46 protein-coding genes (1 of these 46 cut by a window edge) are annotated in these 55520 nt (G+C 70.6%); 20 read left to right on the top strand and 26 right to left on the bottom strand.

All coding sequences use genetic code 11. The features are described 5' to 3' along the window. The 3 genes in view from ACMV5O_RS11645 to ACMV5O_RS11635 are tightly spaced (at most 20 nt apart) and all read right to left on the bottom strand, a layout consistent with a single transcriptional unit that may run on beyond the window. On the bottom strand, positions 1 to 608 hold the 5' portion of the coding sequence (locus ACMV5O_RS11645; protein WP_416163630.1) for a polysaccharide pyruvyl transferase family protein. It extends 661 nt beyond the left edge of the window; only the first 608 of its 1269 coding nucleotides appear in the window; the start codon lies at positions 606 to 608; the stop codon falls past the left edge of the window. A 20-nt stretch (positions 609 to 628) separates the two neighbouring features. Continuing rightward, positions 629 to 1429 carry an ABC transporter permease gene (locus tag ACMV5O_RS11640; RefSeq protein WP_324540807.1) on the bottom strand — a complete coding sequence of 267 codons (801 nt, stop codon included), beginning with the start codon at positions 1427 to 1429 and terminating at the stop codon, positions 629 to 631. Continuing rightward, a complete protein-coding gene (locus ACMV5O_RS11635) occupies positions 1423 to 2049 on the bottom strand; it encodes an ATP-binding cassette domain-containing protein (RefSeq protein ID WP_416163629.1) in 627 nt (208 codons plus the stop codon). The genes ACMV5O_RS11640 and ACMV5O_RS11635 overlap by 7 nt, the downstream gene beginning before the upstream one ends. A 216-nt stretch (positions 2050 to 2265) precedes the next feature. On the opposite strand from ACMV5O_RS11635, the gene ACMV5O_RS11630 reads away from it, so the two are divergent. Continuing rightward, positions 2266 to 2637 (top strand): hypothetical protein, encoded by a 372-nt coding sequence (locus ACMV5O_RS11630; RefSeq protein WP_416163628.1) that lies wholly within the window; start codon positions 2266 to 2268, stop codon positions 2635 to 2637. A 24-nt stretch (positions 2638 to 2661) separates the two neighbouring features. Here ACMV5O_RS11630 and mscK read toward each other — a convergent pair whose 3' ends face one another. Beyond that, on the bottom strand, positions 2662 to 6030 hold the full coding sequence (mscK, locus tag ACMV5O_RS11625) for a mechanosensitive channel MscK (protein WP_416163627.1): 3369 nt from the start codon (positions 6028 to 6030) through the stop codon (positions 2662 to 2664). A 104-nt stretch (positions 6031 to 6134) separates the two neighbouring features. On the opposite strand from mscK, the gene ACMV5O_RS11620 reads away from it, so the two are divergent. Beyond that, positions 6135 to 7001 (top strand): hypothetical protein, encoded by an 867-nt coding sequence (locus ACMV5O_RS11620; RefSeq protein ID WP_416163626.1) that lies wholly within the window; start codon positions 6135 to 6137, stop codon positions 6999 to 7001. A gap of 36 nt (positions 7002 to 7037) precedes the next feature. Here the strand turns inward: ACMV5O_RS11620 and ACMV5O_RS11615 are convergent, their stop codons facing one another. The 3 genes from ACMV5O_RS11615 to ACMV5O_RS11605 are packed head-to-tail and all read right to left on the bottom strand — an operon-like array spanning position 7038 to position 11028. Then, positions 7038 to 8390 carry a tetratricopeptide repeat-containing protein gene (locus ACMV5O_RS11615; protein WP_416163625.1) on the bottom strand — a complete coding sequence of 451 codons (1353 nt, stop codon included), beginning with the start codon at positions 8388 to 8390 and terminating at the stop codon, positions 7038 to 7040. Between the two features lie 51 nt (positions 8391 to 8441). Further along, positions 8442 to 10058, bottom strand: coding sequence for a serine protease (locus ACMV5O_RS11610; protein ID WP_416163624.1), 1617 nt, complete (start codon positions 10056 to 10058; stop codon positions 8442 to 8444). A gap of 10 nt (positions 10059 to 10068) precedes the next feature. Beyond that, positions 10069 to 11028: an esterase/lipase family protein gene (locus tag ACMV5O_RS11605; RefSeq protein WP_416163623.1), complete on the bottom strand. Its 960-nt coding sequence runs from the start codon at positions 11026 to 11028 to the stop codon at positions 10069 to 10071. Between the two features lie 192 nt (positions 11029 to 11220). On the opposite strand from ACMV5O_RS11605, the gene ACMV5O_RS11600 reads away from it, so the two are divergent. Further along, a complete protein-coding gene (locus ACMV5O_RS11600; RefSeq protein WP_416163622.1) occupies positions 11221 to 12426 on the top strand; it encodes a YbfB/YjiJ family MFS transporter in 1206 nt (401 codons plus the stop codon). A 10-nt stretch (positions 12427 to 12436) separates the two neighbouring features. On the opposite strand, the gene nudC is transcribed toward ACMV5O_RS11600, so the two are convergent. Both nudC and ACMV5O_RS11590 read right to left on the bottom strand, forming a co-directional pair. After that, complete coding sequence (nudC, locus tag ACMV5O_RS11595; RefSeq protein ID WP_416163621.1) at positions 12437 to 13294, bottom strand: NAD(+) diphosphatase; 858 nt, start codon at positions 13292 to 13294, stop codon at positions 12437 to 12439. Further along, the gene (locus ACMV5O_RS11590) at positions 13294 to 14406 is read right to left on the bottom strand and encodes an NADH:flavin oxidoreductase/NADH oxidase (protein WP_416163620.1); all 1113 of its coding nucleotides are present in this window, start codon (positions 14404 to 14406) and stop codon (positions 13294 to 13296) included. The genes nudC and ACMV5O_RS11590 overlap by 1 nt, the downstream gene beginning before the upstream one ends. A 185-nt stretch (positions 14407 to 14591) precedes the next feature. Between ACMV5O_RS11590 and ACMV5O_RS11585 the strand changes: the two genes are divergently transcribed. The 8 genes from ACMV5O_RS11585 (at position 14592) to ACMV5O_RS11550 (ending at position 25280) form a co-directional block, all read left to right on the top strand. Continuing rightward, positions 14592 to 17156 (top strand): TRAP transporter fused permease subunit, encoded by a 2565-nt coding sequence (locus ACMV5O_RS11585; protein WP_416163619.1) that lies wholly within the window; start codon positions 14592 to 14594, stop codon positions 17154 to 17156. A 182-nt stretch (positions 17157 to 17338) separates the two neighbouring features. Further along, complete coding sequence (locus ACMV5O_RS11580) at positions 17339 to 19576, top strand: NADP-dependent isocitrate dehydrogenase (protein WP_416163618.1); 2238 nt, start codon at positions 17339 to 17341, stop codon at positions 19574 to 19576. A gap of 102 nt (positions 19577 to 19678) precedes the next feature. Continuing rightward, positions 19679 to 20974, top strand: a complete 1296-nt coding sequence (locus ACMV5O_RS11575; protein ID WP_416163617.1) for a nucleoside recognition domain-containing protein — start codon at positions 19679 to 19681, stop codon at positions 20972 to 20974. 105 nt (positions 20975 to 21079) lie between these two features. Beyond that, positions 21080 to 21658 carry an NnrU family protein gene (locus tag ACMV5O_RS11570; RefSeq protein ID WP_416163616.1) on the top strand — a complete coding sequence of 193 codons (579 nt, stop codon included), beginning with the start codon at positions 21080 to 21082 and terminating at the stop codon, positions 21656 to 21658. Between the two features lie 82 nt (positions 21659 to 21740). Next, positions 21741 to 22124, top strand: coding sequence for a DUF6152 family protein (locus ACMV5O_RS11565; protein ID WP_416163615.1), 384 nt, complete (start codon positions 21741 to 21743; stop codon positions 22122 to 22124). 27 nt (positions 22125 to 22151) lie between these two features. Then, positions 22152 to 22622: a hypothetical protein gene (locus tag ACMV5O_RS11560; protein WP_416163614.1), complete on the top strand. Its 471-nt coding sequence runs from the start codon at positions 22152 to 22154 to the stop codon at positions 22620 to 22622. A gap of 91 nt (positions 22623 to 22713) precedes the next feature. Further along, entirely contained in the window at positions 22714 to 23910 is a 1197-nt protein-coding gene (locus ACMV5O_RS11555; RefSeq protein ID WP_416163613.1) for a hypothetical protein, read from the top strand. Between the two features lie 44 nt (positions 23911 to 23954). Next, entirely contained in the window at positions 23955 to 25280 is a 1326-nt protein-coding gene (locus tag ACMV5O_RS11550) for an SIR2 family NAD-dependent protein deacylase (protein WP_416163612.1), read from the top strand. Positions 25281 to 25315: 35 nt separating this feature from the next. Here the strand turns inward: ACMV5O_RS11550 and ACMV5O_RS11545 are convergent, their stop codons facing one another. The 4 genes from ACMV5O_RS11545 to ACMV5O_RS11530 all read right to left on the bottom strand — a co-directional run bounded on the left by ACMV5O_RS11545 (position 25316) and on the right by ACMV5O_RS11530 (position 28511). Continuing rightward, on the bottom strand, positions 25316 to 25735 hold the full coding sequence (locus tag ACMV5O_RS11545) for a hypothetical protein (protein ID WP_416163611.1): 420 nt from the start codon (positions 25733 to 25735) through the stop codon (positions 25316 to 25318). Positions 25736 to 25836: 101 nt separating this feature from the next. Beyond that, complete coding sequence (locus ACMV5O_RS11540; RefSeq protein WP_416163610.1) at positions 25837 to 26853, bottom strand: class I SAM-dependent rRNA methyltransferase; 1017 nt, start codon at positions 26851 to 26853, stop codon at positions 25837 to 25839. 44 nt (positions 26854 to 26897) lie between these two features. Continuing rightward, a complete protein-coding gene (locus ACMV5O_RS11535) occupies positions 26898 to 27389 on the bottom strand; it encodes an AAA family ATPase (RefSeq protein ID WP_416163609.1) in 492 nt (163 codons plus the stop codon). Between the two features lie 21 nt (positions 27390 to 27410). Continuing rightward, on the bottom strand, positions 27411 to 28511 hold the full coding sequence (locus ACMV5O_RS11530) for a poly(3-hydroxybutyrate) depolymerase (protein ID WP_416163608.1): 1101 nt from the start codon (positions 28509 to 28511) through the stop codon (positions 27411 to 27413). 179 nt (positions 28512 to 28690) lie between these two features. On the opposite strand from ACMV5O_RS11530, the gene ACMV5O_RS11525 reads away from it, so the two are divergent. The 3 genes from ACMV5O_RS11525 (at position 28691) to ACMV5O_RS11515 (ending at position 33067) form a co-directional block, all read left to right on the top strand. Beyond that, positions 28691 to 30085 (top strand): CHASE3 domain-containing protein, encoded by a 1395-nt coding sequence (locus ACMV5O_RS11525; RefSeq protein ID WP_416163659.1) that lies wholly within the window; start codon positions 28691 to 28693, stop codon positions 30083 to 30085. Then, a complete protein-coding gene (locus ACMV5O_RS11520) occupies positions 30063 to 30701 on the top strand; it encodes a response regulator (RefSeq protein ID WP_416163607.1) in 639 nt (212 codons plus the stop codon). The genes ACMV5O_RS11525 and ACMV5O_RS11520 overlap by 23 nt, the downstream gene beginning before the upstream one ends. A gap of 143 nt (positions 30702 to 30844) precedes the next feature. Further along, positions 30845 to 33067, top strand: coding sequence for an EAL domain-containing protein (locus ACMV5O_RS11515; RefSeq protein WP_416163606.1), 2223 nt, complete (start codon positions 30845 to 30847; stop codon positions 33065 to 33067). 30 nt (positions 33068 to 33097) lie between these two features. Here ACMV5O_RS11515 and ACMV5O_RS11510 read toward each other — a convergent pair whose 3' ends face one another. After that, entirely contained in the window at positions 33098 to 33742 is a 645-nt protein-coding gene (locus tag ACMV5O_RS11510; RefSeq protein ID WP_416163605.1) for a potassium channel family protein, read from the bottom strand. After that, the gene (locus ACMV5O_RS11505; protein WP_416163604.1) at positions 33739 to 35250 is read right to left on the bottom strand and encodes a TrkH family potassium uptake protein; all 1512 of its coding nucleotides are present in this window, start codon (positions 35248 to 35250) and stop codon (positions 33739 to 33741) included. Before ACMV5O_RS11505 ends, ACMV5O_RS11510 begins: the two co-directional genes overlap by 4 nt. 276 nt (positions 35251 to 35526) lie before the next feature. Here ACMV5O_RS11505 and ACMV5O_RS11500 point away from each other — a divergent pair, with 276 nt between their 5' ends. The 3 genes from ACMV5O_RS11500 (at position 35527) to ACMV5O_RS11490 (ending at position 38201) form a co-directional block, all read left to right on the top strand. Further along, positions 35527 to 36882: an NTP/NDP exchange transporter gene (locus ACMV5O_RS11500; RefSeq protein ID WP_416163658.1), complete on the top strand. Its 1356-nt coding sequence runs from the start codon at positions 35527 to 35529 to the stop codon at positions 36880 to 36882. Then, a complete protein-coding gene (locus ACMV5O_RS11495; protein ID WP_416163603.1) occupies positions 36879 to 37823 on the top strand; it encodes an aldo/keto reductase in 945 nt (314 codons plus the stop codon). Before ACMV5O_RS11500 ends, ACMV5O_RS11495 begins: the two co-directional genes overlap by 4 nt. A 189-nt stretch (positions 37824 to 38012) precedes the next feature. Continuing rightward, a complete protein-coding gene (locus ACMV5O_RS11490; protein WP_324540868.1) occupies positions 38013 to 38201 on the top strand; it encodes a hypothetical protein in 189 nt (62 codons plus the stop codon). 104 nt (positions 38202 to 38305) lie between these two features. Here ACMV5O_RS11490 and ACMV5O_RS11485 read toward each other — a convergent pair whose 3' ends face one another. After that, positions 38306 to 39262 (bottom strand): LysR family transcriptional regulator, encoded by a 957-nt coding sequence (locus tag ACMV5O_RS11485; protein ID WP_416163602.1) that lies wholly within the window; start codon positions 39260 to 39262, stop codon positions 38306 to 38308. A gap of 203 nt (positions 39263 to 39465) precedes the next feature. Here ACMV5O_RS11485 and ACMV5O_RS11480 point away from each other — a divergent pair, with 203 nt between their 5' ends. Beyond that, complete coding sequence (locus tag ACMV5O_RS11480; RefSeq protein ID WP_416163601.1) at positions 39466 to 40113, top strand: SAM-dependent methyltransferase; 648 nt, start codon at positions 39466 to 39468, stop codon at positions 40111 to 40113. A 151-nt stretch (positions 40114 to 40264) separates the two neighbouring features. Continuing rightward, the gene (gene gpmI, locus ACMV5O_RS11475; protein WP_416163600.1) at positions 40265 to 41932 is read left to right on the top strand and encodes a 2,3-bisphosphoglycerate-independent phosphoglycerate mutase; all 1668 of its coding nucleotides are present in this window, start codon (positions 40265 to 40267) and stop codon (positions 41930 to 41932) included. A 78-nt stretch (positions 41933 to 42010) separates the two neighbouring features. On the opposite strand, the gene ACMV5O_RS11470 is transcribed toward gpmI, so the two are convergent. Continuing rightward, the gene (locus tag ACMV5O_RS11470) at positions 42011 to 44128 is read right to left on the bottom strand and encodes a TonB-dependent receptor family protein (RefSeq protein WP_416163599.1); all 2118 of its coding nucleotides are present in this window, start codon (positions 44126 to 44128) and stop codon (positions 42011 to 42013) included. Between the two features lie 228 nt (positions 44129 to 44356). Further along, a complete protein-coding gene (locus tag ACMV5O_RS11465) occupies positions 44357 to 45625 on the bottom strand; it encodes an OprD family outer membrane porin (protein ID WP_416163598.1) in 1269 nt (422 codons plus the stop codon). Between the two features lie 288 nt (positions 45626 to 45913). On the opposite strand from ACMV5O_RS11465, the gene ACMV5O_RS11460 reads away from it, so the two are divergent. Then, positions 45914 to 46219, top strand: coding sequence for a monooxygenase (locus ACMV5O_RS11460; RefSeq protein ID WP_416163597.1), 306 nt, complete (start codon positions 45914 to 45916; stop codon positions 46217 to 46219). 22 nt (positions 46220 to 46241) lie between these two features. Here ACMV5O_RS11460 and ACMV5O_RS11455 read toward each other — a convergent pair whose 3' ends face one another. The 8 genes from ACMV5O_RS11455 to ACMV5O_RS11420 form a co-directional block, all read right to left on the bottom strand. Beyond that, positions 46242 to 47174, bottom strand: a complete 933-nt coding sequence (locus ACMV5O_RS11455) for a methylated-DNA--[protein]-cysteine S-methyltransferase (RefSeq protein ID WP_416163596.1) — start codon at positions 47172 to 47174, stop codon at positions 46242 to 46244. Positions 47175 to 47355: 181 nt separating this feature from the next. Further along, entirely contained in the window at positions 47356 to 50160 is a 2805-nt protein-coding gene (locus ACMV5O_RS11450) for an Hsp70 family protein (protein ID WP_416163595.1), read from the bottom strand. A 13-nt stretch (positions 50161 to 50173) separates the two neighbouring features. Then, on the bottom strand, positions 50174 to 52054 hold the full coding sequence (locus tag ACMV5O_RS11445; protein ID WP_416163594.1) for an Hsp70 family protein: 1881 nt from the start codon (positions 52052 to 52054) through the stop codon (positions 50174 to 50176). Beyond that, positions 52051 to 52611: a DUF2760 domain-containing protein gene (locus tag ACMV5O_RS11440; protein WP_416163593.1), complete on the bottom strand. Its 561-nt coding sequence runs from the start codon at positions 52609 to 52611 to the stop codon at positions 52051 to 52053. Before ACMV5O_RS11440 ends, ACMV5O_RS11445 begins: the two co-directional genes overlap by 4 nt. Positions 52612 to 52756: 145 nt before the next feature. Then, on the bottom strand, positions 52757 to 53278 hold the full coding sequence (locus tag ACMV5O_RS11435; protein WP_416163592.1) for a YgjP-like metallopeptidase domain-containing protein: 522 nt from the start codon (positions 53276 to 53278) through the stop codon (positions 52757 to 52759). Continuing rightward, the gene (locus ACMV5O_RS11430; protein ID WP_416163591.1) at positions 53275 to 53727 is read right to left on the bottom strand and encodes a gamma-glutamylcyclotransferase family protein; all 453 of its coding nucleotides are present in this window, start codon (positions 53725 to 53727) and stop codon (positions 53275 to 53277) included. Before ACMV5O_RS11430 ends, ACMV5O_RS11435 begins: the two co-directional genes overlap by 4 nt. Positions 53728 to 53930: 203 nt before the next feature. Next, positions 53931 to 54791, bottom strand: a complete 861-nt coding sequence (locus ACMV5O_RS11425; RefSeq protein ID WP_416163590.1) for an alpha/beta fold hydrolase — start codon at positions 54789 to 54791, stop codon at positions 53931 to 53933. Positions 54792 to 54854: 63 nt separating this feature from the next. Next, the gene (locus ACMV5O_RS11420; protein ID WP_416163589.1) at positions 54855 to 55487 is read right to left on the bottom strand and encodes an RluA family pseudouridine synthase; all 633 of its coding nucleotides are present in this window, start codon (positions 55485 to 55487) and stop codon (positions 54855 to 54857) included. Positions 55488 to 55520 lie beyond the last annotated feature (33 nt).

Below are 55520 nucleotides of genomic sequence, written 5' to 3'. Positions count from 1 at the left end.
GCGGTGGCGAGCCAGGCCTGGGTGCGCCGATCGCGCACCTGGACCAGCGCCGCACTGCGCAAGGCTGCGCAGGCCTCGGCCTGCACCGCGCCCGGCAGCCCGGCGAGGCCGACGCCGCCGCTGCCGGCGTGGACGATGCGGGTGGCGGGGGGCAGTATCGGCGCCGACGCCAGATAGGGCAGCTGGCGCGCGATCCCCAGCCACTGTTGCGCCCAGCGCTCGCGGCCGGCGAGGTCGCGGTCGTGGTGGGCGATGGCGCGTGCGGCCTCGTCCCGGCCCATCAGCATGATCGCCGCCTCATAGGCGCGGCAGTCGAGGATCTCGCCGCCGACCTGCAGCAGGCCGGGGGGCGCCGCCTGGGGGTCGGCCGCGGCGCGCAGGCGCAGGGCGCGGGCGATCGCGTCCACCGGTTGCACCTGCACGCCACCGTCGGCGCGCAGGTCGCGCACGGCCAGTCCGGCGAAGTGCAGCGGCCGGTCCGGGGCGAGGCGCGCGGCCTGCGCTGCGGCGATGTGGCCGAGCAGCAGGTCGCCGAAGTTGTGCCGGTCGAAGGCGCCGAACAGGACCAGCGGCGTAGCCTGCGGCGGGCCGAGGGGATCAACGCTCATCGCCGGCGCGCCGCCCGCCTTCAGTCCTGCGGTGTGCGCAGCCGGTCAAGGCGCAGGCGCTGGCGCTCGTCGAACAGACGGCGGGCGCCCAGGCTGACTGCGACCACGGTGCCGAAGCCGGTGCCGCCGGCGATCAGGAACATCACCAGGATCTGGTATTTCACCGCCTCCACCGGTGGCGTGCCGGCAAGGATCTGGCCGGTCATCATGCCCGGCAGGCTGACGATGCCGGCAGCGGCCATGGCGTTGATGATGGGGATCATGCCGACCCGGATCGCCTCGCGCCGGGTATCGGCGATGGTCTCGTTCCAGTCCTGGCCGAGGGCGAGCCTGGCCTCGAGCACGCTGCGCCGGGCGGCGGCGTCCTGGGTCAGGCGGTCGAGGCCCAGCGCGATGCCGTTCATGGTGTTGCCGAGCACCATGCCGAGCAGCGGAATGGCGTACTGCGGCGCATACCAGGGGGTGTTGCCGATCACCGCCAGCAGCGCCATCACGGTGACGGTGAAGGAGGACACGAACATCGACAGCGTGCCCAGGCCGAAACCCCACCAGCCGGTAAAGCGGCGCTTCTGGCGCGCCATCACCTCGCGTCCGGCGGCAGTGATCATGATCGCCGCCATCGCCGCCACCCACAGAAAATGGACGTTGTCGAACAGCAGCTTGAGCACCAGGCCGATCAACAGCAGCTGGATCGTGGTGCGCGCGGCCGACACCACCAGGCGCTGCTCAATGCCCAGGCCCAGGCGCAGCGACAGCCCGGCCAGGGCCAGGATCAGCAGCGCGGCCAGCGACAGGTCGAGGACCGAGAGCGCGATCACCATCGGTCGCCCTCCGCCCCGGCATGCGTGTCCGGGTGAAGCTGGCCGTCCTCGAGCACGAAGCGGCGCCGGGACACGCGCGCGGCCTGGCGCGGGTCGTGGCTGACCCACAGCAGCGCGGCCTGGTGCTCGCGGCGGTAGTCGTCGAGCAGGGCTTCGACGCGGGCGGTGCTGTCCTCGTCGAGGTTGCCGGTGGGCTCGTCGAGCAGCAGGGCCGCCGGGCGGCGCATCAGCGTGCGCAGCAGGGCGAGGCGCTGGCGCTCGCCGGTGGAGCAGCGCGCCACCTCCCACTCGAGCGCCGCCGCGGGCAGGCCCAGGCGTGCGAGCCAGTCCGGCTCGCAGCCCTCGCCAAAATGGGCGCCGACCGTCTCCGCCCACCACTGGCCCTCGGCCATCACCAGCGCGACCTGGCGGCGCCACTCGGGGGGCGGCGTCGCAGCGCAGCGGCGGGTGTCGAGGCGGGCCTCGCCCTGGTGCGGGTCGAGATCGGCAATGGCGCGCAGCAGCAAGGATTTGCCGCTGCCCGAGGCTCCGCGCAGGCACACGCATTCGCCGGCGGCGACCGTGAGCTCGATCGGGCCGACGTGGCGGGTGCGCAGCTGGTGCAGGACAAGGGCGGGCATGGCCTGCATCTTCGCGGTCGCCGGCAGCGATTTCAATGGCCGGCGCGTGCGGCGGACGTGACTGCAGGTGGCGGCACTTGCAATTGGTGACGGCGGGTGCAGTGCATTTGCGCGAAAATGCCGCTTCCGCTGCTGTGCGGAATCTTTTCATCGCGCGGGGTTCTGACCTGTGCGATGCGGCGCAGGTGGTCTGCGCAGCTCATCCAGGACACGCTCATGCACAAGGATCCCCGTTTTTCCGGCATTTTCCTCAACCTCGACCGTGGCAGCGCGACGCCGCCCTCGCTGTGGCAGAAGATCGTCGGTGGGGTGGTGATGGTGGGCGTGTTCGTGCTCGCGCTGACCTTCTCGGTGGCGCTGTTCGCGGTGGTGCTGACCGTCGGTGCCGTCGCCTGGGGCTACCTGTGGTGGAAGACCCGCGCGGTGCGTAAGGCGATGCGCGAGCAGATGGAGGCCCGCATGGCCGAGCCCGGCATGCGTGCGGGTGGCGCGGGGACGGCCCCGCGTGCGCGCGGCCTGATCATCGAAGGCGAGGTCATTCGCGAGGTGAAGGTCGAGGAGCCCCCGTCGGCGGACAGCCGGCACTGAGCGCCTGTCCTTGGCGCGTCCGTCTCACTTCGGATCGTCGCCGCGTGCGCTCGGGCGCTCGGGGCCGGGCGGTGGCGGCGCGATCGTCTGCAGCCGCGCCTCCTTGCCGTCGATGCTGCGGATGTGCACATCCATCTGGGTGAAGGCGATCTCGATGCCGTTGTCCTTGAAGCGACGGTCGATCTCGCGGTTGATTTCGTCGATGGCGGCGTTGCGGTCGGCGAGTTCGCGCACGTGCACCCGCAGTTCGTGGTCCAGCGTGCTGGCGCCGAAGCTGAGGAAGAACACCAGCGGCGCCGGCTCCTTGAGCACGCGCGCGTTGTCGCTGGCGATCTGCAGCAGCAGCTGGCGGGTGAGCTCGAGGTCGGAGCCGTAGGCCACCCCGACCTTGACCGTGACGCGGGTGACGGTGTCGGTCAGCGACCAGTTGGTGAGCTGGCCGGTGATGAAGGCCTTGTTGGGGACGATCATCTCCTTGCGGTCGAAGTCGGTGATGGTGGTGGCGCGGATCTGGATGCGGCTCACCGTGCCCGACACGTTGCCGATGGTGACGGTGTCGCCGATGCGCACCGGGCGCTCGAACAGGATGATGAGGCCGGACACGAAGTTGGCGAAGATCTCCTGCAGGCCGAAACCCAGGCCGACCGACAGCGCCGCCACCAGCCACTGCAGCTTGTCCCAGCTCACCCCCAGCGTGCCGAGCGTGGCGACGATGCCGACGCCCATGATCACGTAGGACAGCAGGGTGGTGATGGCGTAGGCGCTGCCCTGTGCCAGCTTGATGCGTGACAGCACCAGCACCTCGAGCAGGCCGGGCAGGTTGCCGGCCAGCATGAAGGCGATGCCGCCGATCACGAGCGCGGCGAGCAGGTCGCGCAGGCTGATCGGGGTGCTGGTGGCGGTGTCGCCGCTGCCACTGACGTACTCGTACAAGGTGATGTTGTCGAGGTAGGCGAACACCGTGATGAGGTCGGCCCACACCCAGTACAGGCTGACGATGAGGCCGGCGAGCAGGCCCAGATGCACGAGCCGCAGCGATTGCTGGCTGATGCGATCGATGTCCAGCCGTGGCGTCTCGGCGCCATCGTCGGCCTCGCCACCGGCCAGGCCCTCGCGCTGGGCCGCTTCGCGGCGGGCGACCGCCTGCTGGTGGTCGAGGCGGCGGGCGGCGACGCCGAGGGCGCGGATCACGGTTGCTTCGACCAGGCGCCAGACGATGAGCACGAACAAGGTGTCGATCAGGCGTCCGGTCAGCTTCAGCGCGGTGTAGTAGTAACCCATCAGCACCGCGGCGATGAGGGCGATCGGCATCAGCCCGAGCGCGAGCCCGATGGCCACCCGCAGCGGCGAGGGGCGGAGCTCGTGCGAGCGGTGGATCAGCAGCCGCCCCATCAGCCAGGCCATGATCGCGTAGCCGGCGAGCAGGGTCAGGATGCCGAGCACGTCGTTGGCCAGCACCTCGGGCTGACGCTCGGCGAGGGTCACGATAGCGACCACGGCGAGCACGACGAGGCCGAGTTGGCGCATGCGGCGATGCAGTTCGCGCACGCGCTCCAGCGGCCAGCGGAAGTGGCGCTCGGCGACGCCGCCAGGGGCGAGCACGCGGTAGGCGGTGTAGAACACCAGCCAGGCCTGGGCCATCTGCAGCAGCGCCGCGCCCAGGCTGGCGTTCTGGCCGCGGGCGTCCATCTGCAGGGCGAGGCCGGCGAGCGCCAGCAGCAGGCTGCCGGGCAGGGCCAGCAGCAGGTTGAAGAAGATCGCCAGCGGCGTGTGCAACTGGCTGTCGCGGCGCACGTAGCCGATGTCGCCATGCAGGCGGTCGAGCTTGTCGCGCAGCCAGCGCCGGCGCGACAACAGCCCCAGCGTCAGCAGCAGCACCGGCAGAAAGAGCAGGGGGCGCGCCTGCAGCCCCGACCACAGCTCGGACATGGCCGACCGCCAGGGAATGGCGGCGAGCTGGGCCTGCAGCGTGGCGGGAACGGCCTGCAGCCAGGCGAGATCGAGCGGGCGGTTGCTCGGGATCCAGAACATCTGCTCGTCGAGGGTGGTGCGCAGGCGGTCGGCGGTGGCCTGCAGCTGGCGCTCGTTGAGCTGCAGGGTGATCGACTCGTTGAGCACCGCGTTGAGCTCGCGGTTGAGGCGCTCGAGCAGCTCGGCACGTGTGCTCAGCAGCGCCAGCAGCTGCGCACGCATGTCCTCGTCGACCTGTTCGGGCGGGGTGTCGGCGAGCAGGCGCTCGACGTGGGCGGCGGGGCGACCGAGTTGCTCGCGCTGCTTGTTGACCTCGAACTGGTACAGCCGGATGTCGGCAATCTGCTCGGCAAGCTGCTTGTCCACCTGCGGCTGTGGCAGGGCGCGCTTCTGCTCGAGCAGGATGCGCGACAGCAGCAGGCTGCCCTGCAGCACGTTGATCTGCTCGTCGATGATGCTGCCGGCGCGGTTGAGGCTGTCGAGCTGCTGGCGCGTGGCGAGGTTACGCTGGGTCAGGGTGTTGAGGTGCTCGGTCGCGCGCAGCAGGTAGGACGAGAGCTCCTGGTTGGTGGCGACCTCGCGGGCGAGCAGGCTGTCGCCGCCCGAGGCGTCCTGCGCGCGCGCGACGGCCTCGACGGTCTCTGCCGCCTGCGCGCTGCGCTGGGCGTTGATCGCCGTCTGCAAGGCCTGCACCTGGGCGCCCAGCAACTGCAACTGCAGGGTGGCGAGGTCGCGCCGGGCCTGGCCGAGGTCCTGCAGCACGCTGCCGGCGGCGAGCTCGCGCTGGCGCAGCGTGCTCTGGGCATCGAGCGCATGCCATTCCGCGGCCAGCGCTTCGCGCCGGTCGACGCTTAGCGCGCGGCCGTCGCGCCCGGGCTCGCGATTGGCGGCGAGGGCGGCTTCGAGGGTGGCCATGCGGGTCTGGTTGGCGCTGATCTCGGTCTGGGCGCGCTCGGGCCCGGTGCGCGCGCCCAGCAGCAGGGCGTTGGCCTCGTCCAGGCTGCGCTGCCATTCGACGAGGGTGGCATTGCGCTCGACGAGGGCTTGCTCGAGTTCGGCGGCGGACAGGGAAGGGTCGATCGTGGCCGGGGCGTCTGCGCCGGCATCGCCGTCGGCCTGCAGGGCGGCCAGTTGCGCGCGCGCCTCGGCGGTGCGGTTCGGTGCCGCCTCCAGACGCGCGTTGAGGGTGGCGAGTTGCTGGCGGTAGTCCTCGGCCGCCGCGAGGTTCGACAAGGCCTGTTCCAGCGCCTGCTTGGCCGCCTGCTGCTCGGCCTCGGGCAACTGGCGATCGGCGAGTGCGGCGACGCGCGCGCGCAGATCCTCGGCCGAGGGCGGCAGCGGCGGCTCGGCGCTGACCGGCAGCGCCAGCAGCACAATCAGCAGGAGGGCGAGGAAGCGGGGCAGATGCAGGAACGAGGCCATGCGGGCGGGGGTGTGCAAGGGGAGCAAAGGGGGAGGGGATGGCGGCGCAAGGCCGGAGTGTACCCTGCCCGCGGCCGTGCGCAGCGGGCGCGGATCGTAAGCAAGTGTCGGCCGCCGATGCCTCCGCGCCGGAACTCTTCGTGCGCGCCGGCGCACTCACTCACACCCCCTGCTCCACCTGGGATGCCCTTGTCGCCATGCCGCCCGTCGCTCGCCTGATCCTTCCCCTGCTCGTCCTGCTGCTTGCCGCGCTGGCATGGCTGAAGCCGCTGGACCAGCTCGCCGAGACCCATGCCGAGGCCGGCCTCAAGCGCGCGGTGGCGAGCTTTGCCGCGGCGCGTGCGCTCAACGCGGTGATCTCGGTCGTGCAGGGCACCGAGGTGACGGGCGGCGTGGTGGTGGGCGTCAAGCTCGCGCCCGGCCAGGTGCTGGACCCGGTCAATGATCTGATCGAGCAGTTCTCCACCCTGATGCTGGCGGCGAGCATCGCCTTCGGCACCCAGCTGCTGCTGATGCAGATCGGCGCCGGCTGGCTGGTGGCCGCCGCCCTCAGCCTGGTCGCGCTCGCCTGGGCCGGTTGCTGGCTGCGGGGGCCGCCGCCGGCCTGGTTGTCGCGGGTGCTGGTCGCCCTGCTGCTGGTGCGCTTCATCGTGCCGGCGGCGGCGCTCACCAGCGAGTACGCCTTCCAGGCCTTCATGGCCGACGAGTACCAGGTGCACCAGCAGGGCATCGAGCAGGCGGCGGATTCCTTCGGCGCGCTGCCGGTGGCCGAGGAGGCGGCGAAGGCGCGCTGGTGGGAGCTGCGCGAGCGCATCGAGGAGCTCAAGGCTTCGGCTGAGCGCATCGTCGATCACACCATCCGCATCGCCGTGGTGTTCCTGATACAGACCCTGGTGCTGCCTTTCCTGGTGATGTGGGGGATGTTGCAGGCGGGGCGGCTGCTGCTGACGTCCGCCGCTGCCCGATCGTAGCGCCGGGCGCGACGGCGGCCGTTCCGGCAGCGATCCTCAATCCCCCTGCGCCGCCTCCAGGCGCGTGATCAGTGCGCCGAAATCCGCCTGCATGGCGGCGTCCGTGATCTGCGCGAGGTGGCGGCGCAGGTCGGCCAGCGTGGTACCGAGTTTCCAGGCGGCGGCGCCCTCGCGTTCCACCTCGCGGGTGAGCTGGCGGGCGAGGGGCAGGTTGTGTTCGGCGAAGGCGAGGCCGAGCAGGGTGGGCTTGAGCCATTCGTCGGGGTTGCCGCGCTGGCGCGCGCGCTCGCAGGCGAGGCGGGCGGCGCAGGCGGCGGCTTCGGCCTGGGCTTCGTCGCCGTCGTCACCGCGTTCGCGCAGCAGCGCCGGCAGGTTGCAGCTGCAGTAGTAGTCGTTGAGGTCGAGCAGCATGCCGCGCTGGTAGGCCTCGATGGCGCGGTCGAGCATGCGTGCATCGGGCCTGCCGGCCGCCACCGAGGCGTTGTAGAGCTTCTTGTAGCGGCCGCCGATGAGCCCGCTGCGCTCGGGGTTGTCGCCAAAGCTGCGGATCATGGCCTCGAGCGCGGCGATCGCGTCGGTGGGCGAGCCCTGGTAGCTCTGCGCCAGCGCGCGCTGCTCCTGCAGGTAGGGGCTGCGGCGGATCGCCTCGGGCAGGGCGTCGATGAATGCCAGCGTACGGGGCCAGTCGCCGAGCACGTCGCGCACGAAGCGGAAGATCTCGATCGCGGTGGCGTCGAGCTGGATGTCGGCGGGCGGATTGTCGGCGAGGAAGGCCTCGGCGGCGGCCGCGCGCCCTTCCCTGGGCATGTTGCGGATCGCCAGCATGCGCCCGCGCAGGGCCTCGAAGGCCTCGAGCTGGTCGGCCAGCTCCTGCGCGCGGCGGTCGTCGGCGGGGATGTCGGGGTAGCCGCTGATCAGGGCATGCACCGGCGAGCGCCCGGCGCGCACCTCGGGGATCGCCTTCGTCAACACCGCCTGGATGGCCTGCGCCTCGTCGGCGTCGGGCTTCTCGTGCGCCAGCGGATAGGCGATGCGGCGGATCTGCTGCAGGTCGAACACCGGCTGCGCCCAGTTGGCGGCGATCAGCACGCAGTTGTCCTCGCGCGCGGCGTGGCGCACGCCGATCTCGTAGTAGGCGTTGGCATTGGCGATGCTGATGTCGGCGACGACCAGATGCGCGAAGAACAGGCGCTCGAGCATCTCCTTGACGATTACCGCGCCGGTGTCCTGGTCGGCGCGCACGGCGCGGTAGCCAAGCGACTCCAGGGCCGGGGCGATGGCATTCGTCCACAAAGCGTCGAAGTCGACGCGCGGCGGGTGCGGTGGCGCGGCACCGGTGTCCTTGGTGCCGAAGGGCATCACCATGAAACAGATCGGACGCAGGCTCATGAGGGACTCCGGTCTTGAAAGGTCGAGTGGCAGGGAAGCGGCGCGCGGCATTTATCCGCCACGCAGGGCGGCGACGATGGAGAGCATCGCGATGCCCTCGTTGGCCGGGTAGGTGCCGGGCTTGCCGTTGAGCTTGGACAGCACGCCGCCGGCGTGGTGCAGGCCGATGACGCGCCAGTCGGCGGCGTTGAACACCGGGCTGCCCGAATTGCCCTTTTCGGTCGGCGCACGATAGTGCAGGCGGCAGGGCGTGCCGTCGAAGCGGTTGTCGGCGGGGCCTTCGTGGTCGAGCAGTTCGTTGTCCTGGAAGGAGAACTCCAGGCCGCCGCCGCCGGTGTGGCCGATCACATAGACTTGGCTGCGGCCCTGCTCGGGCTGCAGCGGCAGGCGCCTGGCAAAGGGCAGCGGGGCGACGCCGGCCGGTGGCGGGGCGTCGAGCTCGAGCAGCGTGGCGTCGTGGCGGTCGACCGGCGAGCTCCATACGATGCGCGCGACGCCGTAGCTGCGCTCGGCATCCGCAGCCTCGAACACGACGCTGGCGTCCTCGGCGCGTAGCGCGCCGCTGCTGGCCTCGGCATTGACGACATGGAAGTTGGTCAGCACCAGTGCGCGCGCCACCGGCGGCAGGCCGAGATCCTCGGCCGCGACCAGGAAGCCGGTGCCGATGCGGGCGTCGAGCCCGGCGCGGATGGAGGCCACCGAGGACGCGCTGCGCAGCCCGGTCTGCCACCAGCGGTAGGACTTGGTGCCATCGGCGCCGAGGATGGCCTCGAGCTGGGCGGCGGGCGGTTCTGGCGCCTGCTGCAGGCGCTGCAGGTCGTCGCGGTCGAGCTGCAGGCGCGCGCCGGACAGTTGCATGAGGCGCGTGCGCAGCGCCTCGAGCAGGCCGCGCTCGCGCTCGCCGGCGCTGGCGAGCTCCCATACCTGCTCGAACTGGCGCAGGGTGCTGGCGACGGCGAAGGCTTCGAGATCCTTGGGCTCCTGGCGCAGGAAGAGGCCGAGGTGGTGCTCCGCGCGGTCGAGCTCGCCGAGCGCGAGAAAGGCTTCGGCGAGTGTGGCGTGATGCCAGCAATCGGCGGCGGGGGCGTCGTGCAGGTGGCTGACGATCTGGCGGGCGAGCGCGCGGTGGTCGAGGCGGGGCGCGCGGCGCAACTGCATGCGCTCGGCGCAGGCGGCGACGGCGACCAGGTTGATCGCATGCCAGGTGTTGCCGGGGTCGGCCTCGTAGGGCTTGCGATAGGCGCGCACCGCGTTGCCGAGCGCATCGAGGTCGCCGGGCGCCAGCGCCCGCCGGGCGTCGATGAAGATTTGCTTCCAGGCGCGGCCGAGCAGGCCGTGCAGCTCGGCCCATTCGGCTTCGCCTGCGTCCACCCGGCGCAGGGCGGCGTGGGCGACGTCGATCGCCGCGCTCGGCTGGCCGCACTCGATCAGGGCCTGCACCTGCAGCCGGCGTACCCGGGCGTCGGCCGGGGCGTGACGGGCGAGGCGGTCGGCGAGCTGGGCGAGGAGGGCGAACTGGCGCTGCTTGCGCAAGCGCTCGAGCTGGTCAAGCAGCGATGGCGGGCGGGCGTCGAGATCGCGCCAGGGATAGTCGGCGAGCAGCGCCTGCGTCTGGCGGACCAGGGCGTCTTCGGCGGGGGCGTCGCCGAGGGGTTCGGGTGCGGGCATCGCCGTGGCCTTACAGCTCGAGCAGGCGGCGCAGCGTGTCGCGCAGCGCGGGCTGGCCGAAGTACTTGACCAGCGAGTGGCGCCACCAGCCGCTGTTGTTCACCTCGGTATCGGTGATGCGCTTGAGGCCGGCCGACAGGAAGTCGTTGGCGATCTTCGGGTCGGCGCCGCACACCACGTCCAGGCGGTCGAAGAGGTTCACCCAGGCGTCGCGGAGGTGGCTGGCGGGGTAGCCGTCGATGCGCGTCCATTCGGGCTTGAAGCAGTCCTGTAGCTCGTCGATGCCGAGCGGACTGCCGAGCGTGATCAGTCCGTCGACGGGCGGGCAGTCGGGGACGCGCTTGAGGCAGTCGTAAGCGATGAAGGTGCCCATGCTGTGGGCGACGACCACGTGGCGGTCGCTGTCGACCGCCTTCAGCGCATCGATGAAGCGATGCCGGATCTCGGTCTGGACGCGATAGGTGGTGCCGGGACGCGGCGAATGCTCGACGTTGAACAGGTAGTGATGGGCGTCGCGCAGTTGCGCGGCCATGATGCGCTTCTTCAGCCACCAGGGCAGCGGGATGCGCTCGAGCGGCGTGGCGCCGGGCGCGGTGGCGGGTTGCGGGGCGCCGGCGGCGGCCTCGGCCGCTTCGGCGGCGGCGATCTCGGCGTCGCTCAGGCGCGTGAAGTTGGCGCGCATGGCATCGAGAAAGGCCTGCTCCCGCGCGTTGGCGGCGACCGGCGGCGGCGGGTTGCCGCTGGCGTCGACTTCCTCGGCGCTGCGCTCGGCCGTGCTCTCGTAGGCGGCGACATCGGGGTCGGGCTGTGCGTACAGCACGTCGGCCCAGTACACCAGGCGGCTGCTGACGCCTTCGGCGGCGAGGTCGAGCCCGCCATCGCCCTTGGCCAGCGCGCGCAGCCAGATCTCGTAGAGTTTCTGCGCCTCGGGCTTGTTGGCAAGACCGTGGATGAAGGTGACGTGTGGCATGGTGGGGCTCCCCAATCGAGTCGCGGCGAGGCTGGTGTCGGATGTCGCCTGCGCGATACCGTCGCCCGCCCTTGTCAAGATAGGCTGATGCATCCGGCAAGGCAACGCACCGGCGGTGCACGTGCAGGCGTCGCCCTGCGCCAGTATGCTACGCCGCCGACGGCCCCCGACCCACCCACAAGAATCCCGCCCATGAAAGACCAGATCCAACGCATGAAGGTGCTCGGCGCCGGCATTTTCAGCCTCCTGCTGGCGATGGGCGTGGCGCGCTTCGCCTATACGCCGCTGCTGCCGGTGATGCAGGCGCAGGCCGGGCTGGGCCTGGCCGAGGGCGGCTGGCTGGCGGCGATCAACTACGGCGGCTACCTCTGCGGCGCGCTCATCGCCTCGTTGATCAGCGACCTCGTGCTGAAGGACCGCCTCTATCGTATCGGCATGGTGGTGGCGGTGCTCAGCACGCTGATGATGGGTCTGAGCACCGACTTCACGGTGTGGGCGGTGTCGCGCTTCGTGGCCGGACTGAGCACATCGGCCGCGATGCTGCTCGGCACCGGGCTGATCCTGAACTGGCTGATCCGGCATGACCACCGCAGCGAGCTCGGCATCCACTTCAGCGGCATCGGCCTGGGCATCGCCGGCTGCTCGCTGGCAGTGGCGCTGATGAGCACCTGGCTGGACTGGCGCGGCCAGTGGTTGGCCTTTACCGCGATCGCCTGCGTGCTGCTGGTGCCGGCGCTGGCCTGGCTGCCCGCGCCGGATCGCAGCACGACGACCAAGACGGGCCAGGCGATGGAGGACAGGCCGCCGAGCGCCCTCTTCCTGCGCCTGTTCATGGCGGCCTACTTCTGCGCCGGCGTCGGCTACGTGATCAGCGCGACCTTCATCGTCGCCATCGTCGACCGCCTGCCCGGCCTGGCCGGCCACGGCACGCTGAGCTTCCTCGTCATCGGCCTGGGTGCGGCGCCGGCCTGCATCGTGTGGGACCTCATCGCGCGCCGCACGGGCGAGCTCAATGCGCTCATCCTGGCGGCGGTGCTGCAGATCGGCGGCATCGTGCTGCCGCTCACCGTTGGCGGCCTGGTGGGCGCGATCGGCGGCGCGCTGCTGTTCGGCAGTACCTTCATCGGCATGGTGAGCCTGGTGCTGACGATGGCCGGGCGCTACTTCCCGACGCGGCCGGCGAAGATGATGGGCAAGATGACGCTCTCCTACGGCGCGGCGCAGATCATCGGCCCGGCCGTCACCGGCTGGCTGGGCGGCGTGTTCGGCAGCTACGCCGGCGGGCTGTACCTGGCGGCGGCGGCGATGGTGCTGGGGACGGCCCTGTTGCTGGTGCTGAAGGCGGTCGAACGCCGCGACCTGCGTGCGCTGGCGGCGGCCGGATCGGCGCCGGCCTGAGCGTCCGCCTTCAGCCCGCGGGCGGCCAGGGCCGGCCGTGGCGGCGGCAGAAATCGCGCAGCAGCTGGTTGGCCATCGCATAGCGCATCGGAAACACCGGCGGCAAGGCGTCGACGTGGAAAAAGCGGGCGTCCTCGATCTCCGCGGGCGCGCACACGATGTCGCCCCCGGCGTACTCGGCCTGGTAGCCGAGCATCAGCGAATGCGGGAAGGGCCAGGGCTGGCTGGCGAAATAGCGCAGATTGCGCACCTGCAGCCGCGTTTCCTCGTGGATCTCGCGGTGTACCGCCTGCTCGGCCGACTCGCCGGCGTCGACGAAGCCGGCCAGGGTGCTGTACAAGCCGGGCGGAAAGTGCGGCGAGCGGCCGAGCAGGATCTCCTCGCCGCGCTCGACGGCGACGATCACCACCGGTGACACGCGCGGATAGTGCTCATGGCCGCAGTCCGGGTTGGTGCAGCGGCGCGCAATCGGCCCGGTCGCGAGCGCGGTGGGGGCACCGCAACTGCCGCAGAAACGATGCGTGCGGTCGAACTCGAGCAGCTCGAGCGCACGCGCGGCCGCGCTGCGGGTGGCGGCGGGCAGGGTATCGAGCAGGGCCTTCAGGTGTTCGAAACGATGGCCGGGCGGCGGCTCGCGCTCGCGCTCGAACTCGGCGACCAAGCAGGGCTCGCCGGCGGGGCCGAGGAACTCGAACATGCGCAGCGGTGGCCGGGCGCCGAGCTGCTGGCGGCCGGTGACGGGCAGGCCGCTGGTCGCGCTCACCAGCAGTTGATGGCCCCGAAAGACGAAGCACGAGGCCGCGCCAGCGGCGGTGCCGGCGAGGTTGACGGACGCGACGGACGCGACGGGGTTGCGGCCCTGCGTCATCAGCGCTGTCCGATGCGGATGTCGCCGAACAGGGTCTTGTGCGTCGCTGGCTGCGAGCGCCAGTACTGGCGCGGGGCCTTCACCGTGGCGCCGAGCACCGCCGCGGCGTGCCACGGCCAGCGCGGGTTGTAGAGCATGGCGCGGGCGATGCCGACGCAGTCGGCCTGGCCGCGGGCGACGATCTGCTCGGCCTGCTCGGCTTCGGTGACGAGACCGACGGCGATCACCGGCATGGCCACCTGCTGGCGGATCTCGGCGGCGAGCGGCACCTGGTAGCCGGGTCCGAGGGGAATCTTCTGCAGCGGCGACACGCCGCCGCTCGACACGTGGATGAAATCGCAGCCGCGCGCCTGCAGCGCCTTGCCGAAGGCGATGCTCTGGGCGACGTCCCAGCCGCCTTCGACCCAGTCGGTGGCGGAGATGCGCACGCCCAGCGGCAGGCCGGCGGGCAGCACGGCGCGCACCGCGTCGAAGACCTCGAGCGGGAAGCGCATGCGGTTTTCCAGGCTGCCGCCGTAGTCGTCGCCGCGCTGGTTGGCGAGCGGCGACAGGAACTGATGCAGCAGGTAGCCGTGGGCGGCGTGCAGTTCGATGAGATCGAGGCCGAGGCGCACGCTGCGCTGCGCGGCGGCGACGAAGCTGTCGCGCACATGGGCCAGGCCGGCCGCGTCGAGCGCCAGGGGCGGGGCTTCGGCGGGCGCGTGCGGAATCGCCGAGGGGCCGACCGGGCACCAGCCGCCGGCCTCGGGCGCAATGAGCTGGCCGCCGTCCCATGGCGTGTGGCTGGAGGCCTTGCGCCCGGCATGGGCGAGCTGGATGCCGAGCGGCATGTCGGAGTACTTGCGCACGCTGGCGAGCACGCCGGCGAGCGCGGCTTCGGTGTCGTCCGACCACAGGCCGAGGTCGGCGGGCGTGATGCGGCCCTCGGGGGTGACGGCGGTGGCCTCCAGGATCAGCAGGCCGGCGCCCGACAGCGCGAGCTGGCCGAGGTGGATCAGGTGCCAGTCGGTGGCGCGGCCGTCCTCGGCCGAGTACTGGCACATCGGGGCGATGACGATGCGGTTGGGCAGCTTCAGCTGGCCCAGTTCGATCGGCGTGAAGAGCTGGCTCATCGTTACATCCTGCGCGAAGAAGGGAACTCGGATGCGCAGACTGCCACCACCCGGGCCGGAGCGGAAGAGGCGCAGGGGCGGAGGCGGCGCTGAGGTGGTGGCGTCGGTCGTGGCGGGTGCGAGGGACGACCGCGCCGGCGTGCTGTGCGATCATGCCGGCTCGGGACGACGACAGCCGGCGAACCATGACGCACGGAGTACTCCCCAGCGAGAACAGGGCCCTGGCGCATGCCGCCGGGGCCGACAGCACGGTCGGCAGGCATGTGACCGTGATCGCGCTTGCGTGGACCGGCGTGCAGCTGTGGGCGGCGTCGCCGCTGCCGCTCGCGGCCGGCGTGTTCGTGCTCGGCGATGCCGGCCTGCGCTCGCTGCATCTGGCCTTCGCGCTGTTGCTCACCTTCCTGATCCTGCCCGCCTGGGGTCGCCCGGGTGGCTACCGCCTGCGACCGGTCGATCTCGCCCTGGCCACCGTGGCCGCGCTGTGCGCGGGCTATCTGCAGCTGTTCTACGCGCGCATCAGCGCCCATCCGGGTGATCCGGGCACGCTGGACCTGGCGGTGGCGCTGACCGGACTGCTGCTGCTGCTGGAGGCGTCGCGTCGCCTGCTCGGGCTGCCGATGGTGCTGCTGGCGCTGGCGATGCTCGTCTACCTGTTCCTCGGCCCGCATGCGCCCGAGCTGATCGCCCACAAGGGCGCCTCGGTGGCGAAGGCGATGGAGCACCTGTGGCTCGGCACCGAAGGCGTGTTCGGCGTCGCGCTGGGGGTGTCGGCGGGCTTCATCTTCCTGTTCGTGTTCTTCGGCGCCCTGCTCGAGAGCGCCGGTGGCGGCAGCTACTTCGTGCGCAGCGCGCTGGCCCTGGTGGGGCACCTGCGCGGCGGGCCGGCGAAGGCGGCGGTCGGCGTGTCGGCGGCCAGCGGGCTGTTCTCGGGCTCGTCGATCACCAATGTGGTGACCACCGGGCCGCTCACCATCCCGCTCATCAAGCGCATCGGCTATCCGCCGGAGAAGGCGGCGGCGATCGAGGTCGTGTCCTCGGTCAATGGCCAGGTGATGCCGCCGGTGATGGGGGCGGCCGCCTTCCTCATGGTCGAGTACGTCGGCATTCCTTATCTGGACGTCCTCAAGCACGCCCTGATCTCGGCGCTGGTGGCTTACCTGGGCCTGCTCTATATCGTGCACCTCGAGGCGGTGAAGGCCGGGCTGCGCGGCCTGCCGCGGCTGCAGCCGCGGCGCTGGCAACGCAGCGTGCTGCGCTTTGTCGCCGGCTTTGCCGGCGTGGCGGCGGTGCTGCTCGGGGTGTCGGCCTTCGGTGCGCTGGGCCGCATGCTGCTGCCGTCGGCTGCGGCCTGGCTGACCGCGCTCGCGCTCGCATTGGCCTACGTGCTGCTGCTGCGCCTCGGTGCGCGCCAGCCCCTGCCCGACGAGGCGCCCGATGCGCCGCTCACGCGCATGCCCGCGGCGGGGCCGACATTGAAGTCGGGTCTGCATTTCCTGCTGCCGGTGGGCGTGCTGGCCTGGAATCTGGTCATCGCGCGCCTGTCGCCGACGGCGGCGGTGTTCTGGGCGATCGTGTTCCTGGTCTTCATCGTGCTCACCCAGCGCCCCTTGCACGCGTGGTTCCGCGGCGAGCGCGAGGCCCTGGCGCTGGCCTTCGCGCGCGGGCTGCAGGACCTGGTGGACGGCGCGGTCAGCGGCGCGCGCGGCATGCTGGTGGTGTCGATCGCGACCGCGACCGCCGGCATCGTGTTCGGCACCGTCACGCTGACCGGCATCGGCCTGGTGATGACCGAGCTGGTCGAGGTGCTGTCGGGCGGCAACGTGATCCTGATGCTGGTGCTGGTGGCGCTGATCTGCCTGGTGCTCGGGCTGGGCCTGCCGACCACCGCCAACTACATCGTCGTGTCCTCGCTGATGGCGCCGGTGATCGTCACCGTCGGGGCGCAGAACGGTCTGGCGGTGCCGCTGATCGCGGCCCACCTGTTCGTGTTCTATTTCGGCCTGCTCGCCGACGTGCTGCCGCCGGGCGGCCTGGCGAGCTATGCGGCGGCCAGCATCGCCGGCGCCAACCCCTTCCGTACCGGCTACATCGCCTTCCGCTATTCGATGCGCATGGCGCTGCTGCCGCTGATGTTCGTGCTCAACCCCAAGCTGCTGATGATCGGCGTGGAGGGCGTGGCGCACACGCTGCTGATCATTGCCAGCGCGGCACTCGCGGGCTTCGTCTTCATTGCCTTCAACCAGGCCTGGCTGCTGGTGCGCACCACGCGCTGGGAGCGCCTGGCCTTGCTCGGCGCCGCGCTGATCCTGTTCCACCCCGGCCTGCTGCTCGACCCCATCCTGCCGCCCTTCCGCGCGCTGGAAGGCGCCGCGGCCCAGGCGGCGATCGCCGAGGCGCCGCGCGATGCGCACCTGCGGGTAGTGGTGGAAGGCCGCCGCCTCGAAGGCGAGGTGGTGGAGCGCGTGGTGCTGCTGCCGCTCGGGGAGCCGAGGGCCGCTGCCGTGTCGCGGCTGGCGGCGAGCGGCATCGACGCCGTCGTCGACGAGGCCGGCATCGCGCTGCGCGCGGTCGCCTTCGGCAGCCCGGCGGCGAAGCTCGGGGTCGAGGCCGGCTTCAGGCTGCAAGCGGTCGAGGTCGCGGCCGATCGCATCGCGCCGGAATGGATGTTCCTGCCGGCCCTCGGCCTCATCGGCTGGGTGCTGCGCCGCCAGCGGCGGCGGCGCGACGCGGCGGCGGGTGCGCAGGGCTGAGCGCAGCCGGCTGATTCAACCTACAAATTTCCCTTCTGCGCCGCTGAAGTGCGAAAATGCGCGCGCACCGCATGTCGGGTTTCGACGATCGCGGTCGTTGCGCGCATGGCCTCGGCTGCCACTGTGGCGAATCGAGGCCTGCCACCGTTCTTCACCAAAAGATCAAGGTCCAGGGGGAATCAATGTCTGCAGGGAAATCGAAGATCATCTACACGCTCACGGACGAGGCGCCGCTGCTGGCGACGTGCGCATTCCTTCCGATCATCCGCACCTTCACCGGCCCGGCAGGCGTCGACATCGAGAAGGCCGACATCTCGGTCTCCGCCCGCGTGCTCGCGGAGTTCCCCGACTACCTGACCGAAGCCCAGCGCGTGCCCGACACCCTGGGCGAGCTGGGCCGCCTGACCCAGGATCCCGACACCAACATCATCAAGCTGCCCAACATCAGCGCCTCGGTCGCGCAGCTCAAGGCCTGCGTCAAGGAACTGCAGGCCAAGGGCTACGCGATCCCCGACGTGCCGGAAGACCCCAAGACCGACGAGGAGAAGGCGATCGCGGCGCGCTACTCGAAGTGCCTGGGTTCGGCCGTCAACCCGGTGCTGCGCGAAGGCAACTCCGACCGCCGCGCCCCGGCCGCGGTCAAGAACTACGCCAAGAAGAACCCGCATTCGATGGGCGAGTGGAAGCAGTGGTCGCAGACCCACGTCTCGCACATGCACCGCGGCGACTTCTACCACGGCGAGAAGTCGATGACGCTGGACAAGGCGCGCGACGTCAAGATGGAGCTCATCACCAAGTCGGGCAAGACCCTCGTGCTCAAGCCCAAGGTCGCGCTGCAGGACGGCGAGATCATCGACTCGATGTTCATGAGCAAGAAGGCGCTGTGCGAGTTCTACGAGCGCGAGCTCGACGATTGCCGGGAGGCCGGCATCCTGTTCTCGCTGCACGTGAAGGCGACGATGATGAAGGTCTCGCACCCGATCGTGTTCGGCCACTGCGTCAAGATCTACTACAAGGAAGCCTTCGAGAAGCACGGCAAGCTGTTCGACGAGCTCGGCATCAACGTCAACAACGGCATGGTCGACCTCTACGACAAGATCAAGACCCTGCCCGAGTCCACGCGCGACGAGATCATCCGCGACCTGCACGCCTGCCAGGAGCACCGCCCGGCGCTGGCGATGGTCGATTCGGCCAAGGGCATCACCAACTTCCACTCGCCCAACGACATCATCGTCGACGCCTCGATGCCGGCGATGATTCGCCAGGGCGGCAAGATGTGGGGCGCCGACGGCAAGCCCTACGACGCCAAGGCGGTGATGCCGGAGTCGACCTTCGCCCGCATCTACCAGGAGATGATCAACTTCTGCAAATGGCACGGCAACTTCGACCCGCGCACGATGGGCACGGTGCCGAACGTCGGCCTGATGGCGCAGAAGGCCGAGGAATACGGCTCGCACGACAAGACCTTCGAGATCCCCGAGGACGGCGTCGCCAACATCACCGATCTCGCCACCGGCGAGGTGCTGCTGACGCAGAACGTCGAGGAAGGCGACATCTGGCGCATGTGCCAGGTCAAGGACGCGCCGATCCGCGACTGGGTCAAGCTCGCCGTCACCCGCGCGCGCAATTCGGGCATGCCGGCGATCTTCTGGCTCGACCCCTATCGTCCGCACGAGAACGAGCTGATCAAGAAGGTCAAGACCTACCTCAAGGATCACGACACCAGCGGCCTCGACATCCAGATCATGAGCCAGGTGCGGGCGATGCGCTACACGCTCGAGCGCGTGGTGCGCGGGCTGGACACCATCTCGGTGACCGGCAACATCCTGCGCGACTACCTCACCGACCTGTTCCCGATCATGGAGCTCGGCACCTCGGCCAAGATGCTGTCGATCGTGCCGCTGATGGCCGGTGGCGGCATGTACGAGACCGGCGCCGGCGGTTCGGCGCCCAAGCACGTGCAGCAGCTCACCCAGGAGAACCACCTGCGCTGGGATTCGCTGGGCGAGTTCCTCGCCCTGGCGGTGTCGCTCGAGGACCTCGGCATCAAGACCGGCAACGCGCGCGCCAAGCTGCTGGCGAAGACCCTGGACGAGGCCACCGGCAAACTGCTCGACGAGAACAAGTCGCCCTCGCCCAAGACCGGCCAGCTCGACAACCGCGGCAGCCAGTACTACCTGGCCAAGTTCTGGGCCGAGCGTCTGGCCGAGCAGACCGAGGATGCCGAGCTGGCGGCAAAGTTCGCGCCGCTCGCCAAGGCGCTGGCCGACAACGAGGCGAAGATCATCGCCGAGCTCACCGAGGTGCAGGGCAAGCCGGTCGACATCGGCGGCTACTACAAGGCCGACCCCGAGAAGACCAAGGCCGTGATGCGTCCGAGCGCCACGCTCAACGCCATCCTGCAGGCGGCCCGGGGCTGATGATGGCGCCGGCCTGACCGGCGCGGTCGCAACCAGACGCGCGGGCGAACCGGCAAGCGGTTCGCCCGCGCGTTGCTTTTTGGATCGGATCTGCGCGGGACCATGAACGGGATCTTCTTCGGCATCGTCCTGATTGCCTTTCTGTCCGCCGCCTGGCGCGAGTTCGCCCATGTTCCGGCCGAAGGCGTGCAGACGCCGATGGAAGCGCTGTCGGCGGGCATGATCGCATCGGCCAGCGGCGCGGTGGAGCTCGCCCTCGGCCTGGTGGGGGTGATGACGCTGTTCCTCGGCCTGATGAAGGTCGCCGAGGCCGGCGGCCTGCTGGTGATCATCGCGCGCCTGATCCGGCCGCTGATGACGCGGCTGTTCCCCGAGGTGCCGCCCAACCATCCGGCGATGGGGGCGATGATCCTCAACCTGTCGGCCAACGCCCTCGGCCTGGGCAATGCCGCCACGCCCTTCGGCATCCGTGCCATGCAGGAGCTCGACAAGCTCAACCCCCGGCCCGGCACGGCAACCAACTCGATGGCGCTGTTCCTCGCCATCAACACCTCAGGCATCACCCTGCTCCCCACCGGCGTCATCGCCATCCGCGCCGCCGCCGGCTCCGCCGACCCGGCCGCCATCCTGCCGACCACGCTGTTCGCCACCGTGTGCGCGACCATCGCCGCGATCAGCGCGGCGCTGATCTTCAAGCGCTTCTCGGCCCTCGGCCCGGTCGACCCCGCCGCCGCCGCGATGGAGCGGCCCTGGGTGGCCGACGATCCCGCGCGCGAGGCGCTGCCGGAAGACCCCGGCGGCTACCCGCTGTGGGTGTCCTTCCTGGCCCTGGGTGCGATCCTCGCGCTGATCCCGGCCACGATCCTGTGGGGCAAGGCGATCTCGCCGTGGATCATTCCCGGCCTGATGATGGGCTTCCTGCTCTTCGGCGTGCTGCGCGGGGTGCGCATCTACGAGGTCTTCGTCGAAGGCGCCAAGGACGGCTTCCAGGTCGCGCTGCGCATCATCCCCTACCTGGTGGCAATCCTGGTCGCGGTGGGCATGTTCCGCGCCAGCGGCGCGATGGACGTGATGGTGAACCTGCTCGGCGGCCTCACCGCCCGCGTCGGCCTGCCCGCCGAGGCGCTGCCGATGGCGCTGCTGCGGCCCCTGTCGGGCTCGGGTGCCTATGGCGTGATGGCCTCGATCATCAACGATCCGGCGATCGGCCCCGACAGCTATGTCGGCTACCTGGTGACGACGCTGCAGGGCTCGACCGAGACCACCTTCTACGTGCTGGCGGTATATTTTGGCGCGGTGCAGATCCGCCGCATCCGCCACACCCTGGCGGCGGCGCTGACGGCGGACGTGGTGGCCGTCGCCGCCGCGGTGGCGATCTGTTCCTACCTGTTCCTGTAGATCGCGCGCGACGGATCGACGAGATCCGAGGCGTGCGATGCACGGGAGCAAAAGCCGATCGACGCAGTCTGACTCGCTCGACCCAAAACGCTGGAGACTTCCTGCATGACCGCACTCATCATCGGCCTGGTGCTTTTTCTCAGCACGCATTCGGCGCGCATCTTCGCCGAGGACAACCGGGCCCAGTACATCGCCCACTACGGCATGGCGAAGTGGAAGCTGGCCTACTCGGTCGTGTCGGTGATCGGTCTCGTGCTGATCGTGTGGGGCTACGGGCAGACGCGTTTCGACCCGGTCCACCTGTGGTTCCCGCCGCTATGGACGCGCCATCTCGCCGCCCTGCTCCTGCTGCCGGCCTTCATCCTGCTGGCGGCGACCTACCTGCCCGGCACGCGCATCAAGGCGGCGCTCGGCCACCCGATGAGCGCAGGGGTGAAGCTGTGGGCCTTCGCGCACCTCATCTCGAACGGCACGCTCGCCGACGTGCTGCTGTTCGGCAGCTTCCTGGCGTGGTCGATCGCCGCCTTCCTGAGCGCGCGCAGGCGCGATCGCGCGCACGGCGTGGTCCACGCCGGCGGCGCGCTGGGCCGCGATGCGCTCGCCGTGCTGATCGGCGCCGGCGTCTGGTTCGTGTTCGCGCGTTATCTGCACGCCTGGCTGTTCGGCGTCGCGCCCTTCGGCTGAGCCGGTTCGGCGCGGCGGGCACTTCCGGCGGCGGCTGCAGTCCATCGACCGTGGTTCCTGAGCCGACCGAGGAGGTGACACGATGAACCGAGCAATCGACCGCCGGGGCTGGCTGGCCCTGGCACTGAGCGTTGCGCTGTTGCTGTTTGCGTTCAGCGCGCGTGCGCACCATGGCTGGGGCTGGGCGAGCGCCGAGGTGTCCGAGCTCAGCGGCGTCATCACCGCGGTGCGCTTGGGCAATCCGCATGGCGAGATCACGCTCGAGGTCGGTGGCGAGCGCTGGGTGGTCGAGGTCGGCCAGCCATGGCGCAACGAGCGTGCCGGGCTGAGCGACGCGCTGCTCAGCGTCGGCCGCAGCGTGACCGCGTACGGTCATCGCTCGACGCGCCCGGGCGAGCGCCTGTTGAAGGCCAACTGGCTGTTGATCGACGGCCAGCGTCACGTGCTCTACCCCGAACGGCAGTGAGGGCGCGAGGCGGCATGGGCGTCGATCATGGACGGATGGCTCGCGGCGCTCGAGGCGCTGGCTCTGGCGCGGGCGCTGAGTAGCTCGTCTTGGCTCTATCCGCTGGTCAATGCCGGGCACATCCTCGGCATCGCCCTGCTGGTGGGGGCCATCGTTCCGCTCGATCTGCGCCTGCTGGGCCTGTGGCGCCGGCACGCCGTGCTGCCGTTGTGGGCCGTGCTGGGCAGTTGCGCGGCCTGGGGACTGGGCCTGGCGGTGGTGTGCGGCGGCCTGCTGTTCATCACGCGGGCAAGCGAGTATGCGGCCTCGCCGCTGTTCCTGGGAAAGATGGCCGTCGTGGCGCTGGGGCTGGTCAACGCCTTGTCGCTGCGCGCCCGGGTCGATGAGCCCGGGGCCTGGACAGGGACGGCGCCGGGGCACGTGCGCCTGGCGGCGGCGGTGTCGCTGATCGCCTGGCTGGCGGCCCTGCTGCTCGGACGCTGGATCGGTTATCGCTGAGCTTGCGTCGGGTCGGGACTGCCCCCGGGGGAATCTTGCCGAGTGCGAGGGCGAGGTCTAGGCTGCAGCATGGCGTCCGGAGTCCGCGCTCATGTACAAGCCACTGCTTGCGATAGCCCTTGCCGCCTGCGTGTCGTCGGCCGCATGGGCCCAGGCGCGTCCGCCCATCCCCACCGTCGTCCTCACCCACATGAACGAACTGGACCGCCGCTGCATCGCCGCCGGCGGACGTGAGGGCCAGGGCCGCTACGTGATCGCGCAGGACTTCACCGGCGATGGCCGCCTCGACTACCTGCTGTCCGAGGGCGACTACGACTGCGTCGGCCGCCCCGGCCTGTTCCGGCCGGGCGGCGTGGCGCGGGTGGATATCTTCGTGGTCGATGCGCGCAACACTGCGCGCCGGGTGTACTCCGACCAGCTCATCGGCTATCGCGTGCTCGCCGGCAAGCCGGCCAAGGTGCAGATCGCACGCCGCGGCGCGGCTTGCGGGCCGGGCAGCAGCGCCCGCACGCAGTGCGCGGCGCAACTGGCCTGGAATGGCCACGGCTTCGGCGAGGGGGTGTCGGTGAGCGACGCCACCAGGGCGCCGGCCCCCCCTGCCACCCCGCAGGCGGCGGCACCCGCCGTCGGCGCCGCGGCCGCGGCAGGCGCGGCGCCGGCGCCGCTCGTGGTCCCGCCCGAGGCGCGGCCGCGCTTTCTCGCCGATTGTCGCCAGGCCTACGTGTCGCGCAGCGCGGATGCGGCACGCTGGGCGGACGAACAGTGCGTGGCCGACTGGAACAAGATCGGCGCGAGCGCGGCCGCAACCGATGCCCTGCTGGCGGCGCTGCCTGCCGCGCCGGGCCAGTCCGTGTCGCTGGCCGTCCTGCGCCAGCGCCTCGCCGGCGTGCGCTGGGCGGCGAAGGTGCGCTCGCGCGAACTGTCCGCGAGCGGCAGTCTGGGCAAGCTCGAGGTCTCGGTCACCGGCTCGCCCGCGGCGCGCACACTCTCTGTGAACTGGATGGAGGTCGGTGCCGAACCGCCCTACGACATCGTCGGCGCGATGCGCGCGCGCGGCGTGACGCTGACCGAGATCGCCTGCGAGGAGTTCGGCAGCGGCGAATGGCAGCGCGTGTTTGCCGGGGTGGCGCCGGGCCGCGCGCCGTTCAGGCTGGAGGTGGGCCAGCGCATGGCGCCGACTGCCAATGCCAACTCGTACTACGGCGCTACCATCGACCTGTCTGGACAGGCGCCGCGGGCGGCCGGCGCTGGCCAGGCGTGCCGCAATCCGAGCAACCTCCTGCTGTAGAGCGCGGCAGGCTGCCGCCGGGCAGGGCATCACGAGGGCGGGCCATGTACGTCGGACCATCGCAGCATGCCCCGGCCTGGCGGGCATTCTTCACCGCGCGCAGCTGGGATCCGCAGGCGTTTGCCGATCTGGTCGAGCGTGACGAGCCCGGCGCCGCCTTCTTCGAGATCGAGACGCAGATCAACGGCCTGTATCGTTCGCTGCAGATGTCGCAGGCCCTGGCGCAGCGCTTCGGGCTGGCGCTGGACGCGGATCGGCTGGGCGAGGTCGAGCTCAAGGCGCGCTGGCTGTCGGCCAATGCCGAGCCCTTGCGCGAGGCGCTCGGGCCGGCGCAGCGCGAGCTGGACATCGGCCTGATGCAGTGGATGCGGCGGGCCGCCTGCCTGTCGGTGGTGATCGGCGCCGGCGTCACCATGGATGCGGGCGGGCCGTCTTGGGCGGAGCTGGTGCGGCGCCTGCTGCTGCGGGTGACCGAGCGCGGGCGCGAGCAGGCGGAGATGCGGCCGCAGCCGGGCAACACGCGCGAGCACGCCGAGTTCGTGCGCGTGGTCACCGCGGTCGAGCCGCTGCCGGCCGCGCAGGCGCTGCGCGCGCGCACCGTGCTGGCGGCGATCGAGGCCGGCCAGGCGGACACCGAGGCGCTGATGGAAGGCGCGCAGATCTGCTACGACTTTCTCGGCCAGCACCTGTTTGCCGACCTCACCGACATCCTCTACGAGGGCGCACGCGCGCCGGGGCCGATCCATCGCGCGATCGCCGAGCTGGCGCCGCCGATCAACGTGCCGGACCGTGGCGGCCTGTTTCCGGGCTGGGATGCGATCATCACCTACAACTTCGACGACCTGATGGGCGAGGCCCTCGACGAGGCCGGACTCGCGCGCGCCGCCTACGCGATGCGTGGTGAGGAGATGGCCGGCGACCCCAACACCCTCGCGCGCGAGCAGGGGCAGCAGGCCCTGCATCAGGGCATCTACCACCTGCACGGCTACACGCCGCGACGGCCCTTCCTGATCACCCATGTGCGCTTCGTGTTCTCGACCAGCCAGTACGAGCGCACCTATGGCGGCAGCCGCGCCGGCATCGTCGGCGAGGTGTTCGCGCGCTGGCTCGCCAACCCGGTACATCACGCCCTGTACGTCGGTTGCTCGTTTGCCGACGAGGAGATGAACCGGCTATTGCGCGATGCCGCCAAGGCCCTGCCCGGCCGCTACCACTATGCGCTGCTGAAGTGGCCGGGGCCCGCGACCCATGCGGCGGCGAGCGCCGAGGAGGTCGCGCTGGCCTCGGCGCAGTACCACGCGATGGGCGTGCGGCCCATCTGGTTCGACCGCTTTGGCGAGATTGCCGGGCTGATCCGCCGGCTGGCCTGACTGTGCGACGCGCGCGCGGACCGGCGCGCCGCGCCTCAGCTGCCAGTGGCCAGGGTCACCGGCGTCTGCCGGCATTCGCTGGCGATCGGCTTGTGGGTGCGACCATCGAGCAGCACGCTCTTCCACGGCAGGTCGATCCACACCAGGCCGCTGGCGGCGTCCTCGAAGCGCGGCAGGCCGGAGGACGACGGGTCGCGCTCGAGCTGATAGTGCTGACCGTTCCAGCCGAGCTGGATGCGGTTGTTGATCTGCGCCAGCAGCTCGCGCTGCACCTTCACCCGCACGCCGAATTCGCAGTCGTAGTCGCCGCTGGCGAGGTCGAAGTCGAGCTGGCCGTTGCGATGGCCGGGTCCGGCCTCGGGCAGTTGGGCGACAGGGGGTGGGCGCAGCGAACCGAAGCAGGCGGACAACAGCAGCGGCAGCGAGGCAAGGGCGATCGTGCTCAGGCGAATCATGAGAAAGTCTCTGAGAAAAACGGCGCAAGTCATTGTAGGACAAGAAACAAGAGTTGCGATGTTTCGTTACAGATCGGCCCTCGCTCCGGCGCTGGTCTGGTCTATACGCGCAGCAGCAGGGTCTTCAGCGGGGGCCTGCCGTCGACGCTGGGGAAGTCGGCTTCGGGGCTGATCCACTCGGCCTCGCGCAGGGGCCGGCCGGCCTTGCGCGCACTGCGTTCAAGCTGGTCGAGCCAGGGCTCGCGCTCCACCTGGGCGACGTTGTTGCAGCAGATCAGGCTGCCGCCTTCTGCGGTGGCGAGCAGGGCGGGCTTGAACAGGGCCGCGTAGTCGTTGATCAGGTCCACGACGCCGAAGGGACTCTTGGCATAGCGCGGTGGGTCGAGGAAGACGAGGTCGAAGCGATGCGGCTCGAGTGCCGGAAACGGTGGCAGGTGCTTGCCGCGCACGACCTTCGGCTGGCCGATGCCGGCGTACTGGCGCAGGGCGGCAAAGGCGTCGCACTTGATGAAGCGCGGGCGGGTCGCCAGGGTATTGAGGCGGGCATTGTCCTTGCCGACGGCAAGGCTGGATTCGGCGAAGTCGACGTTGATCACGTGGCGCGCGCCGGCCTTGGCGGCGGCGATGCCGACGCCGCAGGTGTAGGCGAAGACGTTGAGCAGCGACTTGCCGGGCGCCTCCTGCATCACGCGCCGGCGCGCGGCGCGCAGATCGAGGAACAGCCAGGGGTCCTGACCACCATGGCGGGCCTGGAAGCGGTAGCGCACGCCGAGTTCGCTGAATTCGCAGGGGGTCTCGGCAAGTGCCTGCTGCTCGGGCGGCAACGGGTTGGCGATGCGCGAGTGCTTGCCGCTGCGGTCGTTCCAGATCAGGGGCAGGCCGGGCAGCGCCGCCGCATAGAAGGCCTGCAGTTCGGCGAGGCCATCGAGCGTGAGCGGGTGATGGAAGGTCTGCACCAGCAGCATCGGGCCGTAGCGGTCGACCGTGAGGCCGGGTTCGCCCTCGGCGGTGCCGTGGAACAGGCGGTAGGCGTCGGTGTGCTCGGCGGCGAGCTGTTCGATCAGCGGTGCGCGGGCAGCGAGTGCGGTGGCGAGCAGGTCGGTGAGGGTCGAAGACATGGGGCATTCCGCGCAGGGCGCGCCAGTATGCCCGAGGGTGCGGGCTAGCGATCGACTTCGAACTCGAACAACCCGGTGATCTCGGGCAAGTGCAGACGCAGGCGCCAGCGCCCGGGCTCGGGCAGCAGCGCGCTCGCGGCGTAGCCGCCGAGGCCGGTGAGGGTGTGCGGCAGCGGAATCGGCGCGCGGTCGCGATCGGGCATGTCGAGGCTGAGGGCGACTTCGAGCGCGGGGGGCGCCGGCTGGGCGGTGGGGCCGATCAGGTCGAAGCTGAAGCGCACCTGGCGTTGCTCATCGAGCGTCATGCGGCCGCGCACCTCCCAGATGTTGGCCGTGCCGTGGAACACCAGGCCGCCGCGCTCGGCCCCCGGCGCGGCGGCGATGCGGCCGACGGCGTTGAGGCGGGCCTCGTCGCGGACGGTGAACACCATGGCGATGAAGCCGAGGATCAGCAGCAGGAACAGCCCGCCGATAACGAGGGCGATGAGTCGTGCCTGGCGCGCGGCCGGTGGCCTGGAGGGGGTGGAGGGGCTCATGCGGGATTCCTTGTTCGCGGGTCAGGGCTGCAGGCCCGAACTCAGGCGCTCGATCATGGCGTGGATGGCGCGGATCTGGATGCCGTCCTTGTTGGCGTAGTGCTCGTCGGTGTAGCCCCACCAGTCCCAGCAACCGTTGGGGTTCTTCCACGGGATGGAGACCGCCTGCGGGAACAGCACCACCAGGCGGTTGGTGTCGGCCCAGCGGTCGTAGCCGGTGTTCTTGACGAAGGTCGTGCCATTGTAGAGGCCGCCGCCGGGCGGGGGCTTGAGCGGCATGTAGCTCTGGCCCTGCTTGCAGCCGTGCAGCGCGACATGCAGGCGGCATCGCTCGCCCGCCTCGCACGCCTGCGGCACGTACAGCCAGCCGCTCTTGTCCATGCCCGAGCCCCACAGGTAGCTGAACCAGCCGGCCTTCGGGATGTAGGCGCTCTGGTCGAACTCGATGTAGCGCCCCTGCGCCACGCCGCCCTGGCGCGGCGCGGCCGAGGTCTCGCCGTAGATCCAGCCGAGCATGGCGCTGGCGGTGTCGAAGGCGCACTTGCCGATGTAGGGCTCGTCGGTCAGCGGGCAGGCGGCACCGTAATCGACCGTGGGCATGGTGTGGCCGGCGTCGTCGAGCGCGATCGCCTTGAGGCTGTCGGGCGGCAGGCCGAAGGCGCCGTAGTAGGCGTGCAGCTGGCGCGCCACCGGCGTGGGAACGAGCGGGTCCTTGCCACCGACCACGGTCGCGACGCGATGGCGCGCGATGTTGGCCGGGTCGTCGATGCGGCCGGCCTCGAAGAAGGATTGGGTCGCCTTCACCAAGGTGGGTACGGCGGCGCTGGCGTCGCTGACCTTGCACGCGAGCAGCGGCTCGCCGGTGCATGAGCACAGCGTGGTGGCGATGCGCACGTCGTTCTGCGCGCAGTAGTAGGGGCCGCCGGCGACGATGCCCGCCCCCTTGATGATCGACGAGTGCGCGACCTGCAACTGCGCCGACATGAAGCCGCCCGAGGAAATGCCGGACACCGAGGTGTCGCGGATGTCGATGTTGAGCGCCGGCAAGGGCGGTGGCGCCGCCGACACGGTGAAGGACAGCACGAGCAGCGCGAGGCCAAGGCTTGAGGACAGCGACTTCATGGCGGATCTCCGTTTGGTGTGACGCCCTGCCCCGGGTGCGAGCGTGCGCCAGGGGGCCGTTTCCTATCCTGGGATAAGCATGTTGCGTATGATCGACTCCTGCCCGCGTCCCAGCAAGCCGCGCGCTGCCGGCAGGTGGACAGGGGCGTGGTCCGTGCCCTCAGCCAAGCCTCGTGACGATGCGCCGATCCTTTTCCTTCAGACGCCGTTCGATCGCTGCCACCCTGCTCATGCTCGGCGGGCTGGCCTTGTTCGTGGTGCTGGCCTTTATCGGACATCACAGCCTGCGCACGGTCGACGCGGCGACCGAACTGCGCAGCCGCGCACGCGCGAACGAATTGCAGGCCGAGCGGGTGATGTCGGCGCTGAAGGACGTCGAGACCGGGCAGCGCGGCTTCGTGCTGACCGGCGACGAGGAGTATCTCGACCCCTTCGGCCGTGGGCTGACCGAACTTGCCGAGTCCCTGCGGCCGCTGCAGGCGGAGTTCGCCCTGCTGTTCGGTGAGCTGCAGCGCGACACCCTCGCAACCCTGATCGATCGCCGTGTGGCGCTGGCCGAACGCAACGTCGCCGCACGCCGCCAGGGCATGCTCGAGCCTGACTTGCAGAAGACGATGCTCGACGAGGGCCGAATGACGATGCAGCTGATTCGCGAGCGCTTCGACGAGGTCGAGGCGCATCTCGCGCGCGAGGTCGAGCAACGCGAGCACGAGGCTCTCCGCCTGAAGCGTCGCGCGCTGTGGTGGGCGGTGCTGTTGCCGGTGAGCGGCGTGCTGCTGATCGTCGCCGCCTATGTGCTGCTGCAGCGCGAGCAGGCGCGCCGACAGCGCGCCGAGCACGCGCTGCGCGATGCCAACCTGCAGCTCGAGGATGCGGTGGCGCAGCGCACCGCCGAGTTGCAGCAGGCGCTCGGCCAGATCGAGACCTTCGCCGCGCACCTCGACAGCAGCGTCGAAGCCGAGCGCAGGCGGCTGGCGCGCGAGGTGCACGACCAGCTCGGCCAGGTGTTCACCTCGCTCAAGATGACGGTGCACCAGGTCTTCAAGGACAGCCCGCAACATGCTGCCGAGTTCGAGCGCATCAACGCGCTGCTCGGCGAGGGCATCGCCACGGCGCGGCGCATCGCCGGCGCGCTGCGCCCGCCGCTGCTCGACGACCTCGGCCTCGGTGCGGCCCTGAGCCATGCCGCGCGCCAGTTCGGCGAGCAGGCCGGCGTGCGCTGCGAGGTCAGGGTGGAGGACAGCGAGTGCCTCACTGCCGAGCAGGCGATCCAGCTCTACCGCATCGCGCAGGAGGCGCTGACCAACGTCGCCCGCCATGCCGCCGCCAGCCGGGTGTGGATCGAGGGCGCGCTCACCGAGGGGCGCTACCACCTGGCGATCGAGGACGACGGCCGCGGCATGCAGGCGGCAAGCGGGGCGTCGCTGGGCACCCTGAGCATGCGCGAGCGCGCCTCGCTCGCCGGCGGCGAGCTCAGGTTCGAGGGCGGGCGGGACGGTGGCGTGCGGGTGCAGGTGAGCCTGCCGGTGAACGAGGGGAGCCTGGCGCACGATGCGTGTCCTGATCATCGATGACCATCCGGTGATGCGCTTCGGCGTGCGCCAGTTGATCGAGCGGCGTTGGCCGGAGGCGGCGGTGGGCGAGGCCGATTGCCTGGCGCGGGCGCTGGAGCTGGCGCGTGCGCAGGCCTGGGAGGTGGCGGTGCTGGATCTGTCGCTGCCCGATGCGAGCGGCCTCGAGGGGCTGGCCCAGCTGCGCCGTGCGGTGCCCCGCCTGCCGGTGCTGGTGCTCAGCATGCACGACGAGGCGGCCTATGCGTCGCGCGCGCTGCAGCTTGGCGCAGCGGGCTACCTGACCAAGGACCACGCCACGACCGAGCTGGTCACCGCCATCGAGCGTGTGTGCAATGGCGGCCGCTACATCAGCGCCGACCTGGCCGGACATCTCGCCGACCTGCTGTCGGGGCGCGGCGAAACGCGTGCGCCACACGAGACCTTGTCGGCGCAGGAGTACCGCGTGATGTTGCTGATCGCCGCCGGCAGGAGCGCGAGCGAGATCGCCGACACCATGCACCTGTCGGTGAAGACGGTCGGCACCTACCGCAGCCGCATCATCGACAAGACCGGCCTCGCCAACACCGCCGAGATCGCGCGTTATTGCGCCACCCATGGCCTGGTCGATCCGCGCTGAAGGGGAGCGCCGCGGGCTGTAGGGCATTGCCCTACGCGGCAATGGGCGACGCGCCTACAGGCGCTTGAGGCGGTGCCCGATGGTTCGGCAGGGTGTCCGGGCGCAACATGAGTGCCATGTCATCGCCCCCATGGAGTGCCCTCATGCGAATCGTCGTCGTCGAAGACTCCGCCCTCGTGCGCGAGCACCTCCTGGCGCTGCTCGGGGCGCAGCCGGGGCTCGAGGTGGTCGGTCATGCCAGTGGCGAGGATGAGGCCTTGCGCCTGATTGCCGCGCAGCGCCCCGACGTCGTGCTGCTCGACCTCGCCCTGAGCCCGGGCAGCGGCCTCAGCCTGCTCAAGCGGGTGCACGCCACCCCGGGGCTCGCGCCGCGGATGCTGGTGCTGACGAACCAGCCGGCCGACCCCTACGAGGCGCTATGCACCGCGGCCGGTGCCGACGGCTACTTCGACAAGTGCGGCGACCTCAGCCTGTTGCTGGCCAAGCTCGCGAGCTGGATGCCCCCCGTGCCGCTGAACGAGCCGGCACGCAGCGAGCGCCTGCACAGCCTGCAGATCCTCGATACGCCGGCCGACGAGTCCTTCGATGCGATCGCGCGCCTGGCGGCCGAGCTTGCACAGACACCGATCGGGCTGGTGAGCCTGGTCGACGAGCGCCGCCAGTGGTTCAAGGCCCGCGCCGGGCTGGAGGCCACGCAGACCTCGCGCACGGCCTCCTTCTGTGCACACGCCCTGCTCGGCGATGGCCTGTTCGAGGTCGAGGACGCCTGTCTCGATGCGCGCTTCGCCGACAACCCGCTGGTGCGTGGCGAGCCGGGCGTGCGCTTCTACGCCGGCATGCCGCTGGTGATGCCCAGCGGTGAGGTGCTGGGCACGCTGTGCGTGATCGACCATCAGCCGCGCCGGCTCGACGACAAGCAGCGCGTCGCGCTGGCCGTACTGGCGCGCAGCGTGATCATCGAGCTCGAGCTGCGCCAGCGCGTGCAGGAGCTCGAGAGCGAGGTCCTGCGCCGCCATGAGGCCGAGGCGCGCATCATGCAACTGGCAACGCGCGATGCGCTCACCGGGCTGCCCAACCGTGCCGCGCTGATGGACCGCCTGCACCAGGGGATCAAGCAGGCGCAGCGCAATGGCACGATGCTGGGCGTGCTGTTCCTCGATCTGGACCGCTTCAAGTGGATCAACGACACCCTCGGCCACGACGCCGGCGACGCCATGCTGCAGGCGATGGCCGCACGCCTGAGCGGCGCCGTCCGCGACTCCGACACCGTGGCGCGGCTGGGCGGCGACGAGTTTGCCGTGATCCTGCCCAACCTGCACCGGGTCGAGGATGCCGAGAGCGTGGCCGCCAAGATCCTCGACAGCGTGCTCGCGCCGATGAGTCTGCGCGGCCACAGCCTGCATGTCGGCGGCAGCATCGGCCTGGCGGTGTATCCGCAGCAGGGCACGAGCGAGGAGGCGCTGCTGCGCCACGCCGACCTGGCGATGTACCACGCCAAGGAGTCGGGCGGGAACCGCTATCAGGTCTTCGCCGAGCAGATGAACGCGCGCGCCGTCGAACGCATGATGATCGAGTCGGAGCTGCGTCAGGCAATCGACGCTGGCGAGCTCGAGCTGCACTACCAGCCGCAGATCGCGCTGGCCGGCCAGGGGCTGAGCGGCATCGAGGCGCTGGTGCGCTGGAACCATCCGCGCCTGGGCCAGCTTGCGCCGGCGCGTTTCATCCAGCTCGCCGAGGACACCGGGCTGATCTGGCCGCTGGGCCTGTGCGTGCTCGATCTGGCGGTGGCGCAGATGGCGGCCTGGCAGCGAGAAGGCCTGGCGGTGCCGCGCATTGCGGTCAATGTGTCGCCGGCGCAACTGCGCCCGGAGCTGATCGGCGAGGTCGAGACCATCCTGCGGCGTCATGGCGTCGCCGCCGAGCGGCTCGAGATCGAGCTCACCGAGAGTGCGCTGACCGCCGACGGCCCGGCGGTCAACGGCTTGCTGCAGGCCTTGCGCCGGATGGGGGTGTCGATCGCCGTCGATGATTTCGGCGTCGGTTACTCGTCCCTGACCCTGCTGCGTCGGCTGCCGATCTCGGCCCTCAAGGTCGACCGCAGCTTCGTTACCGAGCTGGCGTGGAACCGCCAGGACGTGGCCATCGTCGAGGCCATTTTGGCGATGGCGCACAGCATCGGGCTGCGCACGATTGCCGAGGGCGTGGAGCAGGTGGAGCAGAAGGTTGCGCTCAGCGTGCTCGGCTGCCAGGAGGCGCAGGGCTACCTGTATTCGAAGCCGCTCGACGCGGCCGCCACCACGGCCTGGCTGCGCACGCCGGCCGGCCGTGCAGGCGACGATGGCCGGCTGGCGCGCGCGGCGGCCTGAGCCGCGGGCTGCAGCGCACGCCGCGCCCACTCAGGGGCGCCAGCGGGCGCGCAGGGCTTCGAGGTTGCGGCTGTGGGTGACGATCATGACCTCGTCGCCGCGCCTGAGCGTGCTGTCGGCCTCGGGCAGCGTGAAGCGCTCGTTGCGGTAGAAGAACATCACCCGGCTGCCTTCGGGCAGGCCCAGCTCGGCGATCGGCTTCTCGTCCTCGGCGCGGGCGACGAAGGAGAAGGCGCGCGCCTCGCCCTTGATGAGGGCGATGATCTCCATGTGGTCGCGGCCCTCGAACATGTCGAACAGGTAGCGGCCGATGGTGCGCGTCGGAATGATGATGTCCTCGAGGCCGAGCTCCAGGCAGAGGTGCTCGAATTCCGAATCCTCGATCTTGGTGACGACGCGGCGAAAGCCGAGCGAACGCCCGACCAGGCTGGACAGGATGTTGGTCTGGTCGTTGCCGGTGAGGCAGAACAGCCAGTCGGTGCTCTGCGGGTCGGCTTCGCGCAGCAGTGCCGGCTTGCTGCCGTCGCCGTGCAGGAAGCCGCAGTCGAGCTCGGCCGACAGCGCCTCGATGCACTCGCGGTCGCTGTCGACGATGACGACCTCGTGGCCGCCGGCGAGCAGGCGGCGGGCGGTGGTGACGGCGAGGCTGCTCGCCCCGACGAATACGGCTCTCATGCGACCTCCGTGCGTTTGCCGAACCAGGTGCCGGGATGCAGCAGCACCAGCAGGGCGAGGATCTCGAGGCGCCCAGCCAGCATGGCCAGGCACAGCACCAGCTTGAGCACGGGCTCCAGCTCGGGACGGGCGATGCCGGTCGACAGACCCACCGTGGCGCTCGCCGAGACGACCTCGAACAACGCGTCGAGCGCCGGGTAGCCATGGGCGACGAAGGCGAGCCACGAGACGAAGGCAAGGCCGACGAACAGCAGGACGACCAGCAGCACCCGCCACAAGTCCTCGTCCGCCACCTGGCGCGCCTGCAGATGCACGCCGAGCACCGCGTGGCGCGGTGCGGCGGCGCGCGCCAGCACGAGCTGCAGCAGGCGCAGCAGGATGAGCAGGCGCAGCAGCTTGAAGCCGCCGGCGGTCGAGCCGACGCTGCCACCGACCAGCATCGAGGCGATGAGGGTGAGCTTGGAGGCATCGTCGAGCGCGGCGACGTTGGCCGGCGCAAAGCCGGTCGTGCTCTGCGCGCTCATGGCCAGCAGCAGGGCGTCGGCCGCCCTGCCCTCGCCGGCCGGCGCCCACAGCCAGAGCAGGCCGGCGATCGTCAGCGTGGCCACGAGCAGCAGGCGCAACTCGGGGTCGCGCCCCAGCTCGGCCGGCCCCCTTCGCCAGCCCTCGCGCCAGCCCTGTTTCCAGCCCTGCTGCCAGGCGCGGTGCCACAGCGGCAGCGAGACGGCACCCAGCAGCGAGAACAGCAGCGCCGTGGCGGCGGCGAGCCGGCTCCAGCCGGCCACGCTGGCGTCGAAGGTGGAAAAGCCGCCGGTGGACACCGCGCTCAGGCCGTGGGTGAGCGCCACGAAGCCGTCACCGGTGGCGAGCCACAGGCCGCCGACCGCGCTTAGCGTCAGCACCACATACACGGCGAGCATCCGGCGCGCATAGGCCTTGGTGCTCGACACCAGGGTCTCGCCCACCGCCTCGGTCTCCATCAGCTGGCGCGCGAACATGCCGTTGTGCAGGAACAGGGCGAGCGACAGCACGACGATGCCGAGCCCGCCGTACCACTGCATCCAGGCTCGGGCGAAGAGGAAGGAGGCCGGCTTGTCCTCGACCGTGGCGGCGGTGCTGAGCCCGGTGCTGGTGATCGCGGAGACGGCCTCGAACCAGCCGTCCAGCCAGCCGCCAAGCGAGCCGCCGGGTGTGCCCGCCACCGCCTGGGCGAGCGGGATGCTCATCACCAGCGAGCCGAGCACGAAGGCGAGCACCACCACGGCGAGCGCCTCGTTCAGCTGCAGGCGCTCGGGCGCGGCCAGCCGTGCCAGCGGCAGCGAGATCGCCAGCAGCGCGAGCAGGGGCAGCGCGTAGGCCGCGACCTGTGCGGGCTCGCCCCAGATCACGGTCGCGACCAGGGGCACGCCGTTGAGCGTCGCGAGCACCACGCCGAGCATGCCGAGGTGCCTGAGCAGCACCGGCCAGCGCACCGCGTGGCGCAAGGTGTCGAGTCGTCTGTCCGCCATGGCGGGCTGGGTCGCGCAGGTGGGTGGATCGTGGCGCCCGCGTACGGCGGGCCGGCTTGGCTGCCATCTCAGCATAGCCTGCGTCTCGTCCAGCCGGAACTGCCGCGACGGATGCGGGTCGGTAAGGGTCAGCAGGGTCCGCCGCCAGCGCCCGTCGCTGCGCGACATGCGCATCGGCCGTGGCGTCGGCCGCGCGGCCCTGCTCCTGAACCGTGCCGCGACCGGCGAGCGTGTCGGCCGGCGGCGCCCGTGCGGAGGCCCCTGCCCGTGAAGGCCATGCTGCAGCGCCTGTTCAACGTCCGTCGCGACGAAGTCCTGCCGGTGTTCCTGGCCGTGGTGTTCTTCTTCTGCGTACTGGTCGCGCTGATGGTCCTGCGCCCGGCGCGCGAGGCGCTCGGCCTGCGCGGCGGCATCGATGCGGTGCGCTGGCTGTTCATGGGCACGGCGCTGATCACGCTGCTGGTCAATCCGGTGTTCGGCCTGCTGGTGAGCCGCCTGCCGCGGCTGCACTTCATCACCGCCACCTACGCCTTCTTCGCCTGCAGCCTGGCCGGCTTCTACCTGCTGCTGGTGCTGGCGCCGGAGGCGATCGGGGTGGTGAGCGGGCAGTTGTTCTACGTCTGGTTCAGCGTCTTCAACCTGTTTGCAACGATGGTGTTCTGGGCCTTGATGGCCGACCGCTTCTCGCTCGAGCAGGGCAAGCGCTTCTTTGGCCTGATTGCGGTCGGCGGCACGCTGGGGGCGATTGCCGGCCCCTGGCTGGCTTCGCGCCTGGCGGCCCCGCTCGGGACGCCGGCGCTGTTGCTGCTGTCGTCGGCCTTCCTGCTGGCCGCACTGGGCGCGGCCTGGGGCATCGCGCGCTGCCAGCGTGCGCCCGTCGCGGCCGGCCCGCGTGCCGAGGGCACGCGTGACGACGAGCTGGCGCCGGCGGTCGACGAGCGCGAGCTGATCGGCGGCAGCGCCTGGGAGGGGGTGCGCGCGGTGTGCCGCTCGCGCTACCTGCTCGGCATGGCGGCCTATGTGGTGATCCTGGCGATCATGGCCACCTTCCTGTACTTCACCCGGCTGCAGATGGTGGCTGAGCTGGGCGACGACCTTGACCTGCGCACCACGGTGTTCGCCCGCATCGACCTCATCACCCAGATCGCGACCCTGGTGCTGCAGGCGCTGGTGGCGGGCCGGCTGATGCAGCGGGTGGGGGTGCCGATCACGCTGGCGCTGTTGCCGCTGACCACCGCGCTCGGCTTCATCGGCCTCGCGCTGGTGGGCTCGCTGGCGGCGCTGATCGCCTTCGAGGCGCTGTTCCGCGCGGTGCAGCGGGCGCTGATGCGGCCGGCGCGCGAGACCCTGTACACGGTGACCAGCCGCGAGGACAAGTACAAGTCCAAGGCCTTCATCGACACTTTCGTGTATCGCGCCGGCGACGTCGTCGGCGCCCAGCTCGAAGGCCTGCTCGGCCGCCTCGGCATGGGCCTGGCGGCGCTGGCCAGCGTGGCGATCCCGCTCGCGCTGGCCTGGGCGGCGCTGGCGCTATGGCTGGGGCGTACCCAGCAGCGCATCGCCGCGGCGGGCGGTGCGCCGGCCTCCGCGGCGCATCCGACAACGACCCGATTGAGGAGGAGTTCGACATGATTTCACGACGCGACTACCTGAAGCTGTGCCTGGCCAGCGGCGCCGCACTGAGCATCCGGCCCGGCCTGCTGTGGGCCGAGGACAAGGCCTTGCCGCTGATCACCCGCGCCATCCCCGCCTCCGGCGAGCGCCTGCCGGCGGTCGGGCTGGGCAGCTCGGCCACCTTTGCCCAGGTCGCCCGCAGCGCGGACGTCGCCGCCCTGCGCGAGGTGCTGCAGGCGCTGGTGAGCAACGGCGGCCGGCTGTTCGACACCGCACCCGCCTATGGCGCCTCCGAGGCGGTGGCCGGGCGCATTGCCGGTGAGCTCGGCATCAGCGACACGCTGTTCTGGGCGACCAAGCTCAACGTGGCCGGCCGTGGCGGCGGACGTGCCGATCCGGCGGCGGCGCAGGCGCAGCTCGCGACCTCGTTCGAGCGTCTGCAGAAACCGGTGCTCGACCTCATCCAGGTCCATAACCTGGGCGATGTGCCGACCCAGCTCGGCCTGCTGAAGGCGCTGCGCGAGGACAAGCGGGTGCGCTACATCGGCGTCACCACCACCTTTGCCGACCAGTACGAGGCGCTCGAGCGCATCGTCGCCGCCGAGCCGATCGACTTCATCGGCATCGACTACGCGATCGACAACCGCGTGATGGAGGCGCGCATCCTGCCGCTGGCGCAGGACCGCGGCATCGGCGTGCTGGTGTATGCGCCCTTCGGCCGCACGCGGCTGTGGGAGCGGGTGCGGGGCCAGACCCTGCCCGACTGGGCGGCGGAGTTCGATGCGCACTCGTGGGCGCAGTTCTTCCTCAAGTTCGTGCTGGCGCATCCGGCGGTCACGGTGGCGACGCCGGCGACCAGCCGGGCGCGCCACATGATCGACAACATGGGCGGGGCGCTCGGCGCCCTGCCGGACGAGGCCATGCGTCAGCGCATGATCGCGCACGTGGACAGCCTGTAGGCGCGCGGCTGCGGTCGGGGGCACGAAGCGCTCGGAGCGAGGCCTGTCTTGTGTAAACGAAAACCTTACGTCAACGGAAAGGCCTGGCTTTCGGGTCGGGTCTGATGGTCATACCATTGCAACAACTCTGGAAGCACACACGAACGGCAACACGGTGCTTCCTCCCCGCAACATTGAAGGAATGACCTCATGCACGCTCCGAAGATCCTCCCCTGGATTGCCCGCAAGGCGGGCATCAGCGCCGATCAGGCCCTCAAGCTGTGGCAACGCGCTGCGGTCGAGGCCGCTGCCCTCACCGGCAAGCGCCAAGGTTCCGAATTCGTCGGTCTCGCCGTTCAGCGCCTGACCGAACTGGCCCTGCAGCGCCGGGCCGCCTGAGGCTCGCCGCCCGCCGGGCGGTGAGCGCTTCAAGAGTTTCTTGTCTCCCTCCTCCACTTCGATGTGGTTAATGCCCGCGCAAGCGGGCATTTTTTTGTGCTGGTTCAGTCGGCGGCGACCAGCTCCACCGAGTTCATGATTCGCCGCAGCACCGGGTCGTCCGACGCGAGGCAGGCCTGGGTGGCCTCGTTGAAGCAATCGACGAACAGTTGCGCGGTTGCGCTCAAGGTGTCGCTGCGGCGCGTGATGAGGCTGGTGGGGAGCTCGCCCAGGCGTTCGCGGATCGGCAGCGGCTGCACGCGGTTGCGCAGGAAGGGGCTCTCGACCAGCGGCCAGGGGCAGACGGTGAGCAGGTCGCCCACCTCCAGCATGCCGATGGCGACCAGCGCCGAGCGGGCGAAATGGATGCGGTGCGGCGGCGGCGCGACGCCATGCGAGCCCAGCAGTTTGTCCAGCGGCTCCTCGATGCCCTCCTCGCGCAGGGTGAGCACCCAGTGCTGATCCTCGAGCTCGCGTAGCGAGCTGCAGTCGACGCGCGGGTGGCCGAGCCGCCCGACCACGGCGACGCCGCAGCGGAAGAGCTTGCGCACATGGAAGCTGGCCGCGGCCTGGCGCGCGGGCGGCATCCCGATCACCAGGTCGAGCGTGCCGTCGCGCAGCAGGGGGTGGGTGATGCCCATCGCCTCGCTGACGTCCAGCCGAACGTCGGGGCGGAATGCGCGAAAGCGGGCGATCGCGTGCGGCAGGATGGACTGCGACACCCAGGGCGTGACGCCGATCGCCAGCGTGCCGCCGGTGATGCCACGGATCTGGGCGAGCTCCTCCTCGGCGCGGGCGAGCTGGCCGAGCAGCAGGCGGGCATGGGTGAGCAGCTGGCGTCCGGCGTAGGTCGGCACCGCGCCGTGCGATTCGCGCTTGAGCAGCGGCGTTGCCGTGGCGGTTTCGAGCTCGCGCAGGGCCTGGCTCACCGCCGCCGCCGACACCCCCAGCGCGGCGGCGGCGGCGCGCACGCTGCCCTTGTCGGCGACGCTGACGAAGTAGCGCAACTGGTTGAGTTTCATCGGGTCCCTTGTCGTTTCGCCGCGCCGCACCGGTGCCGTGTCGGGCGCCAGGGCGCGCTGGTCGGCGACGGCCAGTGTTGTCGACCATAATCATGCCAGAGCCTCGACACTGTGCAGTTGCTGCCCGGCCGGTGCGCAAGCGCCAGGCGCCGGCTTCGATGCACGCGAGCGGCCTGCTCGCCCTTGATACGGAGATCTGCGCGATGAATCAGGAAGCCCTGTGGAGTGCCCGTTACCGCGATGCCGGGGAGGCCTACCTGTTCGGTACCGAACCGAACCGCTTTCTCGCCCACCGCGCCGAATTGCTGCAGGACGGCCACAACGCGCTGTCGGTCGCCGATGGCGAGGGGCGCAACTCGGTCTGGCTGGCCGAGCAGGGGCTGGCGGTGACCGCCATCGAGATCTCGACGGTCGCCATCGAGAAGGCGCGGCGCCTGGCGCTCGGACGCAAGGTCGATGTGCGCTTCATGCAGGCCGACATGCTCGCGCCCGGCTGGCCGCCCGCCGAACTGCGCGAGGCCTTCGACTGGGTGATCGGCATCTTCATCCAGTTCGTCGGCCCCGAATGGCGCGAGCGCCAGTTCGAGGTGATGAAGCATCTCACCCGCCCGGGCGGGCGCATCCTGTTACAGGGCTATACGCCGAAGCAGCTCGAGTACGGCACCGGCGGCCCATCGGCGGTCGAGAACCTGTACACCGCGCAGGTGCTGCGCGAGGCTTTCGCCGACTGGGACATCGAGGAGCTGGTGGAGTACGACGACGAGGTCAACGAGGGCACGGGTCACCGCGGGCGTTCGGCGCTGATCGGCCTGGTGGCGCGCAAGCCCGGTGGGCCCGCGGCGACGGCGTGAACGAGCGCCCGCCGAGGCGGGCGAAGCAGCCTGTCGGCAACGGCACTGATGCGCGCATGGGCGCGCCATTTCGGCGAAAATGCGACCTCTGCCCGGTCCTGTCGCGATGGACAGTGCATCGGGCGCCGATTCTCCCCTTCAGGAAGCGACCATGCTGCAGAAATTCTCCGCCTTTGCCGGCGTCCAGGGTCCGGTCGTCGTGATCGTCATGGATGGTTACGGCGTTCCGAAGCACGATGTCGGGAGCGCGATCGACGCGGCGCGCAAGCCGACCCTCGACCGGCTGTTCGCCGCCTACCCGAACGTCCTGTTGCGCGCGCACGGCACGGCCGTCGGCATGCCCTCCGACGACGACATGGGCAACTCGGAAGTCGGCCACAACGCCATCGGCGCCGGCCAGGTGTATTCGCAAGGCGCCGCCCTGGTCGCCAATGCGATCGCCAGCGGCGCGATCTGGGAGGGCAAGGCCTGGCAGGAGATCGTCGCCGGGGCCAAGGCCGACACGAAGGGCAAGGCGGCGGTGCTCCACTTCATCGGCCTGCTCTCGGACGGCAACGTGCACAGCCACATCGACCACCTGCGCGCGATGGTGGTGCAGGCCAAGGCCGAGGGCGTGAAGACGGTGCGCATCCATGCCCTGCTGGACGGCCGCGACGTGCCCGAGACCAGCGCGCTGGACTACGTCGAGCCCTTCGAAGCCTTCCTCGAGGCGATCAGCACCGACGGCTTCGACGCCCGCATCGCCTCGGGCGGCGGGCGCCAGACCATCACCATGGACCGCTACGACGCCAACTGGCCGATGGTCGCGCGCGGCTGGCGCACCCACGTGCTGGGCGAGGGGCCGAAGTTCGCCAGCGCCACCGCGGCGGTCAAGGGCCTGCGCGAGAAGCACCCCGGCACCATCGACCAGGACCTGCCCGAGTTCGTCATCGCCGAGTTCGACGAGGACGGCGTCGGTCAGCCCATCGGCACGATCGAGGATGGCGACTCGGTCGTGCTGTTCAACTTCCGCGGCGACCGTGCGATCGAGATCACGCGCGCCTTCGTCGAAAACGACTTCGAGGCCTTCGAGCGCGAGCGCGTGCCCAAGGTCAACTATGCCGGGATGCTGCAATACGACGGCGACCTGCAGCTGCCGAAGCGCTTCCTGGTGGCGCCGCCGGCGATCACCGACACCTCGAGCGAATGGTTCAGCAAGTCTGGCCTTGCGCAGTTCGCCTGCTCGGAGACGCAGAAGTTCGGCCATGTCACCTACTTCTGGAACGGCAACCGCTCCGGTCGCTTCGAAGGCGAGACCTGGGAAGAGGTGCCGAGCGACGTCGTGCCCTTCGAGCAGCGGCCGTGGATGAAGGCGGCCGAGATCACCGACGCGATGATCGCCGCGCTGCAGTCGGGCAAGTATGCGGTGCTGCGCTGCAACTACGCCAACGGCGACATGGTCGGCCATACCGGCAACTTCCGCGCCGCGACGATGGCGATCGAGGCGGTCGACCTGGCGCTGGCGCGCCTGCTGCCGGCGATCGATGCCGCCGGCGGGGTGGCGCTGATCACCGCCGACCATGGCAATGCCGACGAGATGTTCGAGCTCGACAAGAAGACCAGCCAGCCGGCACGCAACGCCGACGGCAGCTTCAAGGCCAAGACCGCGCATACGCTGAACCCGGTGCCGCTGATCCTGTACGACAACGTCAGCGGTGGCCGCCTGGGCCTGAAGCAGATCGACGGCGCCGGCTTGTCGAACATCGCCGCCACCGTGGCCAACCTGCGCGGGCTGGAGAAGCACCCGAAGTGGGACGACAGCCTGCTGACGGTGAAGTGAACGCGGCGAGGCCGACCCGGATCGCCGCGACGGCGATCGGGGTCGGCCTCTGCAGCGGACGGGCGCGCCAGCGGTTACTCAGAACCTGTACTTGGCGCCGATCTCGAAGCTGCGCTCGGGGCCGACGTAGATGCCCTGACGCAGACTGGCGATGTAGTCCTTGTCGGTCAGGTTCTTCACCGCGCCGAACACGCTCAGTTGCTTGTTGACCGCATAGTTCGCGGTCAGGTCCACCGTGGTGTAGCTGTCGATCTGGCCGGTGAAGAAGCCGGACGTGTTTTCCGCGATCGCCACCGTGTTGGCCGCATCGGAGAACTGCGCATCGACGTAATTGACGCTCAGCGCCGTGCTCAAGGGGCCCGAGCGGTAGCCCAGGGTGAGGTTCGCGACCCATTCCGGGGCATAGGTCACGCGATTGCCGCTGGGCGTCTCGAGCGCGCCGGCGCTGTTGAAGCGATCGCCGACGAACTTGGCGACGGGGATGTAGGTCGCGTTGGCATCGACGCTGAAGCCGTTGCTGAAATCGTAGCCGATCGCCGCTTCCAGGCCCTGATGCAGGGTCTTGCCGCCATTGGTGCGTTGGAAGGCGGTGTTGCTGTTGGCGGGAATGATCTGGTTGTCGAAGTCCATGCGGAAGGCGGTGACTTCATAGCGCAGGCGCGCATTGCTGCCGCGCACGCCGAGCTCGATATTGACCGAGCGCTCCGCCTCGAGCTGCTGGTCGCTCAGGCCGTCGAGCGCATCGCCGTTGAGGGCGGGGCCGAATGCCTTGTACACGCCGCCATAGATCTGCGCCATCGGGGCGGCCTGGAAGGTGAGGCCGATGCCCGGAATGACTTCGGTGTTGGAGGTCTTGGCGCGGTTGCCCTGGGCCTCGCTGCGGCGGCGATCGAGTCGCGTCTGCTCGTAGCTCTCGACGCGCACGCCGGGCGTGACGGCGAGACGGTCATTGAGGATGAAGCGGTTCTGCGCGAACAAGGCGTAGCTGGTGGCGCCGTCGACGACGTCCTTCGCGATGGTGCCGGTACGCGGTGTGGCGCGGCTTGCCTGGATGGTCTGGTCGACCATCTCCTCGTCCATGATGCGCACGCCCAGTTCGGTCTCGTTGCGCAGGCCGAAGCTGCCATGGCGGATGTTGAGGCGGCTGTCGAGGCCGACGCGCTCGAACGCGCGGTTGTTGCCGTTGAGGCTGTTGCCGTAGTTCCACTGGGTCAGACCGTCGACCACCCGTGTCGGGCTGCCGCTCACGGTGCCGAAACGCCAGTAGTCGCGGGTGGTCTCGCTCCAGTACAGCAGGGTGTTGAGCGTGGTGTCGGCATTGATGGCCCACTCGTGGTTGAGGTCCACCGAGGTGCGGTCGGTCAGGAACCAGTCGTCCGGGGCCGGATTGAAGCGCGCGCCGGCGCGATAGGCATCGAGGAAGACGCCGCGGTAGGAGATGTTGGCATCGTTCTCGTAATGGGCGAACTTGATGCCGACCCACTGCTTCTCGCCGAGCGCCATGCCGCCCTTGATCATCAGGTCCTGCATCTCGAAGCCCTTGTCCTGGAAGCCGTCGCTGCGCGCCTGGGTGTAGAACAGACCGCCCACCGCCTCGCCCGATGGCGAGCTGCCGCCGGCTTCGAGGGTGGCCTCGCGGTAGCCGTGCGAGCCGATGCGGCCCGACAGCGTCACGCCCGGCTCGGGCGTCTTGGTGCGGTAGTTGATGACGCCGCCGATGGTGCTCGGGCCGTAGCGCAGCGAGGCCGCGCCCTTGAGCACCTCGATGCTTTCCATGCGCTGGATGCGCGGGTTGTAGTAGCGGCCATTGCCCACGAACAGGCCCGGCGCCACCGGGACGCCGTCCTCGAGGATCAGGGTCTTGTAATCGGCCGCGCTCAGGCCGCGCACGCCGATGTTGGCGACGATCGCAGATTCTTCTTCGGGCTTGATCACCACGCCGGGCACGCTCTTGAGCGCGGCCTCGGTCGACAGCGGCTGCTTCAGCTCGAGGGTTTCGCGGGTGACGACATTGACGGTGCCGGGGATCTTGCGCTCGGCCTCGGCTTCGCCGCCGATGACATCGATGCGGGGCAGCGAGACCTCGTTGGCGCCTGCCCAGGCAGGCAACTGCAGGGCGGCCACAATGGCCATGGAAAGGGTCTTGCGGCGCAGCGGCAGGCCGCCACGCGCGCGCGCGATTGCGCTGTGGTTCATCAAACACTCCTTGCAGGCTTCCGATCTGGCTGGCTTGCCGCAAGGGGTGCGACTGGCTGGCTACGTAATAAAAGGAGGGTGCGCGGCACCCTCTGTCGAATCCGGCGCTTCAGGGCGGCCTCGGCGCGAGCTCATGACATGAGAAGCGTTATCGAGACGAGAAGCGTTCGCATTGAAGCACGCCGACGAAGGCGGCGTCAATGCGAACCTCGGTGCGCAGCGGCCGGATCAGAACACGCTGAACGGGTAGTCGATGAAGATGCGCACTTCACGGCCGCTGACGTTGTAGTCGGCCGCATCGCTCGACACGCGCAGCGCCGAGGTGCGCAGACGGACGTTCAGGTCCTTCGCGGCGCCGCTCTGCACCGTGTAGGAGAGCTGGTTGAAGAACTCGTGTTCCTTGCCGCTCGTGGTGAGGTCGGTGTCGATGTCGCTGCCGCGCACATAGGCGACGCGGTACTTCAGGCCCGGGATGCCGTACTGGGCGAAGTCCAGCGCGTAGGCGAGCTGCCAGGACTTTTCGTCCTTGCCATTGAAGTCGGACCAGTAGGAGTTGGCGAGCCAGATCGAGCCGCCACCGTTACCGGTGCCGCCGGCGTTCTGGTAGAAGCCGTAGTCGAAGCCGACGTCGCCGCTGCTGCGCTGGTAGGCCAGGGTGAGGGCGTGCGGACCGGTCTCGTAGGTTGCGGCCAGGCTCCAGATGCGGTTCTTGTCGCCGGAGACGTCGTACTTGGTGCGGTAGCCATTGAAGTCGAAGCTCAGCGTGTTGCTGGCGATCGGCATCGCGTAGTTGAGGTTGGCATAGTGGCGCTTGAATGCGTTGTCGCGCACCACGTTGTCCACGTCCGAGAAGTACAGCGCGCCGCCCAGCGCGTCGTTGAACTGGTAGCTGGCGCCGATCACGGCTATGCCTTTCAGGCCGCCGCTGTCGCGGCCTTCATCGCTCTTGCGCGACTGGGCGTGGAAGGTGCCGGCGTTGAATTCCAGGCCTTCGATCTCGGTCGAGGTGAGCATCGTGCCGGTGAAGCTCTCGGGCAGCAGGCGTGCGTCGTCGTGGTTCAGCACCGGCAGCGAGGGACGCAGGTCACCGTAGGCCAGCACGGTGTTCGACACGCGCGCCTTGACCGAGGCGCCGACCTTGGCCACGTCGCGCGCGACCTCGCCGGTCGTCGGGTCCTGGTAGAAGAAGTCGATGCCGCCGGCGCCGGCGCGGCGACGCGTGCTGTCGAGCCGCAGGCCGTAGGCGGCGAAGGCGTCGATGCCGAAGCCGACCGTGCCCTGGGTGAAGCCCGACGCGAAGTTGGCGACGATGCCCTGGCCCCACTCCCGCTTGTCCTGGTTACCGTCGCGGTAATCGCGATTGATGAAGGCGTTGCGCAGGAACAGATCCAGCGAGCTGCCTTCCACCAAGCCCTCGGCCTCGGCCTGCCCCGCGGCCAGTGCCGGGTTTGCGCTTGCCAGCCCCAATGCGATGATTGCCGCCCATTGTCTAGACATCGTGTGTTTCCCTCGAGTTTGACTGTTTTTTGAAGTTTGCCGACCCGGGTCCCGGGACGGGCAGGGCCGGGATTGTCGCACCTGGGCTGCAGCCTTGCCCGGTATGTGGCGTGATCGCATCAGAACGGGCCTTGCCGGTCGTGCAGCAGGGAGACCGGGGGGCGCGACAGCACGCCACGGCTTAGAATTTCGGCGGCATCCCCGGCAGGCCCCGAGCCGACACGCATCGCACTGATCGGAGCTTGGGCGTGTCCTTTTGATTCGTGAGCGCATTTCCAGGAGTTGATGATGGCTGTCTTGCTGCAAGTGGATTTCCCCTACTCCGGCCCCTGGGGCGACGAGATGGCGCACGCCATGCAAGGGCTCGCTCAGTCGATCGCGCAGGAGGCGGGGCTGCTGTGGAAGATCTGGACCGAGAGCCGTGACACCGGCGAGGCGGGCGGCATCTATCTGTTCGCCGATCGTGCCAGTGCCGAGCGCTACCTGGAGATGCATCGCGCGCGCCTGAGCGGTTTCGGTGTCCCGCAGGTGAACGCCAAGCTGTTCGAGGTCAATGCGCCGCTGTCCGCGATCGACCGCGCGCCGCTGGCTTGAGCCTGCGCCCCGGGCCCGAGCTTCAGTCCTGGGTACGGGCTCCGACGCGACCTGACGACGCCCGACGGACGGCCGAAGGCGTGCCGGCCGGCGCGGGCAATCCGTCCGCCCGGGTGCCGTGGCGGGCCGCCTCGCGGGCCAGCAGGGCAAGCTTGCGCGCGCTGCCCCAGCGGTATTCGCCCACCTCGCCGCGCTCGCGGATGACGCGGTGGCAGGGAATCAGGTAGCCGATCGTGTTGGCCGCCAGCGCACTGCCGACGGCGCGCGGCGCGCGCGGCATGCCGAGCTCGCGGGCGAGCTGCCCGTACGACAGCACGCGGCCCGGCTCGATGCGGATCAGCGCCTCCCACACCTTGATCTGGAAGTTGGTGCCGCGCAGCACCAGATGGATGCGGCCGCGCGTCGGCCGCGTCGGGAAGATCCGTTGCATCCATTGCTGCGCCTGCGCGTCGTCGCGCTGCAATGTGGCGGCCGGCCACAGGACGCGCAGTTCGGCGAGCAGGCTCGCCTCGTCCTCGGTGCGGAAGGCGAAATGGCACACGCCGCGCCCGGTCCACGCCACCAGCGCATCACCGAAGGGGGTCGGTGCGAGGCCGTGGCCGATGTCGATGCCGCGCGCGGCGGCCTTGATCTCGCCCGGCGTCATCGCCTCGCAGCTCACCATCAGGTCGTGCAGCCGGCTCGGGCTGCCGAGGCCGGCATCGAGGCTGACCTCGAGCAGGCTCGCCGACTGCGGCAGTTGCGCGCGGGCGTACTCCTTGGTCAGGTACTGCAGGAAGCGCTTGGGCGAGATGCCGGCCCACGCGGCGAACACGCGCTGCAGGTGCGCGGGGCTGAGATGGACCGCGGCGGCGATCTCGTCCAGCGCCGGTTGGTCATGGGCGTGGCTGCGGATGAAGGCGATCGCGCGGGCGACGATCGCGTAGTGGCGCGATGCGCTTGCGTCGGCGGACATGGACGGTCTCCGGTTCGGGTTTCGATACGGCGGGCGCCCCGGCTTCCGCGGCGCTCCTGCGTTCGAGTATGGCGCTGCCAGGGCGGTGATCAATCCGGTTCTTGCGCACTTGAGTGATGCAGGGGCGCCGGCCGCGCCGGGATCGATGTCCGCCGACTGCGTCGAAGCGCCCTGCTGCGGCTCAGAGCAGCTTCAGCCCGGGCGGCAGTGCTTCGCCGAAGCTGCGCCGGCGGTCGGCTTCGTCGAGGCCGACGGTCTCGCGCACCATGGTGATCCAGCTTTGCGGGGCGCGGATGGCGGTGAGGCGGCGGGCGACCTCGTCGCGCAGCGCGGGGGCGAGGTCGCGCGCGCGGTCGCCGGTGAGGCGGGCGATGCGGGCAGCGGCGAAGGCGGCGGGCTCGACCGCCTTCCAGTCGAGCGCGAGCACGGCGGCGAGCCATTCGCTGGCGATGTCGGGCGGCACCACGTTGTGCGCGCTGCCATACAGGGATTCACGCGCCCCGACGCGGCCGAGCGCCCACCAGGTGTGGGCTTTCTCGGCCGGGCGCCGGAGGCGTTCGAGCAGCCAGTTGCCGACCTCGATGCGGTGCATGACCGGCACGCGCTCGAGCGCGGCGGCGAGCCGGACCATGTCGTCGTAGCTGCCCTGCACCGGCTCGCCGCGGCGCCGGGCGGCATCGGCGTGCTCGAGGTGGCCGGCGAGCACTTCGAGAATCTGCAGCTGGCGGTCCTCGTCCAGCCCGCCTGCGCTGCGGCGCCACAGCGTCCACCATTCGCTCCAGGTGTTGCTGTCCTGCCCGTACTGTATGCCTTGCGCGAACAGCGCCCACAGCTGGTCGATGCGCCAGTCGTCGAGTGCCGCGCCCAGACCGGGTCGCAGGCAGTAGCCGGCGAGGTTGAGCCAGGTGCGTTCGTGCTCGGCGCTGCGCCGGCGGCGGCGGGCGCGCTCGAGCAGGGCGTCGAACAGGGTGCGCAGCAGCGCCATGTCCCACTCGTCACGAGGGCCGAGCACGCGCTCCAGGCGGCCGCGCAGCTGGCGCACCGCCCGGGCGTCGGTCTGGCGCGCCTGGCCGCCGAAGCTGTCGTCGATGAGGGCGAGCGCCTGCGCCAGCCGCGGATGGACGCCCGGGCCCGGCGAATCCGCGCTGTCGGCGTCATCGGCCGGTGCTTCGGCGCGCACCTGGAAGGCGAGCTGCCAGCGGCGTTCCGCGTCGTCGAGGCTGACGCACTGCATCTCCAGGGTGCCGACCTCGGTCAGGGTGGCGACCAGGCGTACCTCGACGTTCTCCCGCCGCCCCGCGCTGGTCGGCGGCAGGCGGGCGGTGAGCGGCGGCAGGCGGATGAAGTCCTCGCTGTCCACATCGACCAGTGCGCCTGCCGGCCAGGTCGTGTCGCTGGTCGAGGAGACAAGGTGAAAGCGCACCGGCTGGCCCAGGCGCAGGGCGAAGCGGCGCTCGGGCAGCGCCACCTCAACGCCCGATTCGGTGCCGCGCGGCAGCACGCAGATGGCGCGCGAGGCCTCGCCGGCGTCGTCCAGCACCAGGAAGTAGCTGCGCGCGGCGCCGCCGCCAATGCCGGGGCCGAGCCCGGCGCGGGCGGCGCGCACCAGGGCGAAGGCCACCGCGCCGCGGGCGACGGCGACATCGGGCTCGTCGTTGTGCAACACGCGCGGGGCGCTGCCGCGCCATTGCGTCAGCAGGGCCTCGAGCCGCGCGGCCAGGGCGGGGGCGCGAAACGCGCCGCCGTTCAGCAGCAGGGTGTCGGGCACGGGGGGGCGGTCGTCGCCGTCGCAGGCGGCGCCGAGCGCGCTGCGCGCGACCGTGGCGTGGCGCTGCAGGAAGGCGGCCAGATGGCGGCTGATCGCCGGGTCGGCGGGATACGGCAGGCCGAACTCGACGATCGCGGCCCGGCGCCGCTGCGGCAGCTCGTCGGCGCCGCCGAGCGGCAGGAAGCCGTCGACCACCAGGCGCTCGACCTCGTCACGGCTCAGCTCGGCCGAGCGCGCGCCGCCGATGAGGCGCGAACCGGCGCCGAGCAGGGTGACGCTCAGCCTGTCGGGGGCGTTCGCCGCCAGCAATTGCTCCTTCGCCACCCGGCAGCGCTGCACCAGCTGCGACAGGCGCGCGGCGGACAGGCGCTCGCCGCCTGCGCCACCCTGGGCGGCGAGGCGGCGCTCGACGAGGTGGGCGAGCGCGAGGTCCATGTTGTCGCCGCCCAGCATCAGGTGGTCGCCGACGCCGATGCGGGTCAGGCGCGGCGGGCCGCTGCCGTCCGCGGCAGGCTCGACCTGGATCAGGGTGAGGTCGGTGGTGCCGCCGCCGACGTCGCACACCAGCACCAGGCGCGAGGCCGCGAGCGCATCGGCAAGCCGGTCGCGATGGCGGAACAGCCAGTCGTGAAAAGCCGCCTGCGGTTCCTCGAGCAGGCGCAGGCGGGGCAGGCCGGCGCGCCGTGCCGCCTCGACGGTGAGCGCGCGCGCGCCCTCGTCGAAGGACGCCGGCACGGTGAGCACGATGTCCTGCGCCTCGAGCGGCGCGTCCGGATGGCGGGCGTTCCAGGCGGCGCGCACATGCGCGAGGTAGCTCGCACTGGCCGTCACCGGCGACACCTTGGCAAGGTCCTCGCCCGCGCCCCAGGGCAGGATGGCGGCGTCGCGATCGACGCAGGCGTGCGACAGCCAGCTCTTGGCGCTGGCCACCGCACGCCCCGGCACCTGGGCGCCGAGCTCGCGCGCGAAGTGGCCGATCACCGCCGCGGGCGCAGCCGCGATCGGGGCAGACGGCCAGGGCAGGCGCAGGTCGGCGGCGTCGAACTCGCCGGCGGCGGGGTGGTAGCGGACCGAGGGCAGCAGCGGACGGGCCGCGACCTCGCCGCGGCCGACGAGCTGCTCGATCTCGAACAGCTGGATGCGGTCGTCGCCTTCGGCGGCGAAGGCGACGACCGTGTTGCTGGTGCCGAGGTCGATGCCGACGGTGTAGCGCGCCACGGCGGCGGACACCTCAGTCGGCGGCGGCGCCCGCCGGGGCGTCGTTGCCCTCGCCGCTGCCCGCGCCGCGCACGTCGAACTGCACCTTCCAGCGCGCGCTGCCATCGACCGGCAGGGCCTCGAGCTCGAGCGTGCCGGTCTCGGTGACGCGCGCGTGCAGCTTCACGCGCACGATGTCGCCCGGGCGGCGGCCTTCGGCCGGCAGCGTGGCCTCGATTTCTTCGAGCTCCTGCAGCTCGTCATCGGCCCAGAACTCGAGCAGGGTACCGACCTCGTCCTGGCGCCGCACCGAGGAGCCGAAGAAGCGGAAGCGGACCGGCTCGCCCACCACCAGGCCGAACTCCTGCTCGGGCAGGGCCGCCTCGCTGCCCTCCTCCATGCCGAAGGGGGCGAGGCACAGGGCTTCGAGCGGCGGCTCCATGCCGGGGATCGCCGGCATCGCGGACTCCACCCCGACGTAGTAGGCGCGCGCGGTGCCGCCGCGGATGCGCACGCCGCGGCCGTGGCGCACGTAGCCGTAATAGGCGGCGCCGCGCGCCACCGCGAGGTCGAGGTCGGCGCCGCCGAGCAGGCGCGCGGGCGCCGCGCCGTCGCTCTCGAGCCAGGCGTTGAGGATGCCGAGCACGCGCGTGGAGATCAGCGCCGACTTGAGCACGCCGCCGTTGAACAGCACCGCGGTCGGATGCAGGAACTGGCTGTCGTCGGGCGGCGCGGCGAAGCCTTCGAGATCGGCCGTGGCGTCGCGCTGGCGGGTGAGGAAGGCGGCCAGGTGGCGGGTGATCGCCGCGTCCTGGGCGTAGGGCAGGCCGAGCTGGGTGAGCGCGGCGCGGGCGCGGCTGAGCGGCTGCTCGGTGACCGCGACCTGCGGGAAGAAGCCCTCGACCAGGGTGGCGCTGAGCTCGTCGCGGCTGACCTCGGTGCGGATCGAGCCGCCGATCAGCTTCGAGCCGCGGCTCGGCACCACCACCGGCACGGCGTCGAGCTCGGGGTCGCCGAGCAGCGCCTCCTTGGCCGCCCGGCAGGCGTGGGCGAGCGCGCGGGTCTGCCACGGGTCGAGCCGCGTGCCCTGCGCGGCGAGCTTGCGGGTGACCGCGTAGGCGAGCGCGAGGTCCATGTTGTCGCCGCCGAGCAGGATGTGCTCGCCGACCGCGACGCGGTGCAGCTCCAGATTGCCGTCGCGCTCGAGCACCGCGATCAGCGACAGGTCGGTGGTGCCGCCGCCGACGTCGACCACCAGGATCAGATCGCCGGGCTTCACCTCCTTGCGCCACTGCCCGGCGCTGCGCTGGATCCAGCTGTAGAGCGCGGCCTGCGGCTCCTCGAGCAGGGTGATCGGCGGGTAGCCGGCGGCCTGCGCGGCCTCGGCGGTGAGCTCGCGCGCGGCCGGATCGAACGAGGCCGGGATGGTGACGGTGACGTCCTGGGCGTCGAAGGGCGCATCGGGATGCGCCGCATCCCACGCCGCGCGCAGGTGCGACAGGTAGCGCACCGAGGCGGTGAGCGGCGAGATGCGCGCCACTTCGGCCGGCGCCTCGGCGGGCAGGATGGCGGCGCGGCGATCCACGCCGGGGTGGCACAGCCAGCTCTTGGCGCTGGCGACGAGGCGGATCGGCGTGGCCGCGCCGCGGCTGCGGGCGAACTCGCCGACGGCGTGATCCTGCGCGGCCGACCACGGCAGGCTGAGGTCGCCCGGCGCGAGTTCGTCGGCGTGCGGCAGGTAGATGAAGGACGGCAGCAGCGGGCGGTCTTCGACGCTGCCGGGGCCGGTGAGCTGCGGGATCTGCAGCACCTGCTGGGCGGCGGCCTCGCCGTCGCTGGATTCGAAATCGACGTAGGACAGCGCGCAGTGGGTGGTGCCGAGGTCGATGCCGATGGCGTAGCGGGCGGCGCTCACAGTTCCACCTCCGCCTGGGCGATCACGCCGGCGTCGTGGCCTTCGACCAGCTTGGGCAGGCGCGTGTCGGTGACGCGCCAGCCACGGTGGCCGAGGCTGCCGGTGAAGGGCGGCTTGCCGACGACCTTGCCGGTGAGGCGCACGGCGGCGGCATCGAAGCCTTCGGCCAGCGTGATGCGGCTGCCTTCGGGCTCGCTGCGCACCGGCTCGATGTCGAAGTGCTCGCGCAGCACCTTGCGGCAGCCTTCATGCACCACGCGCGCGGCGGCGCCGATGTCGGCGTCCGAATAGGCGGCGACGTCTTCCTGCACGAAGTCGACGAAGCGCGCCTCGCGCTGCAGCAGGCCGAGCAGCTGCAGCGCGGCTTCCGGCGTGGTTTCGCGCACGATGACGGGCTGGGGTTCGGCGACGGGTGCCACGGGGGCGATGGGCGTGTCGGCCGCGGGCGGCTCGGCTTCGCCCCGCACGCGCTGCAGCTTGGCGGCGAGCTCGGCGTTGAACAGCACGGACAGGGCGAGCCCGATGCGGCGGAAGAAGGAGGGTGGGGTGGAGGCCATGGGGACGATCCTTTCGCTGGGTCTGTTGCGTTGCAATATAACCCAGCATGGGGATGGAGCCCTACTGTGATGGCGTATCGACGGCCTTCAGCGCGGGGCGCCGGTTACGAAATAGGGTCGCATTCCGCGCAGCAGCTATTGCCGGTCAGGCTCCCCACAGCGCCTCGCCGCCGGCGTCGCGATAGCTGAGGTAGGCGCGCAGATCGAACTCGACCTGGTGGTAATCCGGCGCCATGTGCAGGCAGAGCTGGTAGAAGGCCTTGTCGTGCTCGCGCACCCGCAGGTGGGCCAGCTCATGGACGACGATCATGCGCAGGAAGGCTTCCGGCACGTTGCGGAACAGCGTGGCGATGCGGATCTCGCGCTTGGCCTGCAGGCGCGACCCCTGCACGCGCGAGATCGCGGTGTGGGTGCCGAGCGCGTTGCGGATCACGTGCAGCGTGTTGTCGAAGCGCACCTTGCCCAGCGGCGGCGCACTGCGCAGGTGGGCGGCCTTGAGCGCCTGCACGTAGTCGTAGAGGGCATTGTCGGAGCGCACCGTATGGGCATCCGGGTAGCGCGCGCGCAGGGCGCCGGCGAAGCGCCCCTGCTCGATCAGGGTCATCACCTGTTGCACGAGCGCGGGCGGGTAGCCGGCGAGGTAGGCGGGGGCGCGGCGGGCGCTCATCGCGGCTGCAGGGTGTCGAAGCCGACGTAGTCGGCCATGAAGCGGGCCTTGCCGACGCGCAGGAAGTGGTCGAAGTCCCAGTCGGCCGGCGCCAGCCGGTGGGCGAAGCGCGGGCGAAAGACGTAGGTCCAGGCCTGTGCGTGAGCGCCGCCGTCTGTTTCGACGGTGACGATGCGACGCTCGTACTCCTCACCCTCGAAGGCATCCAGGCGCGGCCAGGCCGAGTCCGGCAGCTCGAGGTAGAGCACGCCCTGCACGCGATGATCGGCGTTCGGCACCATTCCCGGATACGCCACGCCGACCACCGCATGGCGGCGATGACCCTGGAGCGTGGCGGGGCGGTAAGCGGCATGGGCGCCGCAGACGGCGGCCATGATGTCCTCGCACATCAGCGAGCCGTAGGTGAAGCAGGCGGTGGGGGGCGGGGGATCGGTGTCGATAGGGTTCATGGCTCGGAGGGCACCGGGATGGTGCATGTGCGGTGCAAACGGTGCGCCGTGCCTTGCCGGTTGCGGTGCTCGGCAGGCCACCGTGTTGCGGGTTGGAAGGGTCTCCCGGTCCAAAGCAATTCCAGTGCCCGGATGAGCAGGTCCGCGCGACGCGGTGCCGCCCCCCGCGCCGCGGGGCGATCGTCTTCGCGCAGGCTGCCCGCTCAGGCGCGCAGAAAGGCCAGCAGGTCGGCAAGCAGCGCCGCAGGCGCCTCCTCGGGGATGAAATGGCCGCAGGGCAAGGGATGCCCGCTGACGAGGTCGGCCTTCTCCTGCCAGGTCGCGAGCACGTCGAACAAGTCGTGCATCTTGCCGAACTCGCCCCAGATGGCGAGCAGCGGGCAGCGCACGCGCAGGGCGAGATCGCGGGCGTCATCCTCGAAGTCGCGGCTCGCCGCGGCGCGGTAGTCCTCGAGCGTGGCGCGGATCGTGCCGGGCAGGGTGAAGGCGCGCAGGTATTCCTGGAACAGCGGCTCTTCGATCGCACCCATTTGGTGTGAAAGCGCGCGGAAGACGTGGCGCAGGAAGGCCTCGGGCGCGGCGGCGATCATGAGTTCGGGCAGGTCGGGCGCCTGGAAGAAGAACCAGTGCCAGTAGGCCGCCGCGAGGTGGCGCTCGGTGCGCGAGAACACCGTGTGCGTGGGCACGATGTCGAGCACGCACAGGCGGGTGACGGCCTCGGGGTAATCCAGCGCCTGGCGGTGGCCGACGCGGCCGCCGCGGTCGTGGCCGATCAGCGCGTAGCGTTCATGCCCCAGCGCGCGCATCAGCGCGTGCATGTCGCGCGCCATGGTCTTCTTGTCGTAGCCGTCGCGCGGCTTGTCGCTGTCGCCATAGCCGCGCAGGTCGGGGCAGACGACGGTGTAGTGCTCGGCCAGCCGCGGCGCGATCCGGTGCCACATCTGCGCGCTCTGCGGCCAGCCGTGGAGCAGCAGCACCGGCGGGCCGTCGCCGCCGACCCACAGGTTGATCCGGATGCCGTTCGCCTTGAGCGTGCGGCGCTCCAGGCCGGTCATGAAGTCCATATGGGTCTCCTCCTGCGTGGGGGTTCGAAGCGTCCTGCGGCCAGGCGCGGCCGGACGAGGGTGTCAGAACGGTACCGGACTTTCGAACTGCACGGGCACCCGCGTGCGCGGATGGATGAAGGCGATGCGGCTGGCGTGCAGGTGCAGGCGCGCGAACCGCGCGGTGCTGTCCGCCGGCGCGTAGAGCGGATCGCCCAGGATCGGGTGGCCGAGGGTGAGCAGATGCACGCGCAACTGGTGGGCACGGCCGGTCACCGGCTTGAGCGCCAAGCGTGTGCATGCCTCGGCGCCCTCGCCCAGGCGCGCCAGCACCCGGTAGCGCGTGAGCGCGCGCCGGCCGTGCACCGGGTCGATGATCTGGCGCGGGCGGTGGGCGGCGTCCTCGGCGAGCGGCAGGTCGATCTCGCCCTCGTCCGGTGCCAGGTGGCCGTGCGCCAGCGCGACGTACGCCTTGCCCACCATGCGCTGCTCGAAGGCGCGGCTCAGGCGGCGCAGCATCTCGAGGCCGCGCGCGAACAGCACCAGGCCCGAGGTGGCGGCGTCCAGGCGATGGACGATCAGCGCGTCCGGATGCAGGGCCTGCACGCGGGTGGCGAGGCAGTCCTGACGGTCGGCGCCGCGGGCGGGCACCGAGAGCAGGCCGGCGGGCTTGTCGACGACGAGGAGGTCGTCGTCGAGGTGGTGGATGGTGGGCATGGCGAGGCGGCTTGGTCGGCTGTCGCGACCGCG

Source organism: Thauera sp. WH-1, assembly GCF_047806685.1.
In the GTDB taxonomy this organism is placed as follows: Bacteria; Pseudomonadota; Gammaproteobacteria; order Burkholderiales; family Rhodocyclaceae; genus Thauera.
The sequence above is the reverse complement of the archived record's forward strand: the minus strand, read 5'-3'. Positions and strand labels throughout refer to the sequence as shown.

Excerpts from the sequence above, each read along its gene's own strand:
- ACMV5O_RS11600 (WP_416163622.1), top strand. The coding sequence starts at position 11,221 with ATGAAAGACCAGATCCAACGCATGAAGGTGCTCGGCGCCGGCATTTTC.
- ACMV5O_RS11480 (WP_416163601.1), top strand. The coding sequence starts at position 39,466 with ATGAATCAGGAAGCCCTGTGGAGTGCCCGTTACCGCGATGCCGGGGAG.
- ACMV5O_RS11520 (WP_416163607.1), top strand. The coding sequence starts at position 30,063 with ATGCGTGTCCTGATCATCGATGACCATCCGGTGATGCGCTTCGGCGTG.
- ACMV5O_RS11485 (WP_416163602.1), bottom strand. The coding sequence starts at position 39,262 with ATGAAACTCAACCAGTTGCGCTACTTCGTCAGCGTCGCCGACAAGGGC.
- ACMV5O_RS11575 (WP_416163617.1), top strand. The coding sequence starts at position 19,679 with ATGAACGGGATCTTCTTCGGCATCGTCCTGATTGCCTTTCTGTCCGCC.
- ACMV5O_RS11425 (WP_416163590.1), bottom strand. The coding sequence starts at position 54,791 with ATGGACTTCATGACCGGCCTGGAGCGCCGCACGCTCAAGGCGAACGGC.
- ACMV5O_RS11640 (WP_324540807.1), bottom strand. The coding sequence starts at position 1,429 with ATGGTGATCGCGCTCTCGGTCCTCGACCTGTCGCTGGCCGCGCTGCTG.
- ACMV5O_RS11535 (WP_416163609.1), bottom strand. The coding sequence starts at position 27,389 with ATGAGCCCCTCCACCCCCTCCAGGCCACCGGCCGCGCGCCAGGCACGA.
- ACMV5O_RS11580 (WP_416163618.1), top strand. The coding sequence starts at position 17,339 with ATGTCTGCAGGGAAATCGAAGATCATCTACACGCTCACGGACGAGGCG.
- ACMV5O_RS11540 (WP_416163610.1), bottom strand. The coding sequence starts at position 26,853 with ATGTCTTCGACCCTCACCGACCTGCTCGCCACCGCACTCGCTGCCCGC.
- ACMV5O_RS11470 (WP_416163599.1), bottom strand. The coding sequence starts at position 44,128 with ATGAACCACAGCGCAATCGCGCGCGCGCGTGGCGGCCTGCCGCTGCGC.
- ACMV5O_RS11530 (WP_416163608.1), bottom strand. The coding sequence starts at position 28,511 with ATGAAGTCGCTGTCCTCAAGCCTTGGCCTCGCGCTGCTCGTGCTGTCC.
- ACMV5O_RS11525 (WP_416163659.1), top strand. The coding sequence starts at position 28,691 with ATGCGCCGATCCTTTTCCTTCAGACGCCGTTCGATCGCTGCCACCCTG.
- gpmI (WP_416163600.1), top strand. The coding sequence starts at position 40,265 with ATGCTGCAGAAATTCTCCGCCTTTGCCGGCGTCCAGGGTCCGGTCGTC.
- ACMV5O_RS11515 (WP_416163606.1), top strand. The coding sequence starts at position 30,845 with ATGCGAATCGTCGTCGTCGAAGACTCCGCCCTCGTGCGCGAGCACCTC.
- mscK (WP_416163627.1), bottom strand. The coding sequence starts at position 6,030 with ATGGCCTCGTTCCTGCATCTGCCCCGCTTCCTCGCCCTCCTGCTGATT.
- ACMV5O_RS11565 (WP_416163615.1), top strand. The coding sequence starts at position 21,741 with ATGAACCGAGCAATCGACCGCCGGGGCTGGCTGGCCCTGGCACTGAGC.
- ACMV5O_RS11430 (WP_416163591.1), bottom strand. The coding sequence starts at position 53,727 with ATGAACCCTATCGACACCGATCCCCCGCCCCCCACCGCCTGCTTCACC.
- ACMV5O_RS11500 (WP_416163658.1), top strand. The coding sequence starts at position 35,527 with ATGCTGCAGCGCCTGTTCAACGTCCGTCGCGACGAAGTCCTGCCGGTG.
- ACMV5O_RS11610 (WP_416163624.1), bottom strand. The coding sequence starts at position 10,058 with ATGCCCGCACCCGAACCCCTCGGCGACGCCCCCGCCGAAGACGCCCTG.
- ACMV5O_RS11545 (WP_416163611.1), bottom strand. The coding sequence starts at position 25,735 with ATGATTCGCCTGAGCACGATCGCCCTTGCCTCGCTGCCGCTGCTGTTG.
- ACMV5O_RS11585 (WP_416163619.1), top strand. The coding sequence starts at position 14,592 with ATGACGCACGGAGTACTCCCCAGCGAGAACAGGGCCCTGGCGCATGCC.
- ACMV5O_RS11465 (WP_416163598.1), bottom strand. The coding sequence starts at position 45,625 with ATGTCTAGACAATGGGCGGCAATCATCGCATTGGGGCTGGCAAGCGCA.
- ACMV5O_RS11550 (WP_416163612.1), top strand. The coding sequence starts at position 23,955 with ATGTACGTCGGACCATCGCAGCATGCCCCGGCCTGGCGGGCATTCTTC.
- ACMV5O_RS11440 (WP_416163593.1), bottom strand. The coding sequence starts at position 52,611 with ATGGCCTCCACCCCACCCTCCTTCTTCCGCCGCATCGGGCTCGCCCTG.
- ACMV5O_RS11635 (WP_416163629.1), bottom strand. The coding sequence starts at position 2,049 with ATGCCCGCCCTTGTCCTGCACCAGCTGCGCACCCGCCACGTCGGCCCG.
- ACMV5O_RS11615 (WP_416163625.1), bottom strand. The coding sequence starts at position 8,390 with ATGAGCCTGCGTCCGATCTGTTTCATGGTGATGCCCTTCGGCACCAAG.
- ACMV5O_RS11420 (WP_416163589.1), bottom strand. The coding sequence starts at position 55,487 with ATGCCCACCATCCACCACCTCGACGACGACCTCCTCGTCGTCGACAAG.
- ACMV5O_RS11590 (WP_416163620.1), bottom strand. The coding sequence starts at position 14,406 with ATGAGCCAGCTCTTCACGCCGATCGAACTGGGCCAGCTGAAGCTGCCC.
- ACMV5O_RS11460 (WP_416163597.1), top strand. The coding sequence starts at position 45,914 with ATGGCTGTCTTGCTGCAAGTGGATTTCCCCTACTCCGGCCCCTGGGGC.
- ACMV5O_RS11555 (WP_416163613.1), top strand. The coding sequence starts at position 22,714 with ATGTACAAGCCACTGCTTGCGATAGCCCTTGCCGCCTGCGTGTCGTCG.
- ACMV5O_RS11510 (WP_416163605.1), bottom strand. The coding sequence starts at position 33,742 with ATGAGAGCCGTATTCGTCGGGGCGAGCAGCCTCGCCGTCACCACCGCC.
- ACMV5O_RS11630 (WP_416163628.1), top strand. The coding sequence starts at position 2,266 with ATGCACAAGGATCCCCGTTTTTCCGGCATTTTCCTCAACCTCGACCGT.
- ACMV5O_RS11490 (WP_324540868.1), top strand. The coding sequence starts at position 38,013 with ATGCACGCTCCGAAGATCCTCCCCTGGATTGCCCGCAAGGCGGGCATC.
- ACMV5O_RS11570 (WP_416163616.1), top strand. The coding sequence starts at position 21,080 with ATGACCGCACTCATCATCGGCCTGGTGCTTTTTCTCAGCACGCATTCG.
- nudC (WP_416163621.1), bottom strand. The coding sequence starts at position 13,294 with ATGACGCAGGGCCGCAACCCCGTCGCGTCCGTCGCGTCCGTCAACCTC.
- ACMV5O_RS11505 (WP_416163604.1), bottom strand. The coding sequence starts at position 35,250 with ATGGCGGACAGACGACTCGACACCTTGCGCCACGCGGTGCGCTGGCCG.
- ACMV5O_RS11560 (WP_416163614.1), top strand. The coding sequence starts at position 22,152 with ATGGACGGATGGCTCGCGGCGCTCGAGGCGCTGGCTCTGGCGCGGGCG.
- ACMV5O_RS11435 (WP_416163592.1), bottom strand. The coding sequence starts at position 53,278 with ATGAGCGCCCGCCGCGCCCCCGCCTACCTCGCCGGCTACCCGCCCGCG.
- ACMV5O_RS11605 (WP_416163623.1), bottom strand. The coding sequence starts at position 11,028 with ATGCCACACGTCACCTTCATCCACGGTCTTGCCAACAAGCCCGAGGCG.
- ACMV5O_RS11455 (WP_416163596.1), bottom strand. The coding sequence starts at position 47,174 with ATGTCCGCCGACGCAAGCGCATCGCGCCACTACGCGATCGTCGCCCGC.
- ACMV5O_RS11495 (WP_416163603.1), top strand. The coding sequence starts at position 36,879 with ATGATTTCACGACGCGACTACCTGAAGCTGTGCCTGGCCAGCGGCGCC.